This window comes from Actinokineospora sp. NPDC051303 (assembly GCF_055586285.1).
Window position 1 is genome coordinate 1 of record NZ_JBVJIN010000034.1, and the last position, 54599, is coordinate 54599.

At 69.8% G+C, this 54599-nt stretch carries 57 protein-coding genes (1 of these 57 running past the window's edge); 21 read left to right on the plus strand and 36 right to left on the minus strand.

The genetic code is table 11. From position 1 onward, the window contains the following. Positions 1–155 precede the first annotated feature (155 nt). A complete protein-coding gene (locus tag ACZ6SD_RS23280; RefSeq protein ID WP_465319087.1) occupies positions 156–1436 on the minus strand; it encodes a thymidine phosphorylase in 1281 nt (426 codons plus the stop codon). A gap of 40 nt (positions 1437–1476) precedes the next feature. On the opposite strand from ACZ6SD_RS23280, the gene ACZ6SD_RS23285 reads away from it, so the two are divergent. Continuing rightward, entirely contained in the window at positions 1477–2049 is a 573-nt protein-coding gene (locus tag ACZ6SD_RS23285) for a hypothetical protein (RefSeq protein ID WP_465319088.1), read from the plus strand. A 159-nt stretch (positions 2050–2208) separates the two neighbouring features. On the opposite strand, the gene ACZ6SD_RS23290 is transcribed toward ACZ6SD_RS23285, so the two are convergent. The 5 genes from ACZ6SD_RS23290 to ACZ6SD_RS23310 form a co-directional block, all read right to left on the minus strand. Then, positions 2209–2595 carry a cytidine deaminase gene (locus ACZ6SD_RS23290; protein WP_465319089.1) on the minus strand — a complete coding sequence of 129 codons (387 nt, stop codon included), beginning with the start codon at positions 2593–2595 and terminating at the stop codon, positions 2209–2211. After that, positions 2592–3845 (minus strand): ABC transporter permease, encoded by a 1254-nt coding sequence (locus ACZ6SD_RS23295; protein ID WP_465319090.1) that lies wholly within the window; start codon positions 3843–3845, stop codon positions 2592–2594. The genes ACZ6SD_RS23290 and ACZ6SD_RS23295 overlap by 4 nt, the downstream gene beginning before the upstream one ends. Positions 3846–3979: 134 nt before the next feature. Next, on the minus strand, positions 3980–5098 hold the full coding sequence (locus ACZ6SD_RS23300; RefSeq protein WP_465319091.1) for an ABC transporter permease: 1119 nt from the start codon (positions 5096–5098) through the stop codon (positions 3980–3982). Next, positions 5098–6642: an ABC transporter ATP-binding protein gene (locus ACZ6SD_RS23305; protein ID WP_465319092.1), complete on the minus strand. Its 1545-nt coding sequence runs from the start codon at positions 6640–6642 to the stop codon at positions 5098–5100. The genes ACZ6SD_RS23300 and ACZ6SD_RS23305 overlap by 1 nt, the downstream gene beginning before the upstream one ends. Before the next feature lie 94 nt (positions 6643–6736). Continuing rightward, a complete protein-coding gene (locus ACZ6SD_RS23310; protein ID WP_465319150.1) occupies positions 6737–7780 on the minus strand; it encodes a BMP family lipoprotein in 1044 nt (347 codons plus the stop codon). 494 nt (positions 7781–8274) lie between these two features. On the opposite strand from ACZ6SD_RS23310, the gene sdhC reads away from it, so the two are divergent. Genes sdhC through ACZ6SD_RS23330 form a run of 4 tightly spaced genes read left to right on the plus strand, consistent with a single transcriptional unit; the run spans position 8275 to position 11702 of the window. Then, a complete protein-coding gene (sdhC, locus tag ACZ6SD_RS23315; protein ID WP_465319093.1) occupies positions 8275–8706 on the plus strand; it encodes a succinate dehydrogenase, cytochrome b556 subunit in 432 nt (143 codons plus the stop codon). Positions 8707–8708: 2 nt separating this feature from the next. Next, positions 8709–9119 (plus strand): succinate dehydrogenase hydrophobic membrane anchor subunit, encoded by a 411-nt coding sequence (locus ACZ6SD_RS23320; protein ID WP_091451945.1) that lies wholly within the window; start codon positions 8709–8711, stop codon positions 9117–9119. Positions 9120–9150: 31 nt separating this feature from the next. Continuing rightward, on the plus strand, positions 9151–10914 hold the full coding sequence (gene sdhA, locus ACZ6SD_RS23325; RefSeq protein ID WP_465319094.1) for a succinate dehydrogenase flavoprotein subunit: 1764 nt from the start codon (positions 9151–9153) through the stop codon (positions 10912–10914). Continuing rightward, a complete protein-coding gene (locus ACZ6SD_RS23330) occupies positions 10914–11702 on the plus strand; it encodes a succinate dehydrogenase iron-sulfur subunit (RefSeq protein ID WP_465319095.1) in 789 nt (262 codons plus the stop codon). Before sdhA ends, ACZ6SD_RS23330 begins: the two co-directional genes overlap by 1 nt. A gap of 52 nt (positions 11703–11754) precedes the next feature. On the opposite strand, the gene ACZ6SD_RS23335 is transcribed toward ACZ6SD_RS23330, so the two are convergent. Then, complete coding sequence (locus ACZ6SD_RS23335; protein ID WP_465319096.1) at positions 11755–12486, minus strand: GntR family transcriptional regulator; 732 nt, start codon at positions 12484–12486, stop codon at positions 11755–11757. Positions 12487–12652: 166 nt separating this feature from the next. Here ACZ6SD_RS23335 and ACZ6SD_RS23340 point away from each other — a divergent pair, with 166 nt between their 5' ends. Beyond that, positions 12653–12979, plus strand: a complete 327-nt coding sequence (locus ACZ6SD_RS23340) for a hypothetical protein (RefSeq protein WP_465319097.1) — start codon at positions 12653–12655, stop codon at positions 12977–12979. Positions 12980–13065: 86 nt separating this feature from the next. Here the strand turns inward: ACZ6SD_RS23340 and serS are convergent, their stop codons facing one another. The 5 genes from serS to fabI form a co-directional block, all read right to left on the minus strand. After that, positions 13066–14346, minus strand: a complete 1281-nt coding sequence (serS, locus tag ACZ6SD_RS23345; protein WP_465319098.1) for a serine--tRNA ligase — start codon at positions 14344–14346, stop codon at positions 13066–13068. 268 nt (positions 14347–14614) lie between these two features. Further along, entirely contained in the window at positions 14615–15652 is a 1038-nt protein-coding gene (locus ACZ6SD_RS23350) for a beta-ketoacyl-ACP synthase III (RefSeq protein WP_465319099.1), read from the minus strand. After that, complete coding sequence (locus ACZ6SD_RS23355; RefSeq protein WP_465319100.1) at positions 15649–16248, minus strand: flavin reductase family protein; 600 nt, start codon at positions 16246–16248, stop codon at positions 15649–15651. Before ACZ6SD_RS23355 ends, ACZ6SD_RS23350 begins: the two co-directional genes overlap by 4 nt. 14 nt (positions 16249–16262) lie before the next feature. Beyond that, the gene (locus tag ACZ6SD_RS23360) at positions 16263–16742 is read right to left on the minus strand and encodes a MaoC family dehydratase (RefSeq protein WP_465319101.1); all 480 of its coding nucleotides are present in this window, start codon (positions 16740–16742) and stop codon (positions 16263–16265) included. After that, positions 16739–17560 carry an enoyl-ACP reductase FabI gene (fabI, locus tag ACZ6SD_RS23365; protein ID WP_465319102.1) on the minus strand — a complete coding sequence of 274 codons (822 nt, stop codon included), beginning with the start codon at positions 17558–17560 and terminating at the stop codon, positions 16739–16741. Before fabI ends, ACZ6SD_RS23360 begins: the two co-directional genes overlap by 4 nt. A gap of 261 nt (positions 17561–17821) precedes the next feature. On the opposite strand from fabI, the gene ACZ6SD_RS23370 reads away from it, so the two are divergent. Continuing rightward, positions 17822–18559, plus strand: coding sequence for an AfsR/SARP family transcriptional regulator (locus ACZ6SD_RS23370; protein WP_465319103.1), 738 nt, complete (start codon positions 17822–17824; stop codon positions 18557–18559). 131 nt (positions 18560–18690) lie between these two features. Here ACZ6SD_RS23370 and ACZ6SD_RS23375 read toward each other — a convergent pair whose 3' ends face one another. The 6 genes from ACZ6SD_RS23375 to ACZ6SD_RS23400 all read right to left on the minus strand — a co-directional run bounded on the left by ACZ6SD_RS23375 (position 18691) and on the right by ACZ6SD_RS23400 (position 25979). Beyond that, positions 18691–20067 (minus strand): acetyl-CoA carboxylase biotin carboxylase subunit, encoded by a 1377-nt coding sequence (locus ACZ6SD_RS23375; protein ID WP_465319104.1) that lies wholly within the window; start codon positions 20065–20067, stop codon positions 18691–18693. Positions 20068–20080: 13 nt separating this feature from the next. Next, the gene (locus ACZ6SD_RS23380) at positions 20081–20629 is read right to left on the minus strand and encodes an acetyl-CoA carboxylase biotin carboxyl carrier protein (protein WP_465319105.1); all 549 of its coding nucleotides are present in this window, start codon (positions 20627–20629) and stop codon (positions 20081–20083) included. A gap of 2 nt (positions 20630–20631) precedes the next feature. Continuing rightward, positions 20632–22341: an acetyl-CoA carboxylase carboxyltransferase subunit alpha gene (locus ACZ6SD_RS23385; RefSeq protein ID WP_465319151.1), complete on the minus strand. Its 1710-nt coding sequence runs from the start codon at positions 22339–22341 to the stop codon at positions 20632–20634. 5 nt (positions 22342–22346) lie between these two features. Further along, positions 22347–23051: an HAD-IB family hydrolase gene (locus tag ACZ6SD_RS23390; RefSeq protein ID WP_465319106.1), complete on the minus strand. Its 705-nt coding sequence runs from the start codon at positions 23049–23051 to the stop codon at positions 22347–22349. Between the two features lie 4 nt (positions 23052–23055). Next, entirely contained in the window at positions 23056–23928 is an 873-nt protein-coding gene (locus ACZ6SD_RS23395; protein ID WP_465319107.1) for an AfsA-related hotdog domain-containing protein, read from the minus strand. A gap of 416 nt (positions 23929–24344) precedes the next feature. Then, complete coding sequence (locus ACZ6SD_RS23400; protein WP_465319108.1) at positions 24345–25979, minus strand: FAD-dependent monooxygenase; 1635 nt, start codon at positions 25977–25979, stop codon at positions 24345–24347. A gap of 236 nt (positions 25980–26215) precedes the next feature. On the opposite strand from ACZ6SD_RS23400, the gene ACZ6SD_RS23405 reads away from it, so the two are divergent. Both ACZ6SD_RS23405 and ACZ6SD_RS23410 read left to right on the plus strand, forming a co-directional pair. Continuing rightward, the gene (locus tag ACZ6SD_RS23405) at positions 26216–26674 is read left to right on the plus strand and encodes a MarR family winged helix-turn-helix transcriptional regulator (protein WP_465319109.1); all 459 of its coding nucleotides are present in this window, start codon (positions 26216–26218) and stop codon (positions 26672–26674) included. A 178-nt stretch (positions 26675–26852) separates the two neighbouring features. Beyond that, on the plus strand, positions 26853–27314 hold the full coding sequence (locus ACZ6SD_RS23410; RefSeq protein WP_465319110.1) for a MarR family winged helix-turn-helix transcriptional regulator: 462 nt from the start codon (positions 26853–26855) through the stop codon (positions 27312–27314). A gap of 6 nt (positions 27315–27320) precedes the next feature. Here ACZ6SD_RS23410 and ACZ6SD_RS23415 read toward each other — a convergent pair whose 3' ends face one another. Together ACZ6SD_RS23415 and ACZ6SD_RS23420 are read right to left on the minus strand one after the other, a co-directional pair. Continuing rightward, on the minus strand, positions 27321–28712 hold the full coding sequence (locus ACZ6SD_RS23415) for a phenylacetate--CoA ligase family protein (protein ID WP_465319111.1): 1392 nt from the start codon (positions 28710–28712) through the stop codon (positions 27321–27323). A gap of 18 nt (positions 28713–28730) precedes the next feature. Then, entirely contained in the window at positions 28731–30146 is a 1416-nt protein-coding gene (locus ACZ6SD_RS23420) for an MFS transporter (RefSeq protein WP_465319112.1), read from the minus strand. A gap of 214 nt (positions 30147–30360) precedes the next feature. On the opposite strand from ACZ6SD_RS23420, the gene ACZ6SD_RS23425 reads away from it, so the two are divergent. From ACZ6SD_RS23425 to ACZ6SD_RS23440, 4 genes are all read left to right on the plus strand, one after another. Next, complete coding sequence (locus ACZ6SD_RS23425; RefSeq protein ID WP_465319113.1) at positions 30361–31380, plus strand: ketoacyl-ACP synthase III family protein; 1020 nt, start codon at positions 30361–30363, stop codon at positions 31378–31380. Positions 31381–31531: 151 nt separating this feature from the next. Next, a complete protein-coding gene (locus ACZ6SD_RS23430; protein WP_465319114.1) occupies positions 31532–32743 on the plus strand; it encodes a cytochrome P450 in 1212 nt (403 codons plus the stop codon). 11 nt (positions 32744–32754) lie between these two features. Next, entirely contained in the window at positions 32755–32895 is a 141-nt protein-coding gene (locus ACZ6SD_RS23435; protein WP_465319115.1) for a hypothetical protein, read from the plus strand. 150 nt (positions 32896–33045) lie between these two features. Then, complete coding sequence (locus ACZ6SD_RS23440) at positions 33046–34416, plus strand: MFS transporter (RefSeq protein ID WP_465319116.1); 1371 nt, start codon at positions 33046–33048, stop codon at positions 34414–34416. A gap of 85 nt (positions 34417–34501) precedes the next feature. On the opposite strand, the gene ACZ6SD_RS23445 is transcribed toward ACZ6SD_RS23440, so the two are convergent. The 6 genes from ACZ6SD_RS23445 to ACZ6SD_RS23470 all read right to left on the minus strand — a co-directional run bounded on the left by ACZ6SD_RS23445 (position 34502) and on the right by ACZ6SD_RS23470 (position 37805). Next, a complete protein-coding gene (locus ACZ6SD_RS23445; protein ID WP_465319117.1) occupies positions 34502–34930 on the minus strand; it encodes an Imm1 family immunity protein in 429 nt (142 codons plus the stop codon). A 204-nt stretch (positions 34931–35134) separates the two neighbouring features. Next, positions 35135–35308, minus strand: a complete 174-nt coding sequence (locus ACZ6SD_RS23450) for a DUF397 domain-containing protein (RefSeq protein WP_465319118.1) — start codon at positions 35306–35308, stop codon at positions 35135–35137. Between the two features lie 163 nt (positions 35309–35471). Next, positions 35472–35906, minus strand: coding sequence for a hypothetical protein (locus ACZ6SD_RS23455; RefSeq protein ID WP_465319119.1), 435 nt, complete (start codon positions 35904–35906; stop codon positions 35472–35474). Between the two features lie 9 nt (positions 35907–35915). Then, the gene (locus ACZ6SD_RS23460) at positions 35916–36545 is read right to left on the minus strand and encodes a NucA/NucB deoxyribonuclease domain-containing protein (protein WP_465319120.1); all 630 of its coding nucleotides are present in this window, start codon (positions 36543–36545) and stop codon (positions 35916–35918) included. A gap of 265 nt (positions 36546–36810) precedes the next feature. After that, positions 36811–36984 (minus strand): DUF397 domain-containing protein, encoded by a 174-nt coding sequence (locus tag ACZ6SD_RS23465; protein WP_465319121.1) that lies wholly within the window; start codon positions 36982–36984, stop codon positions 36811–36813. 11 nt (positions 36985–36995) lie between these two features. Continuing rightward, positions 36996–37805 carry a helix-turn-helix domain-containing protein gene (locus ACZ6SD_RS23470; protein WP_465319122.1) on the minus strand — a complete coding sequence of 270 codons (810 nt, stop codon included), beginning with the start codon at positions 37803–37805 and terminating at the stop codon, positions 36996–36998. A gap of 345 nt (positions 37806–38150) precedes the next feature. Here ACZ6SD_RS23470 and ACZ6SD_RS23475 point away from each other — a divergent pair, with 345 nt between their 5' ends. The 4 genes from ACZ6SD_RS23475 to ACZ6SD_RS23490 all read left to right on the plus strand — a co-directional run bounded on the left by ACZ6SD_RS23475 (position 38151) and on the right by ACZ6SD_RS23490 (position 39960). Beyond that, positions 38151–38366: a hypothetical protein gene (locus ACZ6SD_RS23475; RefSeq protein WP_465319123.1), complete on the plus strand. Its 216-nt coding sequence runs from the start codon at positions 38151–38153 to the stop codon at positions 38364–38366. Next, on the plus strand, positions 38363–38728 hold the full coding sequence (locus ACZ6SD_RS23480) for a hypothetical protein (RefSeq protein WP_465319124.1): 366 nt from the start codon (positions 38363–38365) through the stop codon (positions 38726–38728). Before ACZ6SD_RS23475 ends, ACZ6SD_RS23480 begins: the two co-directional genes overlap by 4 nt. Positions 38729–38820: 92 nt before the next feature. Continuing rightward, the gene (locus ACZ6SD_RS23485; protein ID WP_465319125.1) at positions 38821–39084 is read left to right on the plus strand and encodes a hypothetical protein; all 264 of its coding nucleotides are present in this window, start codon (positions 38821–38823) and stop codon (positions 39082–39084) included. Between the two features lie 45 nt (positions 39085–39129). Further along, positions 39130–39960, plus strand: coding sequence for a helix-turn-helix domain-containing protein (locus tag ACZ6SD_RS23490; protein WP_465319126.1), 831 nt, complete (start codon positions 39130–39132; stop codon positions 39958–39960). Here the strand turns inward: ACZ6SD_RS23490 and ACZ6SD_RS23495 are convergent. The 7 genes from ACZ6SD_RS23495 to ACZ6SD_RS23525 all read right to left on the minus strand — a co-directional run bounded on the left by ACZ6SD_RS23495 (position 39944) and on the right by ACZ6SD_RS23525 (position 49617). After that, the gene (locus tag ACZ6SD_RS23495) at positions 39944–40387 is read right to left on the minus strand and encodes a hypothetical protein (protein WP_465319127.1); all 444 of its coding nucleotides are present in this window, start codon (positions 40385–40387) and stop codon (positions 39944–39946) included. The genes ACZ6SD_RS23490 and ACZ6SD_RS23495 overlap by 17 nt on opposite strands. A 158-nt stretch (positions 40388–40545) precedes the next feature. Then, positions 40546–40899 (minus strand): PaaI family thioesterase, encoded by a 354-nt coding sequence (locus tag ACZ6SD_RS23500; RefSeq protein WP_465319152.1) that lies wholly within the window; start codon positions 40897–40899, stop codon positions 40546–40548. Between the two features lie 41 nt (positions 40900–40940). Continuing rightward, positions 40941–41696: a thioesterase II family protein gene (locus ACZ6SD_RS23505; RefSeq protein WP_465319128.1), complete on the minus strand. Its 756-nt coding sequence runs from the start codon at positions 41694–41696 to the stop codon at positions 40941–40943. Between the two features lie 10 nt (positions 41697–41706). Next, entirely contained in the window at positions 41707–42684 is a 978-nt protein-coding gene (locus ACZ6SD_RS23510) for an LLM class flavin-dependent oxidoreductase (RefSeq protein WP_465319129.1), read from the minus strand. Then, positions 42681–44240, minus strand: a complete 1560-nt coding sequence (locus ACZ6SD_RS23515) for a long-chain-fatty-acid--CoA ligase (RefSeq protein WP_465319130.1) — start codon at positions 44238–44240, stop codon at positions 42681–42683. Before ACZ6SD_RS23515 ends, ACZ6SD_RS23510 begins: the two co-directional genes overlap by 4 nt. A gap of 10 nt (positions 44241–44250) precedes the next feature. Next, complete coding sequence (locus ACZ6SD_RS23520) at positions 44251–49191, minus strand: SDR family NAD(P)-dependent oxidoreductase (protein WP_465319131.1); 4941 nt, start codon at positions 49189–49191, stop codon at positions 44251–44253. Between the two features lie 30 nt (positions 49192–49221). Next, on the minus strand, positions 49222–49617 hold the full coding sequence (locus tag ACZ6SD_RS23525) for an acyl carrier protein (protein WP_465319132.1): 396 nt from the start codon (positions 49615–49617) through the stop codon (positions 49222–49224). A 186-nt stretch (positions 49618–49803) separates the two neighbouring features. Here ACZ6SD_RS23525 and ACZ6SD_RS23530 point away from each other — a divergent pair, with 186 nt between their 5' ends. From ACZ6SD_RS23530 to ACZ6SD_RS23545, 4 genes are all read left to right on the plus strand, one after another. Then, positions 49804–50280 (plus strand): hypothetical protein, encoded by a 477-nt coding sequence (locus tag ACZ6SD_RS23530; RefSeq protein ID WP_465319133.1) that lies wholly within the window; start codon positions 49804–49806, stop codon positions 50278–50280. A 14-nt stretch (positions 50281–50294) separates the two neighbouring features. Continuing rightward, positions 50295–50861 (plus strand): DUF3558 family protein, encoded by a 567-nt coding sequence (locus tag ACZ6SD_RS23535; RefSeq protein ID WP_465319134.1) that lies wholly within the window; start codon positions 50295–50297, stop codon positions 50859–50861. Positions 50862–50952: 91 nt separating this feature from the next. Beyond that, entirely contained in the window at positions 50953–52161 is a 1209-nt protein-coding gene (locus ACZ6SD_RS23540) for a hypothetical protein (RefSeq protein WP_465319135.1), read from the plus strand. 7 nt (positions 52162–52168) lie between these two features. Next, complete coding sequence (locus ACZ6SD_RS23545; RefSeq protein ID WP_465319136.1) at positions 52169–52906, plus strand: ESX secretion-associated protein EspG; 738 nt, start codon at positions 52169–52171, stop codon at positions 52904–52906. 46 nt (positions 52907–52952) lie between these two features. On the opposite strand, the gene ACZ6SD_RS23550 is transcribed toward ACZ6SD_RS23545, so the two are convergent. The 3 genes in view from ACZ6SD_RS23550 to ACZ6SD_RS23560 are tightly spaced (at most 48 nt apart) and all read right to left on the minus strand, a layout consistent with a single transcriptional unit that may run on beyond the window. Continuing rightward, on the minus strand, positions 52953–54173 hold the full coding sequence (locus ACZ6SD_RS23550; protein WP_465319137.1) for a beta-ketoacyl-[acyl-carrier-protein] synthase family protein: 1221 nt from the start codon (positions 54171–54173) through the stop codon (positions 52953–52955). After that, entirely contained in the window at positions 54173–54403 is a 231-nt protein-coding gene (locus ACZ6SD_RS23555) for an acyl carrier protein (RefSeq protein ID WP_465319138.1), read from the minus strand. The genes ACZ6SD_RS23550 and ACZ6SD_RS23555 overlap by 1 nt, the downstream gene beginning before the upstream one ends. Positions 54404–54451: 48 nt before the next feature. After that, a protein-coding gene (locus tag ACZ6SD_RS23560) for a VlmB-like protein (RefSeq protein ID WP_465319139.1) crosses the window boundary here: on the minus strand, positions 54452–54599 show its 3' end. Its footprint extends 827 nt past the window's final position; 148 of the gene's 975 nt are visible here — the last part of the coding sequence; its start codon lies off the right edge, out of view — the gene reads right to left on this strand; it ends in the stop codon at positions 54452–54454.

Here is a 54599-nt window from a genome sequence, read left to right on the forward strand (position 1 = left end):
CCGTGGTCGTGGGGCCGAAGGCTCCCCACCCGTCTTTCCCACGACGGGATCTTCCTTCATAGGGGCCCCAAAGAAACCACTCCACCCCATCGAGCGGACCCACCAACCCAGCCACCCCGGGAACCCAGAGAGCACCCCCACAACCCAGGGAACACTCAGCCGCGAACCACCTCAAGAACCAACGACTCACGAACAGCCGCAGTCTCAGCAATGGCATACGCACCATCAAGAGCAGCCAAAGCAGCAGGAACCGCACCAGGCGTATCCGTCCGCAACTCCAGCAAGGGATCACCAACGCGAACAACATCACCCGGCTTGACATGGCACAGCACCCCAGCAGCAGCCTGCACCGAATCCTCCTTACGAGCCCGCCCAGCCCCCAACCGCCAGGCCGCAACCCCAACAGCATAAGCGTCCAAATGAGACAAAACCCCATCCGACGACGCCGCAACAGTGTGCACATGCTGAGGCTGCGGCAACGGAGCATCCGGATCACCCCCCTGAGCCCGAATCATCGCGGCCCACACCTCATAAGCCGCACCAGACCGCAGAACCTCTCCAGGGTCCACATCGGACAATCCAGCCAGATCCACCATCTCCCGAGCCAGAGCGAGCGTCAGCTCCACCACATCAGAAGGCCCACCCCCGCGCAGAACCTCAACCGCCTCCGCCACCTCCACAGCGTTCCCCACCGCCCGCCCAAGCGGAACCGACATGTCAGTGATCAACGCGGAAACCCGTATCCCCCGCGAAACACCGATGTCAACCAAAGCGGCAGCCAGCGCGCGGGCGTCCTCGGGAGTCTTCATGAAAGCGCCCGAACCGCATTTGACGTCCAACACCAGAGCGTCGGCGCCCTCAGCGATCTTCTTGCTCATGATCGAAGCGGCGATCAGCGGAATGGACTCCACCGTCGCGGTGACGTCACGGAGGGCGTAGAGCTTGCGATCAGCGGGAGCCAGCCCCTCGGTCGCCGCGCAGATCACCGCGCCCACGTCCACCAGCTGCGCCTGAATCTCCTCGGAGGTCAGGCGAGCGCGCCACCCCGGGATGGACTCCAGCTTGTCGAGGGTGCCGCCAGTGTGCCCGAGGCCACGGCCGGAAAGCTGTGGCACCGCCGCTCCACAGGCGGCGACCAGCGGAGCAAGCGGCAGCGTGATCTTGTCACCGACCCCGCCGGTGGAGTGCTTGTCGACCGTCGGCCGGTCGACCAGCAGGGACAGGGTCTCCCCGGAGGCGATCATGGCGGCGGTCCAGCGGGCGGTCTCGGCGGCGTCCATGCCGTTGAGGTAGATCGCCATGGCCAGCGCGGACATCTGCTCCTCGGCGACGACGCCCCGGGTGTAGGCGCCGACCACCCAGTCGATCTGCTCGTCGGTCAGCCGGGCGCCGTCGCGCTTGGCCCTGATGACGTCCACGGCGCTGAACGGCTCCATCGGCGTCCCTTCTCGTCGGCTCTCGCCCACCGTAGCCCGGGTGCGCAGAAGCGAGCAGAATCGGCGCGGCGGCCGTGGCAGGCTCGGCTCAGCCATCCGGGGAGGACCTATGCGGCTCATCGGCGCGCCGTCGTCGTTCGCGCTTGAACTCGGGCCGGTGGACGAGGTGGACACCGGGTTGCGCACGGTCCGCGTGCACGTCGCCGGGCAGGTGGTGACCGGGCGCGACACCCTGGTTTACGTGCCGCACCTCGCCGACGTCCTGCGCGCCGACGCGGCGCGCCTGCGGGCGTTTCCCGACGTCGACCCGCTGTTCGCGGGCCGCTCCCCGGTGGAGGCGTTCGACCTGCTCATGGCGGGCGACCCGGCCATCACCTCCGCCGAGCACTGCCGACTGTCCGGCGCGTGCCGGTTTCTCGACTGGGGTGTCGGCACCGACCACCTGCTCGGTTTCCTGATTCCCGGCCCCCGCCTGCTCTGCGCCCGCCGCGACGGCACCGGCCCACTCTTGGACGCCCCCGTCACCCGCGCCGACCTCATCGACGCCCTCGACACCGCCGCCGACGACCTGACTGCGGGCTACACCGTCTTCCGCGACCGCACCCGCGCCTGACTCACCCCGGCGAACCACCAGAGGTACGTTTCGCCCATCTCCGTCGACGCGCCAGCAAGGCTCGAAATCGAGCCCCGGTGCCTTGGGACCAGGCCCAGGCATGGTTAGCGACCGGCCAGGAGCCGTGGTCCCGAGACCAAGGGCTGGTCCGCGGCGGCCTCACGGCAGGTGGGCTGGGCCGAAGGCGTCGGGGAGGATCGCGCGCATGGGGGCCGGGCCGGTGGGGGTGTCGACCAGGCAGTCCGGGCCGCCGAGTTCGTAGATGATCTGGCGGCAGCGGCCGCAGGGCATGAGCAGGTCGCCTGCGCCGCTGCGGCAGGCGAGGGCGATGAGTCTGCCGCCGCCGGTCAGGTGGAGTTGGCCTGCCAGGGTGCATTCGGCGCACAGTGCCAAACCATAAGAAGCGTTTTCGACGTTGCAGCCGGTCACGAGTCTGCCGTCGGCGACGATTCCGGCCGCGCCGACCTGGAGGCCGGAGTAGGGGCAGTAGGCCGACGCGGCGGCGGCCACCGCCGCCGCGCGGAGGGCGGGCCAGTCGATGGTCATATGCCCTGGCCCCGTTGGTAAGGCACGCCGATGGCTCGGGGGACGCGCAACCGCTGCGAGGCGAGGCCGAGGACCAGCAGGGTCACCACGTACGGGGCGGCGCCGACCAGTTCCGGGGGCACCTCGTCGCTGGTGAAGTACCACCAGGCGAACAGGACGCCGATGGCGGCGGCGACGCCGGACAGGATGTGGTGGCCCGCGCGGTACTGGATGACCGCGACGACGAGCAGGGCGATGCCCAGCAGCAACAGCAGCGCGTGCACCGCGCCGGAACCGCGCAGCGCCATGGCGTCGGTGTAGCCGAACAGGGTGGCTCCGGTGGCCAGGCCGCCGGGGCGCCAGTTGCCGAAGATCATCGCGGCCAGGCCGATGAAGCCGCGGCCGCCGGTCTGGCCGTCGCGGAACTGGCCGGAGCTCACCGCGAGGAACGCGCCGCCGAGGCCAGCGAACGCGCCGGAGGCGACGACCGCGAGGTACTTGTACCGGTAGACGTTGACGCCCAACGACTCCGCCGCGGTCGGGGCCTCGCCGCAGGAGCGCAGGCGCAGGCCGAACGGGGTGCGCCACAGCACCCACGCGGTGAGCACCAGCAGCGCCACCGCCAGGACCGTCAGCAGTGACACCTCGGTGGTGAGCCCGCGCAGGATGCCCGCGAGGTCGGAGACGAAGAACCAGCGCTTCGCCTCGACCGTGCCCAGCAGGTCCGACACGCCGGGGATGGTGATCTTCTCGGCGTCGGCGACGCGCGGCGACTGCTTCTGGCCGCCGCCGGGGGCGTCGGCGAAGTACAGCTTCGACAGGAACAGCGCCGCGCCGGGGGCGAGCAGGTTGACCGCGACACCGGAGATGATGTGGTCGACGCCGAAGGTGACCGTGGCGACCGCGTGCAGCAGGCCGCCGACCACGCCCAGGACCAGGCCGAACGCCACGCCCGCCCACGGACCCCACTGGTAGCCCGCGTATCCGGCGCCGAACGTGCCGAGCACCATCATGCCCTCAAGACCGATGTTGATCACGCCAGCGCGTTCGGCCCACAGTCCAGCCAGCGCGGCCATCGCGATCGGCACGGCCGCGATGAGAGCGGCCTGCACGGTGCCCGACGAGGTCAGGTCGGTGGCCCCGCTGAGCACCCGGACCAGTGACAGCACCGCCAACGCGCCGACCGCGATGAGCAGGTACACCATGGGAGACAGCCGTTTCCCGCGCTTGGCGGGAACCGCCTTCTGCTCCAGTGTCAACCCGCCACTCATCGGGCCACCTCACAAGCTCGGTGGCCCCGCGTGCCCAGCCACTGCGTCACGGACACAGCCGAAAGCCCGCACTGTGCCAAAGACTCATCCGAAAGCTCGCACTGTGTAAATGATTCGCTCGCAAGCTCGCTCATTTAGGCCGACACCTCTTCCAGCGTCTTGGTCCGCCCCAGCGCTCGCCCGACGTCGCGTTGCTCGGCGCGGACGCGATAGCGGCGCACGAGTTCGTAGGCGACGACGACCGACAGCACGATCACGCCCTGCATGATCAGCACGATCTCCCTCGGCACGCCGGAGACGTCCAGCGCGTTGGCCGCGTTGTCCAGGAAACCCCACAGCAGCGCGGCGACGGCCATGCCGACCGGGTGGTTGCGGCCGAGCAGGGCCACCGCGATGCCGATGAAACCCAGGCCCGGCGGGAAGTCCAGCGAGTACGAGTGCGACGAGCCCAGCAGCTGCGGCATCCCGACCAGCCCCGCGACGGCCCCGGACAGCAGCATCGACCAGACGACCATCTTCTTCACGCTCACACCGCTGGCCACCGCCGCTGACTCCGACAGCCCGGTCGCCTTGAGCTCGAAACCGAAGCGAGTGCGGGAAAGCACGAACCAGTAGACGACGCCGACCGCCACCGCGAGGAACACCAGGCCGAAGATCTTCGACGTCGACCCCGGGTAGTCGATGCCGGGGACCTGCCCGCCCTCGGTGATCGGCCGGGTGCCGACGTTGTTGCTGCCCGGCACATCCTCGGCGAGCCGGGCCGGATTCAGCAGGTAGGACACCAGGTACGTGGCGATCGCGTTGAGCATGATCGTGGAGATCACCTCGGACACGCCCCGGGTGACCTTGAGCAGCGCGGCCAGCCCGGACCACGCCGCGCCGACCAGCATGGCCGCCGCGATCGTCATGGCGACCCGCAGGAACGACGGGATGCCGTCCATGAACGCCGCGCCCGCGAGCGCGGCGGAAAGCATCGCGGCCAGCCGGTACTGGCCGTCCACGCCGATGTTGAACAGCTTCATCTTGAAGCCGATCGCCACCGCGACCGCGGCCAGGTAATACTGCGTCGCGCTGTTGAGCGAGTTGACCGACGTGCGCGGCCGCTGCGCCGCGGTCGCCATGGCGTCCACTGTGTCCAGTGGCAAGTTTCCGGTCAGCGCCAGGATGAGCGCGCACACCAGGGCCGCGAAGACCAGCGCCCCGACTGGCGCGACGAGTCCCAAAAGGACGGATCGCGCGGAGAACCTGCCCATCAGCTTTCCCTCCCGGCTCCGGTCATCGCGGAGCCGAGCTGCTCCGGGGTCACGGTGGACGGGTCGTAGTCGGCGACGAGTCTGCCGCGCAGGATCACCGCCAGGGTGTCGGACATGCCGATCAGCTCGTCCAGGTCGGCGGAGATCAGCAGCACCGCCAGCCGCTCGGCGCGGGCGTGGCGGATGTGCTCCCAGATCGCGGCTTGCGCGCCGACGTCGACGCCGCGCGTGGGGTGCGAGGCGATCAGCACGACCGGGTTCCCGCTCATTTCCCGGCCCACGATCAGCTTCTGCTGGTTGCCGCCGGACAGCGCGGCGGCGTGCACGTCGATGCCGGGCGTGCGGACGTCGTACCGCTCGACAATGCGCTGGGTGTCGGCCTTCGCGCCGCGCCGGTCGAGCAGCGGGCCGCGCGCGTTGGGCTTGCGGGTCTGGTGCCCGAGAATCCGGTTCTCCCACAGGGACGCCTCCAGCAGCACGCCCTGGCGGTGCCGGTCCTCGGGGATGTAACCCATGCCCGCTTCCCTGCGGTGCCTGGTCGACAGGCGGGTGATGTCCGCGCCCGCCAACCGCACCGATCCGGCGCTGGGGACGCGGATGCCCATCAGCGCCTCGACCAGCTCGGCCTGGCCGTTGCCCTCCACGCCCGCGATGCCCAGCACCTCGCCCGCGTGGATGGTGAACGACACGTCGTCGAGGACCTTGCGACCGTCCGCCGAGGTCACCGTCAGCCCGCTCGCGGCGAGCACCGGCCGGTCGGTCACCGTCGACTCGCGCAGCTCCGGCACCGGCAGCGCGCTGCCGACCATCAGCTCGGCGAGCTTGCGGGCGGTGACCTCGCGCGGCGACACGCTGGCCACCGTGGTCCCGCGCCGCATGACGGTGATGGCGTCGGCGACGGCCAGCACCTCGTCCAGCTTGTGCGAGATGAACAGGATGGTCAGGCCCTCGGCCTTGAGGTCGCGCAGGTTGCCGAACAGCTCGTCCACTTCCTGCGGCACCAGCACGGCCGTCGGCTCGTCCAGGATGAGCGTGCGGGCGCCCCGGTAGAGCACCTTGAGGATCTCGACGCGCTGCCGCTCGCCGACGCCGAGGTCGTCCACCAGGCGGTCCGGCTCGACGCCGAGGCCGTAGGCGTCGGAGATCTCGCGGATGCGGGCGCGGGCGGCGGCGAAGTCCAGCCGGACCCCGGCGCGCGGCTCGCTGCCGAGGACGACGTTCTCCAGCACGGTGAGGTTGTCGGCGAGCATGAAGTGCTGGTGGACCATGCCGATGCCCGCCCGGATCGCGTCCGCGGGCGAGGCGAACGACACCGGCTCGCCCGCCACGGCGATGGTGCCCTCGTCGGGCCGCTGCATCCCGTAGAGGATCTTCATCAGGGTCGACTTGCCCGCGCCGTTCTCCCCGACCAGGGCGTGCACGGTGCCCGCGCGGACGGTGATGTCGACATCGGCGTTGGCCACGACGCCCGGGAAACGCTTGGTGATCCCGGACAACTCGACGGCCGGGGCGGGATCGCCGCCCGCTGCTGACTCGGTGGACACGGCCCAATCCTTGTCGCTGAAGGGGTGGGTGCGGAACGGGCCCGGCGTCCGCTGGTCGCGGTCGCCGGGCCCGCGTCGGCCCGCATGAGCTGGCCTACTTCTCCGCCGGGACCTTGATCTCGCCCGCGACGATCTTGGCTTTGTACTCGTCCAGCTTGCCCTTGATGTCATCGATCTTGCCACCGCTGGTGGCGTAGCCGATGCCACCGGCCTTGAGGTCGTAGACCTTGGGGCCCGCGGTGAACTTGTCGTTCTTCACCGAGGTCACGAAGTCGTAGACGGCCACGTCGACCTCCTTGAGCATGGAGGTGATGATGACGTCGCGGACGTCGGCGAGGGCGGGCAGGTTGTACTGGTCGGAGTCGACGCCGATGCCCAGCTTGGTGTTGGCCTTGGCCGCCTTGAACACGCCGTTGCCCGAGCCGCCCGCCGCGGCGTAGACGACGTCGGCGCCCGCGTCGAACATGCCCTTGGCCGCGGTCTCGCCCTTGGCCGGGTCGTTGAAGCCGGTGAAGTCCGGCGGCTGGGTCAGGTACTTGACCTGCACGGTCGCGTCCGGTTTGACCGCCTTGACCCCGGCGGTGTAGCCGACCTCGAACTTCTGGATGAGCGGGGTGTTGACGCCGCCGACGAAGCCCACGTTGCCGGTCTGGCTCTTGAGGGCGGCGGCGACGCCGACGAGGAAGGAGCCCTCCTGCTCGGCGAAGACCAGGTTGGCGATGTTGGGGCCGGTGGTGTCCGCGCTGTCGATGAGGGCGAACTTGACGTCCGGGTAGTCCGCGGCGGCCTTCTTCAGCGCCGGGGCGTAGGCGAACCCGACCGCGATGATCGTGTTGTAGCCGCCCTCGGCGAGCTGGCGGAGCCGGTCCTCCTTCTGGGCGTCGGTCTCGCCCGCGGCGGCCTCAAGCTCCTTGATGTCGATGCCGAACTCGGACTTGGCCTTGTCCAAGCCGCGCGCCGCCGAGTCGTTGAAGGACTGGTCGCCGCGGCCGCCGATGTCGTAGGCGAGGCCGAGCTTGACCGACGAGGCGGCCGGGGTTCCCGGACCGCCACCCCCCGGAGCGGCGGTGTCGGAACCGCACGCGGCCAGGCCGAGGCCCAGCGCCAGCAGCCCGGCGGTGAGACGAACCCCTCGCATTCGGCGCAAGGCTTTCTCCCTTCCCGATCCCCCGTGCTCGACGTGACCGAACACGGATGTTCCGCAGGACCGTACCCCTGGCCGGAGCCGGGTTCCGGGCACACGCCGTTGTGTGACCCAATTGTTGATTGGTCCCCGGCCGGGTGGTCGCCGCGGGTGTCCCGGGTGGACGGCGAATAGGGGTCGTGAATGGAGGAATAGGGGTGGTGAATAGCGGATCATGGCCAATTACCTACTGCCGAGTAGATTGTGGTCACTCCAATTGGTGACCTGGCCGTGACCACTCTGTGTCACATCCGACTAGGCAAGACGGGGGCGGCGAAAGCTCACGAGGCCAGGTGGAATGCGGTGAGTGTGTCTCGTCCGTCACAGAGGGCATCGACAGGTTGGGTGCGCTCCGCTCCACGGGTCTAGCATCCGATGGGTCAACGCCCGTTTCGTGTGCATTCCGCGCGGGCATGAAGTCCATCAGCGACGTTGGAGGCCGGCTACCGATGTCCGACTCGGCCAGCGCTACCGTGGAGGTGGCGGCGCGCGGGTCCCGGCGCAACGGGACGCTCTACCGGGGAGACCCCGGAATGTGGTCATGGGTGGCGCACCGCATCACCGGGGTGCTCACCTTCTTCTTCTTGTTCGCGCACGTGCTCGACACCGCCCTCGTGCGGGTCTCGCCCAGCGCGTACGACGAGGTCATCGAGACCTACAAGACCCCCCTGGTGAACCTCATCGAGGTCGGCCTCGTCGGCGCGGTGCTCTACCACGCGCTCAACGGCCTGCGGGTCATGCTGGTCGACTTCTGGGAAAAGGGACCGCGCTACCAGAAGCAGATGCTCTGGGCGATCATCGGCGTCTGGGTGCTGGTGATGGTCCCCGGCGCCTACTTCATGATGGTCCGCACGGTGACCGAGATGTTCGGGGGGCACTGACCATGACACTCGCCCTGGACAAGCCCCGCTCGCCCCGGCGCCCAGCCGCCCGGCGCAGCAACTTCGAACTCGCCAGCTGGCTGTTCATGCGGATCTCCGGCCTAGCGTTGATCGTGCTGGTGCTCGGCCACCTGTTCATCATGAACATCCTCGACGGCGGCGTGCACCGAATCAACTTCGCGTTCGTGGCCGGACGCTGGTCCAGCCCGTTCTGGCAGTTCTGGGACCTGTCGATGCTCTGGCTCGCCGAGATCCACGGCGGCAACGGCCTGCGCACGGTCATCAACGACTACGCGCGCAAGGACAGCACCCGGTTCTGGCTGAAGATGATGCTGTACGTGTCCATGGTGCTGATCCTGGCCCTTGGCTCCTACGTCATCTTCACCTTCGACCCGGACATCCCCGCGAACTGAGCCTCCCACCACCGGAAGAAGCGGTTTGACCATGCAGTTCCACAAGTACGACGTGGTGATCGTCGGGGCAGGCGGCGCGGGCATGCGCGCGGCCTTGGCGGCGAGCGCCGAAGCGGGCGTCAGCCCGAAGACGGCCGTGCTCACCAAGCTCTACCCGACGCGGTCGCACACCGGCGCCGCCCAGGGCGGCATGTGCGCCGCGCTGGCCAACGTCGAGGAAGACAACTGGGAGTGGCACACCTTCGACACCATCAAGGGCGGTGACTACCTCGTCGACCAGGACGCCGCCGAGGTGATGGCCAAAGAGGCCATCGACGCCGTCCTCGACCTGGAGAAGATGGGCCTGCCGTTCAACCGGACGCCCGAGGGCCGCATCGACCAGCGCCGCTTCGGCGGGCACACCCGCAACCATGGCGAGGCCGCCGTGCGCCGGGCCTGCTACGCCGCGGACCGCACCGGCCACATGATCCTGCAGACGCTGTACCAGAACTGCGTCAAGCACGGCATCGAGTTCTTCAACGAGTTCTACGTCCTCGACATCTGCCTGACCGAGACCGACAACGGCCCGGTCTGCACCGGCGCGGTCGCCTACGAGCTGGCCACCGGCGAGATCCACGTCTTCCAGGCCAAGGCGGTCGTGTTCGCCACCGGCGGCTTCGGCAAGGTCTTCAAGACCACCTCGAACGCGCACACCCTGACCGGCGACGGCATGGGCATCGTGTTCCGCAAGGGCCTGCCGCTGGAGGACATGGAGTTCTACCAGTTCCACCCGACCGGCCTCGCGGGCCTGGGCATCCTGCTGACCGAGGGCGCCCGAGGCGAGGGCGCGATCCTGCGCAACGCCTCCGGCGAGCGGTTCATGGAGCGCTACGCGCCCACCATCAAGGACCTCGCGCCGCGCGACATCGTCGCCCGGTCCATGGCCCTTGAGGTGCTCGAAGGCCGCGGCGCTGGCCCGAACAAGGACTACGTGCTGCTCGACTGCACGCACCTGGGCGCGGAGGTCCTGGAGACCAAGCTGCCCGACATCACCGAGTTCGCCCGCACCTACCTCGCGGTCGATCCGGTGACCGAGCCGGTGCCGGTCTACCCGACCGCGCACTACGCCATGGGCGGCATCCCGACCAACATCCACGGCGAAGTGCTGCGGGACAACGACAACATCGTCCCCGGCCTCTACGCGGCGGGCGAGTGCGCGTGCGTCTCGGTGCACGGCGCGAACCGGCTGGGCACCAACTCGCTGCTGGACATCAACGTCTTCGGCCGCCGCGCCGGTCTGGCCGCGGCCCGCTACGCGGCGAACCACGAGCTGCTGGACCTGCCGGAGAACCCGGCGGCGCAGGTCGAGGCGCAGGTCGCGCACGCGTTGTCGGAGCACGGCAAGGAGCGCGTCGCGGACATCCGCACCGAGCTTCAGGCCACAATGGACGCCAACGCGTCGGTGTACCGCACCGAGGAGACCTTGAAGCAGGCCCTGCACGACGTGCAGGCGCTCAAGGACCGCTACGCGCACATCACGGTGCAGGACAAGGGGAAGCGGTTCAACACCGACCTGCTTGAGGCCATGGAGCTTGGCTTCCTGCTGGAGTTGGCCGAAGTCCTCGTCGTCGGCGCCCTGGAGCGCAAGGAGTCCCGCGGCGGCCACGCCCGCGAGGACTACCCCAACCGCGACGACACGAACTACATGCGGCACAGCATGTTCTACAAGCAGGGCGACGGTCTCAAGGGCGAAATCCGGCTGGACTACAAGCCCGTCACCTTCACCCGGTACAAGCCGATGGAGCGCAAGTACTGATGTCGACCGCTGCGATCACTGAGAACCCAGCCTCGGGAGCCCGAGGCGACCAGCCGCCCGTGCCCGAGGGCGCGGTCACCGTCACGGTGAAGATCCTGCGCTTCAACCCCGAGACCGACTCGGAGCCGCGCTGGGAGTCCTTCGGCGTGCCCGCGCTGCCCACCGACCGCGTGCTGAACCTGCTGCACTACGTCAAGTGGTACATCGACGGCACCCTGACCTTCCGCCGCTCGTGCGCGCACGGCATCTGCGGCTCCGACGCCATGCAGATCAACGGCGTCAACCGGTTGGCGTGCAAGGTCTTGGTGAAGGACCTGCTGGCCAAGGGCGACAAGCCCACCACGATCACCGTCGCCCCCATCAAGGGCCTGCCGGTGAACAAGGACCTGCTGGTCGACATGGAACCGTTCATGGAGGCCTTCCGCGCGGTCAAGCCGTTCCTCATCACCTACGGCAACGAACCCACCCGCGAACGCATCCAGTCCGCGGCGGACCGCGAACGCTTCGACGACACCACGAAGTGCATCCTCTGCGCCTGCTGCACCACCTCGTGCCCAGTGTTCTGGAACGAAGGCAGCTACTTCGGCCCAGCGGCCATCGTCAACGCCCACCGCTTCATCTTCGACTCCCGCGACGAGGGCGCCCAAGAACGCCTGGACATCCTCAACGACGCCGAAGGCGTGTGGCGCTGCCGAACCACCTTCAACTGCACCGACGCCTGCCCCCGAGGCATCCAGGTCACCAAGGCCATCCAGGAAGTCAAGCGCGCCCTGCTTTTCCGCCGCTGACTTACGTACTCACGCGAAGGCCGCGCCCTGGACCGGGCGCGGCCTTCGTCGTTCAGATGTCGTACTCGGCGGACAAATCACGCCCCGCGCCGAGAAAGTCCTCGGCGTATTCGGTCACGGAGCCGTGCTGGTCCCAGTACGTGTTGGACATAGTGAGCGCGAGAGTGCCTGCCTCAGTGCCCAAGTGCGCCGCGAGGTCCGCGGGAACAGCCCGCAACGCCACAACATCACGACGCCGGGAGGCGCGTCGGCCGGTGCGTTCCTCCACCAGGCCGAACGTCATTTTCGGCAGCGTCGCCGCTTCGATGAGTTCAGGGGCCACGTCCGCCAGTTCTCCCGGCAACCATGAGGTCGACACGGCGACCACCCCCAGGTCATCGACATACATCCGCTGGCGCTGGACTACCGGCACACCTTGGTCGACTCCCAGCGCGTACGCGACATGTTCGGGCGCAGGCGACAGAGCCGCTTTCAGAATGACAACTCGCTCGCCGGGTTGGAAGCCGTCTCCAGTGCCACGCAACATGGTCAGCCGGTCCGGTCCTGTCGTGAGCTTCGGAGCCTTGACGTACGTGCCTTTTCCTTGCTCGACCGCGACGCGCTCCTCAGCCCGCAGCAGGCCGATCGCCTCGCGAACCGTGGGACGAGACACCCCATAGGTCTGGATGAGCTCGCGCTCCGGAGGAAGCAGGTCGCCCGGACCATAGACACCCGCGTTGATCTTGTCTCGGAGATCGTTGGCCACCTGCCGATAGGCCGGTAGACCTGAACTCTTGTCGATCATATCTCGGGCGCTCCCTCACATCCTGGCGTCAAGGCGTCCTGTCGTCACGAACAGTCTCCCATTCTCACCGTCAGCGAGCCAGACGACATTACGTCTTGACGTCATGACCTTTACCTGTCATGTTGACCCCAGTGCAGAGCTGGACCGCGAACCGGAGGGAGAGCGCGTGAACGAGCCAACTGAGGTCGAGGAGGCCACGGACATGGATGAGGTCTTCACGACCCTGCTCCACGAGGCGGCCCAGGAGGACGCGCCTCGACTGTTCGCCATCGTGGAGGAATACGGCGAAGGAGAAGACGTCCGCACCGCCGCCTACGGCCTCGCCTACGCCGACCGCGCCGAGTCAAACTCGATCGACGGCGACTTCCACCTCAAGTCAGAGAGCGCCGAGGACGCGCTGACACTGTACGAGTTCACCTCAGGAGCAACGGGCGCCCGGCGAGCGCACCTGGTGTGGATGGACAAGACGCCAACGACCAGTCGGCAAGCTTGAGCAAGCCCCGCGAGACAGCACCGAAGGGACGGCGGTGTCGGGGCGCCTGATGCGGGGTTCTTCGAGCAGGTTGTGGACTTGGCCGCTCAACTGCCGGGGTGAGTGTGGATGGGGGTGCCGTCCGGGGCTATGTGGTGGAAGCCGGTGTAGGGGACCAGTGCCTCGGGGATGGCCACGCCGCCGTCCGGGGTTTGGTGTTGTTCGAGGAGGGCCAGGAGGGTTCTGCCGATGGGGAGGCCGGAGCCGTTGAGGGTGGCGGGGAAGGTTTTGGCGCCGTCGCGGGTGCGGAGGCGGATTCCGGCGCGGCGGGCCTGGAAGGTGCCGGTGTCCGAACAGGACGAGATTTCCCGGTAGCGGTTTTGGCCGGGGAGCCAGACCTCGATGTCGTAGGTGAATCTCGCCGAGAAGCCCAGGTCGCCTGCGGCCAGGGCGACTACGCGGTACGCCAAGTCCAGGCGTTTGAGGCATTCTTCGGCGTGGGTGAGCATCAGGTCCAGTTCGGCGCGGGAGTTTTCCTCGGGGACGATGCGGACCAGTTCCACCTTGGTGAACTCGTGCATCCGCAGGATTCCTCGGGTGTCGCGGCCGTAGGAGCCCGCTTCGGCGCGGAAGCACTGGGTGCGGGCGGTCATGGCCAGTGGCAGCGCTGCCTCGTCCAGGGTTTCGCCTGCGTGGAGGTTGGTGAGGGGGACTTCGGCGGTGGGGATGAGGAACAGCTCGCGGCCGCCGACCGCGGTTTTGAACAGGTCGTCCTCGAACTTGGGGAGTTGGCCGGTGCCGATCATGGTTTCCCGGGTGACCAGGGTGGGCACCGAGTACTCCGTGTACCCGTGTTCGCGGGTGTGCAGGTCGAGGAAGAACGCCGCGAGGGCGCGTTCGAGGGCCGCTCCGGCGCCGCGGGTCACGGCGAAACGGGCGCCGGAGAGCTTCGCGGCGCGGCTCAGGTCGAGGATTCCCGTTGTCTCACCCAGGTCGGCGTGGTGGCGGGGCTCGAAGGGGTAGGCGCGGGGCTCGCCGACGCGGCGGATTTCGACCGCGTCCTCTTCGGACTTTCCGTCGGGGGCGTCGTCGGCGGGGAGGTTCGGCACGACCATCAGGAAATCGGTCAGCTCGCGCTGGACTTCCTTCTGACGGACCTCGATCTCGTGGATCTGCTCCTTGACCTCCTTGGCCCGCGCGCGGACCGCGTCGCCGCCCGTGCGGCCCTCCTTGGCGAGGCGGTTACTTTCGCCGCGCAGCTTCTGGGTGCGGTCGGTCAGCTCGGCGCGGGTGCGCACCAGGTCGGCCAGTGCGGGCAGGTTCAGGGTGTGGCCGCGCCGGGCCAGGCGGGCGGCGGCTTCTGGGCCGAGGGCTCGGGCGTCGTGCACGGTGGGGCTCCTTCGCGGTCGGGTCAGCTCACGGCGGCGGCGTCGAGGCGGGGCGGCGATGCTTGCCCGCGGCGGCAATGCCAAGGGCGGGTGGCGATGCCGGGTCGGCCCACGGCGGCGATGCCGAAGCCAGACGGCAAGCCAGGTGCGATACCGAAGCCAGGCGGCGGCTCCGGATCACAACGGCAAAGCCAGGACGGCCACGGCGGCAAAGCCGAAACCGGACGGCAAGCCAGGTGCGACACCGGAGCCAGGTAGGGACGCCAGGTCAGATCGGGACGGGGATGCCAGGGCGGGGTGGGGCGGCGATGTGCGCGGTGACGTCCGGCCACACCAGGGTCGTCGCGCCCCAGGTGAGGCCGCCGCCGAAGGCGGTGAGCAGCAGCCGCTGCCCGGCGGAGATGCTGCCCGCGGCGGTCGCCTCGGCCAGCAGGATGCCGATGGACGCCGCGGCCGTGTTGCCGACTCGCTCCACATTGGACACCGCCTGGCGCTCCTGGAGGCCAAGGCGCTCGCCGACCGCAGCCGAGATGCGCGCGTTGGCCTGGTGCGGCACGAACTTGTCCACATCGGACATCGTCAAACCAGCCCGCCGCAACGCTTCCAGCGCTGATGACGCCATGCGCTCCACCGCGTGGCGGTAGACCTCGCGGCCGCGCATCCGGAAGTAGTAGTCCTCCGGCTCCGCCGCCTCCCCGGAGGAGCGCTGCCGGGAGCCGCCCGCCGGGATCTGGATCAGGTCGGCCAGGCCGCCGTCGCTGCCCAGCACCAGCGGGCCGACCGCGCCCGGCTCGTGCGCCGCGCCAGCGCGCAGCACCAGGGCGCCCGCGCCGTCGGCGAAGATGACCGCGGTGCCGCGGTCCTTGGGGTCGATGATGGTGGAGAAGGTCTCCGCGCCGATCATCAGGACCGACTCGGCGTTGCCCGCGGCGATCAAGCCGACCGCGCTGGACAGTCCATAGAGGAATCCCGTGCACACGGCGTTGACGTCGTGCGCGGAGATCCCGGTGAGCCCGAGCCGGGTGGCGACCTCGGGCGCGGTGGCCGGGCACAGCCGGTCGGGGGTGGTGGTGGCGACCACGACCGCGTCGACCCGGTCGACGCCCGCCGAGCGCAGCGCCAGTTCCCCGGCGCGGGTGGCCAGGTCGCCGGTGGACACGCCGGGGTCGACCCAGCGGCGCGCGCCGATGCCGGTGCGGCTGCGGATCCACTCGTCGGAGGTGTCCAGGTACCCGGCGAGTTCGTCGTTGGTGACCACGCGCTGGGGCAGCGACGCGCCGACCCCGGCTACGACCGCGGCGGTCATCTCGGCGCTCCGGTGACAGTGGGCATGGCGGCCGGTCCTTCCTCTGACGAGCCCGTGCGGCGCACGGAGTCCGGGTGGGCCTGCCGCTCCGGCAGGCTGCGCAGCGTTCCGTCGTGCAGTTGGCCCGCGTAGCTCAGCAGCGGGACGCCTTCGCCGGGCACACCGGCGAAGACCTCGGCGACGAGCAGGTGGTGGTCGCCCGCGGGGGTGTGCGAGCGCAGGCCGCAGCCCAGTCCGGCGAGGGAGCCGTCGATGAGCGGCGCGCCGCTGTACGGGTCGGGGGTCCAGGCGACGCAGTCGAACTGCGCGAGCCCGCGCGGGCGGTGCGGGTCGGCGAACCAGCTCGCCAGCGCCGCCTGGTGCGCGCCGAGGATGTTGACCGCGAACCGGGCGCCCGCCTCGCGGACCAGGTCGGCGAACAGCGAGCCGCGGCGCAGCGACGTGCCCAGCAGCAGCGGGTCGCGGGACACCGCGGCGACCGAGCTGACGGTCGCGGCGTGCGCGCGGTCGCCGTCGCGGAAGGTCAGCACCGCGACCCCGGAGGCCAGTTTGCGCAGCGCGACCCGGTTGCGGGTCGCGGTCTCTTCGGTGATCATGCGTGGGCTCCTTCTCACCTGGCCGCGAGCACGGCGGCCTGGTGGTAGAGGAAGATCGTCTCGGCTTTGAGGGCCGCGCCCGGCTGGCCGTCGACCTCGACGGTCACCGTCAGCCCCACCTCGTGGAAGCCGCGTGGGCGCGCGCGGGCCGACGCCAGCCGGACGACGCCGCGCACCCGGGCGCCGACCAGCACGGGGTTGGACAGCCGCACCTTGTCGAAGCCCTTGTTCACGATGACGTCGACGCCGTCGACGGTCACCGCGTCGGTGATCATCGACGGCAGCAGGCCCAGGGTGAGCAGGCCGTGCGCGACCGGCGCGCCCCACGGGCTCTCCTGCGCGGCGCGGCGCGGGTCGACGTGGATCCACTGGTGATCGTTGGTGGCGGCGGCGAACTGGTCGACGGTGGCCTGGGTCAGCTCGTGCCAGCGGCTGACGCCCAGCTCCTGCCCGACCAGGTCCGGCAGCTCGTCGAGGCGCACGACCCTGGTCATCGGACGGCCGCGATCTCGAACTCGGCCGCATCGGCGGCCACCGGCTTGGGCAGGGCGCCGCCGATGGCGTGCACGCCGCCGTCGACGTGGATGACCTCGCCGGTGACCCCGGGCAGCCAGTCCGACCAGAGCGCGCAGACCGCGCGGCCGACGGCGGTGGCGTCGCGGTCGTCCCAGCCGAGCGGGGCGCGCTCCTGCCAGACGTTCTCGAACACCTCGAAGCTCTTGATGGCCGACGCGGCGACCGTGCGCAGCGGGCCAGCGGCGACCAGGTTGACCCGGGTGCCCGCCGGGCCGAGCGCGTGCGCCAGGTAGCGGGCGCAGCTTTCCAGGCCCGCCTTGGCCACGCCCATCCAGTCGTAGCCGGGCCAGACGACGTCGGCGTCGAAGTCCAGGCCGACGATGGAGCCGCCGCCCGCGCGGGCGAGCAGGGGGCCGAACTCGCGGCCGACCGCGGCCAGAGAGTAGGTGGACACGTGCAGCGTGGTGGCCACGTCCGTCCACGGCGCGGTGAGGAAGCCGCCGTCGAGCGCGGTGGCCGGGGCGTAGGCGACCGCGTGCAGGATGCCGTCGAGCGCGCCCCACTTCTCGTCCAGTCGGGCGGCGACGGCGGTCAGTTGCTCTGGGACGGTGACGTCGAGCTCCAGCACCGGGCAGCCCAGCGCCTCGCCGAGCCGCTCGGTGATCCGCAGGCCGCGGCCGAACCCGGTGAGCACGACCTCGGCGCCCTCCTCGATGGCGAGCCGGGCGGCGGCGTGGGCGATCGACTTGGTCGACACCACACCCGTGACAAGCAATCGCTTTCCCTGAAGGAGCATCGTTACCTCATCGCGTAGACGGTTCGGCCCGGTGCCGATGCTGGACCGCGCGCCTGACAGGCGGTTGATGGGGAGCTGACCGCTGCCCATTGGGACAGTTGGCGTATAAGACTCAGCAAACTGAGTAAAACCTGGGTCATACTTGCATCAGTGTTCTGATTCGTGAAAGCATTCTGAGCTAACAGACCCAGCCAAGGGGGCGCCCGCATGTTGACCTATCGAATACTTGGACCCATTGAGATCCAGGCCGGGGGAGAGCCGGTGGAGATCAGCGGGACCTTCCAGCGGACCCTGCTGGCCGCGCTACTGGTCAATCACGACCGGCTCGTGTTGACCGAGTCGCTGATCGGTGAACTCTGGGAGCACAATCCGCCCCGCAACGCCGAGAACGCCTTACAAGCGCACATAAGCCGACTCCGCAGACGGTTACGCGGGGTCGACCCGGCCCAGAAGTCTCCGCGCTTCCTCAGCATGCCGTCGGGCTACCGGCTGTGCCTCAACGGCGACGCCTTCGACGCGGACGTGTTCACCCACGCCCTGCTCGACGTGCGGGCGAACCCGTCGAACAACCCGCTGGAGATGATCGGCAAGCTGCGCACGGCGCTGACCCTGTGGCGCGGGCCGACCTTCGGCGGCACCCTCGGCGGCTTCATCTGCCAGGCGGCGGCGGTGCGGTACAAGGAGTACCGGGCGGCGGCGCTGGAGCGGCTCTACGAGGCCGAGCTGATGATCGGCAGGCACAACGAGATCGTCGCCGAGCTCAGCGAGCTGGTGGAGTCGGAGTCGCTCAACGAGCGGCTGTGCCAGCAGCTCATGGTCGCGCTGTACCGCTGCGGGCGCCAGCGCGACGCGCTGGCGGTCTACCAGCGGATGCGCGCGCGGCTGATGGACGAGCTGGGTGTCGAGCCCTCCCCGGTGCTGCAGAAGTGCCAAATGGCGATCCTGGCCCACGACGCCGTGCTCCAGCCCCGACCGGCGCCGGTTCCCTCCTTGACCTGATCACCGATTCCGCAGGAGCCCCGCTTTTCTCCGGAAAGGCGGGGCTCTTTCTTTTCCACCCCCGAAACATCGAAATAACACAACGCCGAATACCGGACGCGGGGAGCGCGCCCGGTATTCGGCGGAACGGGTCAGAGTTCGGTGTCGCTCAATTCTCCCGTCGCGGTGAGGTAGTTCTCCACGAAATCGAGCCGGTGCGTGCCAGCCTGGAACCGGGGGTGCGCCATCAGCGCCCGGTGGAATCCGATCGTGGTGGACACCCCGGCGCAGTCGAACTCGGCCAGCGCCCGGTCCATCCTGGCCATCGCCTCGGCGCGGGTATCCGCGTGCACGATCACCTTGGCCAGCAGCGAGTCGTAGTACGGCGGGATGCGGTAGCCGGGGAACCCGTGGGTGTCGACCCGGACACCGGGGCCAGCGGGCGGGACGAACCGCTCCAGCGTGCCGAACGAGCCAGCCCAGCCGTTGGCCGCGTCCTCGGAGTTGATCCGGCACTCGATCGCGTGGCCGCTCATGGCGATGTCGTCCTGCCCGAAGGCCAGCGGCTCGCCCGCGGCGACCCGGATCATCCACGCCACCAGGTCGACGCCGCTGCGGACCTCGGTCACCGGGTGCTCGACCTGGATGCGGCTGTTCATCTCCATGAAGTAGAACTCACCAGCCGGGTCGACCAGGAACTCCACGGTGCCCGCGCTGGAGTAGCCGACCGCCCGCGCGCCCGCCACCGCGGCCGCGCACATCCGCTCGCGCATCTCGTCACTGAGCACAGTGGACGGTGATTCCTCGACCAGCTTCTGCTGGCGGCGCTGAATGGAGCAGTCCCGCTCGCCCAGGTGCACGATCGAGCCGTGCTGGTCGCCGAGGATCTGCACCTCGACGTGCCGGGCCGCGGTGATGAACGACTCCAGGTACACCCGGTCGTCCAGGAAGATCGTGCGGGCGGTGTGCTGGACGTCGGCGAGCGCGTCGGCGAGGTCTTCTGGCCGGTGCACGACGCGCATGCCCTTGCCGCCGCCGCCCGCCGCGGCCTTGAGGATCACCGGGTAGCCGATCTCGGCGGCCCGCTCGGCGGCCTCGGCCGGGCCGCTGAGCGGGTCCTCGCTGCCCGGGGGCACCGGCAGGCCAGCGGCGGCCATCGCGCGGCGGGCGTTGGTCTTGTCGCCCATCGCGGTGATCACCTCGGGGGTCGGCCCGATGAAGGTGATGCCCAGGTCGCCGCACACCCGGGCGAAGTGGGCGTCCTCGGAGAGGAAGCCGTAGCCCGGGTGCACCGCGTCCGCGCCGACCTTGCCCGCGGCGTGCACGAGCGCGGGCACGTTGAGGTAGCTGCGCGGCGACGGGCCCGGCCCGACGCAGACGGCCTCGTCGGCCAGCCGCACCGCCCGCGAGTCGGCGTCGGCCGAGGAGTACGCGACCGCGCTGGGGATGCCCAGCTCGCGGCACGCGCGGATCACCCGCACGGCGATCTCGCCCCGGTTGCACACCAAGACCTTCCCGATTCCATCCATAATGGACACTCCCTCAGGCCGGGTCGATGCGGAACAGCGGCTGGCCGTACTCGACCACCTCGCCGTCGCTGGCGAGGACGGCCCCGATGACGCCCGCGCGGTCGGCGACGACCTCGTTGAGCATCTTCATCGCCTCCACGATCGCGACCTGCTGCCCGGCCACGACCGCCGAGCCCACCTCGACAAACGGGGGCTTGCCGGGGCCGGGGGCCTGGTAGAACACGCCGACCAGCGGGGCGGTCACCTGGTGCCCGACCGGCTCGCTTTCCCGCTCCGGCAGGGGTTCCCGGGTGACCGGAGCTCCCGTGGGCGCGCCCGCGGGGGCCTCCACCTCCCACTGGATGCCGCCGACGGACACCGCGATCCGCTGGGCGCCGGTGCGCGCCAGGATGTTCGCCAGCGTGTCCGCGCCCGCCAGCACGACCTCGACCTGGGCGCTGTCGAACCGCACGATGCTCTCGAAACTCGACGGTCCGTCGCTGTGCGGGGGCGGCTCGACGTGTCGGGCAAGCCGTCCGCGCGGGACCTCGGCCAGTTGCGCCGTGGTGTCTAACGGAGACATGATCACTGCCTTTCGCTGATGTCGGTGCTGCTCTCGGCGAACCTGCCCGCCGCGCGCAGCTTGCGGTACCTGCGGTCCAGCAGGACCCGGACCGGGATCTGCCGGAGTTCGGCCAATTCCTGGCGCAGGGCGTTTTTGACCGCCCGGGTCGTGCCCGGGTGGTCGAGGTGGGCGCCGCCGGGCGGTTCCGGGACGATCCGGTCGGCTATCCCGCACTCGCGCAGTTCCCGGGCGGTCAGCCGCAGCGCCGCGGCGGCCTCCGGCGCGCGGCCCGCGTCGCGGAACAGGATCGACGCGCAGCCCTCCGGGCTGATGACCGAGTAGATCGTGTTGGACAGCATCAGCAATCGGTCGCCGACGCCGAGCGCGAGCGCGCCGCCGCTGCCGCCCTCACCGACCACAATGGACACCACGGCGGTGGCGAGACCGGCCAGCAGCGCGAGGTTGTCGGCGATCGCGCCGCTCTGGTTCTCCTGCTCTGCGCGGATTCCGGGGAACGCGCCCGGGGTGTCGATGAAGGTCACCAGCGGCATCCCGAACCGCTCGGCGTAGCGCATCAGCCGGGCCGCCTTGCGGTAGCCGCCCGGGTGCGGCATGCCGAAGTTGCGCGCGACGCCCTCGGCGGTGCCCCGGCCCTTGCGGTGTCCCACGACCACGACCGGCGCGCCGTCGAGCAGCGCGAGGCCGCCGACGATCGACGGGTCGTCCTCTTTGGCCCGGTCGCCGCGCAGTTCGACAAAGTCGTCGAACACCCCGGCGATGTACTCGCCCAGATGCGGGCGGCCGGGGTCGCGGGCGAGCCGCACGGTCTCCCACGCGCCAGCGGTCTCGCCGCAGGCGGGCTCGGCAGGCGCGGGCTCAGCTGTCCCGGGCTCGCCGTCCGCGGCGTGCCAGCGCAGCACGCGGCCGACCGCGCGCCGAAGCTCGGTCCGCGCGACCACGGCGTCGATGTGCCCGTTCTCCACCAGGAACTCGGCGGTCTGGAACCCGGCGGGCAGCTTCTGCCGGATGGTCTGCTCGATGACGGTCGGCCCGGCGAAGCCAGCGCGGGCGCCGCGCTCGGCGATGATCACGTCGCCGAGGCTGGCGAACGAGGCGCTGACGCCGCCGTACACCGGATCGCACAGCACCGACACGTACGGCACGCCCGCGTCGGACAGCCTGCGCAGCGCCGCGGCGGTCTTCGCCATCTGCATCAGGGAGAAGATCCCCTCCTGCATCCGGGCGCCGCCGGAGGCCGAGCACACGACCAGCGGCGTCCGGGTGCGCAGCGCGTGCTCGGCGGCGCGGCTGACCTTCTCCCCGACGACGGAACCCATGCTGCCGCCCAGGAATCCGAAGTCCAGCACCGCGAGCACTGCGGGCAGGCCGCTGATCTCGGCCACCCCCCAGCGCGCCGCGTCCTGCCTGCCGGTCTTGCGGACCGCGGCGGCGACCCGCTCCGGGTAGGGCACGCTGTCGGTGAATCCCAACGGGTCCAGCGCGGCGAGGTCGGCGTCGTGCTCGGTGAACGTGCCCGGGTCGGCGAACAGGTCGATCCGCTCCCCCGCCGACAGCGGGAAGTGGTGGCCGCACTCGGGGCAGGTCGCGGCGTGCTCGCGCAGCCGGGGGCCGTAGATCCCGGCGCCGCAGCCCGCGCACTTGACCCACGTTCCCACTGGCACGTCGGCGATCCGCGCCCGGATCACCTCGGCTCGGGTCTGGCCCAGCATCTCGGTCATGGCAGTGGTGCTCCTAGTGCTCCAGCGGACAGGTGATGGGCGACGGTCTCGCGGTACGGGGCTGGCCCGGGCAGCGCGCGCCAGCCGCGGCGGACCGCGAGCGGGGACAGCACCGGATCGGCGCCGACCACGACCGGGGTCCCGACGACGCCGAGCATCGGCAGGTCCGAGGCGTGGTCGCCGTAGGCGTGGCAGTCGGCCGCGTCGATCCGGTGCGCGGCAAGGTATGCCCGCACCGCAGTGGCCTTCGCCGGGCCGATCATCGTGCGCTCGGTCTCCCCGGTGTAGTGGCCGTCGGCGACGACCGGCAGCGAACAGAGCACGTCCGACGCGCCGACCGCGGCGGCGATCGGGTCCAGGCACGCGGGAAACGCCCCGGAGACCAGCACGACCCGGTCGCCGCCCGCGAGGCGCGCGCGCAACTCGGCCAGCACCGGCTGGTGGAACAGCCGGTCGCGAACCTCGGCGAACCACGCCCGCCCCTGCGCGGCGACGGACGCGACGGAAAGCCCGGCGTAGAGCCGGAAGTACGCGCGGTTGGCCTCGACGCGGTCCAGGCCGACGACCGGGGCGAGCAGCCGCCACGCGTTCGTGCGGGGATCGCGGGACCGGTGCATCCGGTAATCCAGGAAGTCGATACAGCTGTTGAGCGTGATCAGGGTTTCGTCGACGTCGAAGAACGCCGCGCCGCGGGCGCCCATCGGCTCAGGAGCTCAGGCCGACCCGCGCGGGCGAGCGCAGGCTGGCCGTGGCCGCGCACACGCGCGTGGCGGTGGGCGGGGAGACCGGGGCGTGGTCGCGTTCGGCCGCGGTGTGCGCCTCGATCGCGCGCGCGGCCAGCGTTTCCTCCTGGCGGGCCAGGCCGCGGGCGCGCACGATCTGGAACTCGGCGGCCAAGCGGGCGGCGACCTCGCCGCACTGGGTCACCACGACCTCGGCGGTGAACTCCATTCGCGCGGGCTTGGAGGTCGCGAGCTTGACCAGCTCGACCACCAGCTCGGCGGCGATCGGGAACACATAGCGCTCGAAGGCCACGTTCAGCGAGCCAAGCACCATAGCGAAGTCGGACTCGGCAAGGCCGGACCCGACAGCGCCTTCGGTGGGATCGGTGAACACAAAGGCTTTGGTGGCCGCCAGGATGGACTGCCGCCCAGCCTCGATGACCACCATGCCGGACAGGTGTTGGCCGGTCACGTGGTCGGTGACGAGTTCGTTGCGGTCGGACAGGCGCAGCCGGGCGGCGAGGGTCATCGGGCCGCGGCGCTCGACGTCGGCGAGCAGGACGTTCTCTTCGCGACGCTTGTGCACGTCGGCGGCGGGGACGACGGCGGGCAGGCGGGTGGGGAGCAGGAACCGGTCGAGCAGTCCGCGCCGCGACAGCTCGGCGCGGACGGTGTCCCAGTCCGACTCGTCCACTCCCTGGCCCGCCATGAGTCTGACCGGCTCGGCTAAACCGTCACACAACCCGCTGCGCACGTAGCCGATGAACCGGTTCACGGTCTCGACGCGGTCCTTCGCCGCGAAGGCGGCGAACCGGTCACCCACCAGGTAGGTGGTGTCGAGGAACTCTGCGTCCATGGTTGTCCCCTTGTCACGTGCGAAGCGGTGGCGTCCAGGCAATCCGAGTGCGATGCCAATGTGTTGAGTCGCATCAGAACTCGAAGTCAACAGCGGGCGGTCTATCCCCAGCAGCATGATGTCTACTATCCACTCTCGAAGTCAAGGACTGGACCACTATGCCCGATGAATAGCTAGATACGTTGGGGCGTAACGTTTTTCGCGTTTCGAGCGACGTCGAAATCTTGCCGCTGGACGCGATAAGCGCCGGTCTCGGAAATGTCTAACATCGGACCTTCCCGCCAAAAGGCGCAGCGTTTCGGGCATTCGGCCGCAGCGCCGTCGGTATTCATGACATCGGACGAGCACAATGATTAACAAATCGTTGAGCACTGACGAAATACTGACGCGGCAATGACGCCCGAACGGCCCGGTGGCTACCGAGGCGCCCGCTGGCCGGACTCGGCCCGCCTGCCGACGCCTTGGCACAGCAGCGTTTCCAGCCGTTTCCGTAGGACGTACGCGTGCCGTTCCGCGGCCTGGTCCAGCACATGGTGATCCGGACGGATGAGCACCAGCGTCGCGGGCCGACCGCCGCGCCCACCGTCCTGTTCGGACAGTCCAGATCGGAGTTCGCCGTCGTACAGCGTGCGGACGTCGACCTCGCTCGACCACTCGGCGGCGACGCGATCGGCCAACTCGCGCAACGCCGAGCCGGGCACGCGCCCGCGGCGGTCGATCAGCAGCGTGAAGCGGCCCGGGTCCAGCGCCTCCCGCAGCGGCACGGTCGCCCCGTCCACCAGCACCGGCCACCCGGGCGCCAGCGCGCCCGGCCGATAGGGCGACCAGCGCGCGCGTGAGTCCGCCGGATAGCGCACCCGCAGGCCCGCGAGCCGGGGCAGGTAACCGAAGTCGGCGAGCCGGATGGCCGAGACGGCGCGGGCGGCGAGGTCGCGGGCCACCCGAAGGCCGCGGTGGCGCAGCAGCCACGCCTTGGTCTGCAGGTCCGCGTCGCGCACCACGGCGGCCACCGCGGCGCGGCGCTCCGGCTCGTAGGTGTCCAGCAGCGCGGACACGGCCCGGCCGCGCCAGACCATCGCCAGCTTCCAGGCCAGGTTGTGCGCGTCGCCGACGCCGGTGTTGAGCCCCTGCCCGCCAGCCGGGCTGTGCACGTGCGCGGCGTCGCCAGCCAGGAAGACCCGGCCCGCGCGCAGTCTGCCCGCGTGGCGGGCGTGCACGGCGAACGCGCTGCACCACACCGGGTCGGTCGCGGTGAGCCCGCCAGGACCGCGCTCGTCGAGCAGCCGCTGGACCACGCCGATGGCGCGGTCGGGGTCGGCGCCGAACCCGGCGCGGTCGAGTCCGGGCGGCGCGGAGGTGAACACGCGGAAACGCCCGTGCGGCATGCCGATGAGGGCCAGGATGCCGTGGTCGGAAACGTAGTAATACGCCTTGTCCGCGTCCAGGACGCGATTGTCGCCGCGCAGGCGGACGTCGGCGAGCAGGAAGTCGATCGGGTAGGTGATGCCGTCGAACGGGATGCCGAGCAGTTTGCGAACCGTGCTGCCCGCGCCGTCGGCTCCGACGACATAGGCGAACTCGGCGCACTCGGTCCCGCCGTCCGGCCCGGATAATCGGGCCCGCACCCGGTGCTCGCCCTGCTCCAGTCCGACCAGCCGGGTGCGCCACTCGACCGCGCCGCCCCGGGCGGCGACCGCGGCCAGCAGCAGCCGCTCGACGGCGGGCTGGCCGACGATCATCGGGCGGGTGTGCGCGCGGAAGTCCAGCGACAGCACCGGGCGGGTGGCCGAGAAGTAGCGCAGGCCGCCGCAGGGGTGGCCCAGCGCCGGGTCGCGCAGGTCGACGCCGAGCCCGCGCAGGATCTCCAGCAGCCGCGGCCACGCGGCCAGCGACCGGGTGTGCGGGTACTGCCCGTCGGCCGCGTCGACACAGCGGACCGGGACGTTCCTGCGCAGCAGTTCGGCGGCGGCGGTGAGGCCGACCGGGCCCGCCCCCACCACGAGCACTGGCAGCCCGCCTGCCTCGGCGGCCGACTCCGACTGAGCGGTCATGAGCTTCCTTCGGTTGCCCGGCAACCACTGTCGACGGGGAGCCGTATCAGTTTCCTTACTCAGATGAGGGACCTTACCCGGACATCGGTGGTCAGGGGAACACTTTGCGTGCTGCCCTTTGGGGCTAGGCTGAACGCTGTCCGCCGAACGGTTCAACGCGGTCGACTCGCAGGCGATCGTTTGTCTTGCGACGCCAGCGGGCATATCATGATTCGATTGCACCACAGGAGGCTGACTTGACTACACGTTCTGGCATGGCGGGCCTGGAGGCCGAGATCGCCCGACGCCCCGGCCATGTGATCAAGCGCGCCGAGCAGGCCCTCATGTCGGCCAAGAGCGCGGCCCTCCGCCCGTTCGAGCTGACCGTCCCGCAGTACAGCGGCCTGCTCGTGCTGTCCTACCTGCCCGGCGCGTCGGGCGCGCAACTCGCCCGCATCTGCGCGGTCACCCCGCAGACGATGGCCACCGTGCTGTCCAACCTGGAAGCCAAGGGGCTGATCACCCGCAGCCCGTCGAGCGTGCACCAGAAGGTGTTCGTCACCAAGCTCACCCGCGCGGGCAGCGCGCTGCTCAAGCGCGCCGACGTCAAGGCGCACGCGGTCGAGGAGCGGCTCTCCGCCGAGTTCACCGACGACGAGCGCCGAACGCTCACCGAACTGCTGGAACGCGCGATCAAGGTGTTGGTCGACGAGTAAACCGCGCCCGACACGGCATACCGGCCGCACCCAGCAGGGGTGCGGCCGGTTTCGTTTCCGCCGCCGACCAGCAAACATGTGTATACGAGTACTGATACCGACAAGACCTCTGCTACTATTTCCGCGATCTTGCCCCGGGCCAGGATCGCCATGGCCATCTGACGCACTAGGGGGACACGTGTCAGCCGGACTCCCCAGCCGAGATCAGCAGGTGGGCATCCACGAGATCGCCGCGATGATCCGCGGCGCCGACCACGCCCTGTCCGGCGCGACAGCGGAGTTGCTGCGCGAGACCGGCCTGACCGTGCGCCAGTACACGACCCTGCTCCTCCTGGCCGACTCGCCCGAGCTGTCCGGCGCGCACCTGGCCCGGCTGTGCCTGGTCACCCCGCAGAGCATGGCCGCGATCCTGGCCAAGCTGACCGCCCGCAACCTGGTCGAGCGCACGCCGTCCCAGGTGCACGAGCGGGTCCTGCTGGCGAAGCTGAGCGGCGAGGGCTGGGCCCTGCTGCGCCGGGCCGAGACGCTGACCAAGGCCGCGGACGAGCGGCTCACCGCGGCCCTGCGGCCCAACGAGCGCCGCCAGCTCCGGGACTATCTGCGCCGCGTCGTCACCGCCTTCGACCAGACCGAGACATGAGTCGTCTCACTGTCCCTTTGGAAGGGACACAAAGGACTTGATTTTGCCGGAGACCGGGTTGCGCGGAATGCGGTCCACCGCGGCGATGTCGACCACCGGACCGGGGTGGCCCGCCTCGCGCATCGCCGCGACCAGCGCCGCCTTGATCGGGGCGAGGTCGCACCGCTCGCGCAGCTCCACGGTGATGTCCGCGCCGTCGGCGGTCTGACGCACCTGGTACTGGGCGATCCGGGAGTCCCACAGCGGCGTCCAGAACACGTACGGGTGCACGTAAACGCCGTTCGGGTACTCGAACACGTCGTCGTGGCGGCCGGACACCGGGGCGATCCGACGGCCCGTCCACGGCCCCGGGTTCGGCTCGTCCAGGAACAGCACCTCGTCGGCGATCTCGTAGCGGATCAGCGGGAACACCTTGTTGATCACGTTGGTGACCAGCAGTTTCGCCGCGGGCACACCTGCGGGGACCGGGGCGTGGCCAGCGTCGACCGGCTCGTAGACGGCCAGGTCCTCCCCCAGGTGCAACTCCGGGCGGCCGGGCATGGAGCTGGCCAGCATCCAGGTCTCCGAGGTGCCGTAGAAGTCGACAACCGGGGCGCCGAACGCGTTCTCGATCGTCTCGCGCATGTGCGGGAACAGCGGCTCCGCGCCGCCCAGCATCACCTCGGGCTTGATATCCAGGCGCCCCTCCTGCTGCTCAAGCGCCAGCCGCCACAGGATCGACGGGTACGCCAGGATCTGGTTGGGCTGGAAGGCGTTGAGCGCGGCCACAATCTCGTTGAGCGGCAGGGTGACCGGCACCTTGCAGCTCGCGTCGCCGGTGTCGAAGGTGGCCCGGATGGCGTCGGACATGTGCGAGGCGTGCGCGGCGCCGACGAACGCGCCGCGCGGCGGGGACAGGTCGAGGTTCTTGACCACCCACGGCATCAGCCGCCACGAGCCGAGGCCCGCCTCCAGCCAGCCGTCGAAGTCCCACGGGAACAGTCCGGTCAGGCCGGACGAGCCGCCGGTGGTGACGATGTGGAACTCATCGAACAGGTACTCGGGGCCGTGCTCGGTGACCTTGTCCAGATGCGCCTGCGCCACCTTGAGGTTGAGCCGCTTGTCGGTGACGATCTCGTCCCAGTTGGCCATCACGTCGGCCTTGTTCATCGTCGGCAGGTGCCGGATGTCGTCCCCGGTGAGACCCTCCACCTCGACGTCGGCGAGCCGTTCCCGGTGCCAGGGCGAGTTCTCCTTGGCGTGGCGCACCAGCGCGCGCAGCCGCTCGTCGCGCAACTCGTGCAGCTTCTCCAGCGGCCAGGTCAGCTTCTCGGCCTCCGCGCTCATCCGCGACAACACCGCCCGCAGATGCGGCTGCCGTGCCTCGTCATAGGTTTTCGCCGCATAGATTTCCGTCATGGGGTGCGACCTCACTTGTCAGTTTGCGGTGGACGGATGGGGCAGCCGCCGCGCCAGTGCGGCGAGAACGAGGCCGAGCGCGACCAGGCCGACCAGGCTCGCCGCCAGCGCGCCCGGGTAACCACCGCTCAGCGAGCCGTAGAAGACGATGCCGACCAGCGCGACGCCGACCGCGCTGCCGACCTGCACGGCGGTGTTGAGCACCCCGGACGCCGCGCCCGCGCGCCGGGCGGGCACCGCGGCGATGGTCATCGCGGTCAGCTGGCTCATCACCATGCCCATGCCCAGCCCGCAGGCCAGCAGCGCCGGAAGCAGCGCGAGCACGCCCGCGGTCGCAGTCAGCGCCAGCGCGGCCCAGCCCGCGGCCAGCACAAGCGCGCCCAGCACGACGAGCCTGGGCCCGATGCGGGCGAAGATCGCCGGGCCGCGCAGGGTCATCGCGAAGAAGCCCGCGCCGATGACGGTGTAGAGCAGGCCGGACTCCACCGGGCTCAGACCTAGACCATCCTGTAGATACACCGCGAGCACGAGCAGGAACGCGCCCATGGCGGCGTAGAACAGGGTCGTGATGATCGTGCCGAGGGTGAAAGCCTTGTCCCGGAACAGGTTCGTGTCGACCAGGGGCGTGCCGCCGAGCGCGGTCAGCCGCCGCTGCCGGGTCACGAACGACGCGAGCAGCGCCGCGGCGGCGGCCAGGCTCACCCAGGACCAGACCGGCCAGCCGCGCTCCCGGCCCTCGACCAGCGGCAGGACCAGGGCCACCAGGCCGAGCGCGACCAGGACCGCGCCGCGGCCGTCGAGCCGAGTCGACCCGCCCGCGCGGGACTCCGGCACCACGCGCGTGGTCATGGCCAGCGCGGCGACGCCGATCGGCAAGTTGACCAGGAAGCACAGCCGCCAGCCAAGGCCGCCCGCGTCCGCCGCGATCAGCAAACCGCCGATGAGCTGGCCGAACACCGCGGCGACGCCCTTGCTCAGCCCCGCGATCGCGAACACCTTGGCCCGGCGCGCGCCGGTGAAACCGGTGCCGAGGATGGCCAGGACCTGCGGGGCCATCACACCCGCCGCCAGCCCCTGCCCGATCCGGGCGAGCACCAGCAGCGGCGCCGTCGGCGCGAGGCCGCAGGCGACCGAGGCCGCGGTGAACAGGCCGAGCCCCAGCGCGAACAGCCGTCTGCGGCCGTGGATGTCGCCGAGTCTGCCCCAGGTGATCAAGCCCGCGGCGTAGGCCAGGCCGTAGCCGACGACGACGAACTGGACCTGCGCGTGGCCAGCGCCGAGATCGCGCTGGATCGAGGGAATCGCGACATTGGCGACGAAAAAGTCGAGCGTGACCATGAAATCACAGGAAAGCAGCACCAACAGCATTCCCCAGCGGGCTGGAGAAGCGGGCGCCGAAATGGTCTCGGACACCGGTTCCGCGTGCGTCGCCACGGCGTCCGCCTCCCTGTTCAGGCACTATGGTGGCCGCAGTCAACCGGCGCGCCCTGACACCGGCCTGACGGTGCTCTGACGACGCGCGCGGTGGCGGCGCGGCGCCGTCAGGCAGCGGTCAATGGGCTATCAGCGGCGGCATTGACATTGTGCGCGAAACGGACCAGACCCATATCCCAAGCCGGATTCCCGACTTGAGCGAGAGGTGTTCACCGTGCGCTGCACAAAAGAAATCTTCGTCGCGAGCACCGCGACCGCGCTGCCGCCCGCCGTCGACGTGGCCGAAGCGGAGGCGGCCGGTCTCGTGGACGACCTGCACACCGGCCTCGGCTACGACTCGATCACCGTCGCCGATGGGGTGGCGGGCCCGGAAATGGCGGTCTCGGCCGGTCGGGCCGCGGTCGCGCGGTCGGGCATCGCCGCGGCGGAGTACGAACTGCTGCTGCACAGCAGCCTGTGGTTTCAGGGCCTGGACATGTGGGGCACGGCGAGCTACGTCGCGAACGAGACCGTTGGCGCGCAGGCGGTGTCGATGGACGTGCAGCAGCGCTCGTGCGGCGGCATGGCCGCCTTCCACCTGGCCACCGCGTATCTGGAAAGCGGGTTCGGGTCCACGGCCCTGCTCACCACCGGCGACGCCTTCGCCGCGCCCGCCTTCGACCGGTGGAACTCGCAGATGTACACCCTCTTCGGCGACGGCGGCACCGCGCTCGCCCTGTCCACCCGCGGCGGCGTCGCCCGGGTCCTCGCCACCGCGGCGCACGCGGACAACTCGCTGGAGGGCTTCGGCCGCGGCAGCGAGCCGTTCCGGTTCGCCCCGGGCGCCGAGGCGCCGGTTCCGGTGCTGCGCAGGCTTTTGCAGCATTCGCAGACCCCCGCGGCGGCGGGCGGCTGGGAGCGGATCGAAGCGGCCATGCTCAAGACCCGCGACCAGGTGCTCAGCGACGCGGGCGTCGACCAGGACGAGATCGCCCGCGCGGTCCTGCCGTTCATCCACCGCGGCGGCGGGCAGGCGGAGAACTACCACGCGCTGGGCTTCACCGAGGCGCAGTCGGTGTGGGAGTTCGGCCGCGCGGTCGGCCATCTCGGCGCGGGCGACCAGTTCGCGGGCCTGGACTTCCTGCTCGCGCGCGGCGGCGTCGCCGTCGGCGATCTCGTGCTGGTCTTCGGCGTCGGGGTGGGCTTCAATTTCGTCGCCGCCGTGCTGGAAATCGTGGCTCCCCCGGCTTGGTGACCGCGTGTCAGCGGCGCGTCATTCGGACGCCGCGTTTGGAGTATCTTGATAAGTCACAGAACACTGATACCGTAGCGAAATCTGTGACAGCACCCGAGCGACAGACCGGGAACGCTTGACCTGAAACGACTACGGAAGCAAAGTGGTGACCATGACCGTCACGGCGGAACCCTCTCTCGCGACTCTCTTCGACCCGGCCAACCGCCCGGACCCGTACCCGGTCCTGGCGAGCCTGCGCGCGACGCCGCGCGCGGAGCTCGACGGCGCGCTGGTCGTGGTCGGCGACTACCGCAACTGCGCCGCTGTGCTGCGCGACCCCACGGTGAGCAGCGACCGGCGGCGCTCGCTGCTCGGCGCGACGTTCGGCGACACCCCCGACGAGGTGCCCGCGGACTCGTTCCTGTCGATGGACGCCCCCGACCACACCCGGCTGCGCGGCCTGGTGTCGCGCGCGTTCACCCCGCGCGTCGTCGCCGGGCTGGAGCCGAGGGTGCGCGCGATCGTGCGCGAGGTGTTCGACAAGGCGGGCGAGGCCAACGCCATCGAGGTCGTCTCCCAGCTCGCGACCGTGCTGCCGGTGACGATCATCAACGAGCTGCTGGGCGTGCCCGCCCGCGACCACGACATCCTGCAGGACTGGTCGCACCGGCTGGTGCGCGGCCTCGACCCGGCCACCGACCTGGGCGACCCGGTGGTGATCGCCGACATCGAGCTGGCCAAGGAGGGTTTCCGAGCCTACTTCGCCGATCTGGTCGCGTTCCGCCGCGACCGCCCCGGCGACGACCTGCTCTCGCGGCTGGTCCAGTTGGAGGGCGAGGCGCTGTCGGAGGCCGAGTTGCTGGCCACCTGCGCGCTGCTGCTCGTCGGCGGCTACGAGTCGACCACGAACCTCATCGCCAACGGCGTGCTCGCCCTGCTGCGCCACCCCGACCAGCTCCACGCGCTGCGCGAGAACCCGGACCTCGCGGGCGCCGCGGTCGACGAGGTGCTGCGCTACGACACCCCGGCCCAGATGGTCACCCGCGTCGCCCGCCGCGACATGGACATCGACGGCGTGCCGGTCCCGACCGACGGCGTGATCATGCTGCTGCTCGCCGCCGCCAACCGCGACCCGGCCGCGTTCGCCGACCCCGACCGCTTCGTCCTGGGCCGCGCCGGAAACCACCACCTCGCCTTCGCCGCTGGCCCGCACTTCTGCGTCGGCGCGGGCTTGGCCCGGCTGGAAGCCTCGGTCGCGCTGGCCGAGTTCGCCCGCCGGGTGGAGTCCCCGGAGCTGGACGAGAGCCTGTTGACGTACCGTCCGCACGTCAACCTGCGCGGCCCGGAGCGGATGTTCGTCCGCTTCGCGAACATCACCGAGTAACCGGGGGAACCATGACCCACAGCGCCGAACCGGACGCGACGCCAGCGCCGCCGTTCGACGTCCTCGGCGCCCCGGGGCCGCTCGGCGTCGACGTGGACACCGAGCCGGTCCCCGACGCGTTGCGCTGCCCGGACCTCATGCCCCGCTGGTGATCCACCCGGGTCAATCCGGTGTCAGCGGCCGATCAGACCGACCGGACACACTGGCCTCCCTGAACGCCAAAAGGAGAGCCAGGCGCTCCCACCGGTCTGGCTCGCGCCCTGCGCTTCTCCGCTCCCCCCTGGGCCGAACGGAGACTAGTGATGTCGGAAACCCTTGCCCCACCCCGAGACGGGGCCACGACCATCGGCGACCGGATGGAACGGCTGCCGGTCGGCCGGACCCACCGGCACCTGACCCTCGTGGTCGGCATCGGGCTGTTCTTCGACTTCTTCGACAGCAACCTGTCGGGCACGATCGCCAAGGTGCTGCAGGCGGACTTCGCCTTCGGCGGCGCGGAACTCAAGCTGGTGCTGGCCTCGGCGTTCGTCGGCCAGTTCGTCGGCTCGATCGTGCTCGGCAGGTTCGCCGACCGCTACGGCAGGCGCGCCGCGTTCATGCTCAACCTGGGCATTTACTCGTTCTTCACCCTGCTGGGCGCGTTCTCCCCCAACGCGATGTGGCTCATCGCCACCCGCTTCCTCGCGGGCGTCGGCATCGGTGCCGAAAACGCCCTGTCCGACAGCTACCTGGCCGAAATGCTTCCCGCGAACAAACGCGGCCGCTACCTGGCCTGGGCTTACACAGCCGGTTTCTGCGGCGTCCCCGCCGTCGGCTTCGCCGCCCTCTGGCTGGCCCCGCAAACCGTCATGGGCGTCGACGGCTGGCGCATCCTGTTCGTCCTGGGCGCCCTGGGCTCCGCGGTCGTCTGGGTGCTGCGCCGCAAACTCATCGAGTCCCCCCGCTGGCTGTCGGTCCAGGGCCGCGACGCCGAAGCCGACACCCTCGTCCGCCGCATGGAAGCCGAAGCGGGCGTCCCCAGCCCAGCCCACACCCCCACTCCCGTTGTCCCCCAGGGAAAGCGCCCCGGTATCGGCGCGCTCTTGGCCCGGCAGTACCGCAAGCGCACCCTGGTGCTGTGGACGTTCAGCATCCTGTCGGTCACCGCGTACTACGGCTTCGGCACCCTGGCGCCCCAGGTGATGGCCGCGAAGGGCTACGGAATCGTGGCGAGCCTGGGCTACGTGGCGATCTCGTTCATCGGCTACCCCATCGGCTCCCTGCTGTCGGTCCCCCTCATGGACCGCTTTGAACGCAAAACCCTCCTGGCCGCGTCAGCGATGACAATGGCCGCGTTCGGCCTAGGCTTCGGCTACGCCACCTCAGTCCCCATGCTGGTCGCCTGCGGCATCGGCTACACCTTGGTAAGCAACATCTTCGCCAACGCGTCGCATGTCTACCTCGGTGAGCAATACCCAACGCAAATCCGCACCACGGCCGCGGGCATGGCGTACTCCTTCTCCCGACTCAGCGCCGCCGCCATCCCCTTCGTCCTCCTACCCGTCCTCACCGCCTACGGACCAGGCACCCTGTTCACCGTCATCACGGCGTGCACCGCGGCGATGGTGACTGTTCTCCTGGCCCTCGGAGACCGCACCACGGGCGTGGAGGTCGAGCAGTACGTCAAGTCCTGACTCCGGTGGCGATTAAGCACGAGATGACCAGTTGAGATCAAGTCCTCCTACTCGGGCTCCCGGGTAGGAGGATTCTTCTGTCTGCTCAGCTGAAATCGTCTTCTTTCCATTCAACGGATGTGGGCCGCTTGCCTCCGCTGGTGAAGTACTCACGCAGCGCTTCACGCACGGCATCGAGGGGGAGAAGTGCCCAGTTTGATATCTCAAGGTCGCTGTTCATCAACGAGAAGGTGGTGGTCGCTTCGTCATCGCGGTCGGCACCGACGGTGTACCAAGCTCCGGGCCAGTCCGACCCGGAGTAGTACAGGGTCACGCGGTCGTCGTCAGTGAAGCCCGCTACAAACTCCGGCTTACGAACATCTCCCGCGACGAGCAACTGACCGGCGATGGGACAGCCGTAGCGGCCAGCCATTTCCCGACATGTGTCAATAAATGCGTTCACATCGCCAAGCGTTCGCACGGGAACACCGGTCTTGGCGTTTTCGGCCTCATAGTAGGCGTTGAACATGGTCATCCCGGCTTCCCCGTTCCTCGTTACTTCGCATGCGCAACGCTGATTGCTTCTTTGGCCGTTGTCAGGGCCTGGCACAGTTCGTCCACGCCCTGGTGTGCGTGGACGAGTGGGGGCAGCACCGCCAGTGCGGCTTCGAGTAGCCGTCCGACGCGAGGGAGCCCCCGGGATCACGTCCCGGGGGCTCCCTCGCATCCGTTCTGGGTCTCAGCCCAGGTGTCCGTCCTTCACCGCACGAATCAAGTCGCGCGCGTTGATTCCGCGCAGTGCCGGTCCGGTCGGGTTCTTGCCGTCCCGCACCGCCGCAAGGGTGTGGGCCAGCTCGACGCAGTTGTCGCCCCCTTCACTGCGGGTCGACTTGCGCCACCGTGTCTCACTCATAGTTCCTCCGATCAGTCGATGCGCCACGCGGGTTCGTCCACCCGAACCGGCAGGCACCGGAGATGGTCGGCACGGTAGTGGAGTGGAAGGCCGACCAGTGCGCCGACGTAGTGATCTTGCGCGGCCATGACCACGGCGTCGCCAACCGGGTGCCGCTGTTCGATCAGGCGGACATCCAGGGTTCGCCCGGCAAGTCGGGGTCGTCATAGTCTGGAATCAGGACCGTCACGTGACGTGCTTTAATCGACGGATTGACGTAAATCTTTACTTGGTGTTCACCCGGTCGCGGGAAATACCAGACACGGCTTGATTCTGACGTGACCGACCCGATTGAAAGTGTTTGCGAGTCAATTCGTAGCGTTCCGTCGAACACCAGTCGCCCGTATTCCTCGGTGGCGTCTCCTGCCCGGACGTCAACGATAACGTGCCCGTCCTGGTCGTTGCATGTGGAGACGAGAACACTTGTGTCGGACGCGCTGAATCCCCTACCCATGGCGGCCGAGTCCCACTCGGGGACCGCTGTTTCCTTGTGGTCGCCGATCATGACTTGGTTGTAGAACGGTATCACGGGGAGTCGCGCGAGCAACCGGTTAGCCATCGTCGTCTCCTAGCAGGTCAATTGAGTTCCCAGCCACATGCCGCCACTGTAGGCTTGTGAAGCGATCTTGTCGGGATTGGTGATGCTCACGGCAAACGGGTCGCCGTCGCGCATGTTGTTCACACGCGCCGTTTCCATCACAACCCACCCTTGCGCGCATTGTTCTTCCATGGGAACACCTTCAACGCGCGCCCCTTCTCCGCCTTCTTTTGTCGACGCCAGGGGATATTCATCACAACTACCTGCCATCGATTTCTTGGTAGCTTTTGAGCACGCCGCGCTGCGGTTCGCCTTCTGCTTGATCGGATCTTCCTCCCGATGCAACATGCCCGGCTTACCGCTTTCCCAGGCAAGTCGAACATTCCGCGCGATGAACGGCATCTTCCCGGCGTCAATAATCAACACAGGGACCGCGCACTTCCGTTTTTCCACCATCTGCTGTGTGGTGCAATTCTCAACTTCAGACTTTGCGTCGCCTGTCGTCATGAATGCCGCGTCACCCGCCCCGATGATCTCCGTGTCGCCACCGCCGAACAGGTCGCCCGCGGTGTCCATCACCTTGTCGACGCCGAACACTCCGACCACGGCCACGATAGCCACCACCGGCAGCAGTAAGCCGCCCTTGCTCCGAGTTCCCATCGTCCCCCTTCGCAAGCCCCTGCGCACGTCAGCGCCACCTGGTTGCCGGGCGCCGTAAGCCGACCTGAGTGTAACGGGCAGTATTGACACGACTACCCGATTTGGTCGACCAGCGCTGGTTCACCGAGCCGCTGCCCACCTACCGCGTGCCCGGCTCTGACACGCTGCTGAAAGACGTGCCGGACGCTCGGATTCCCTAGCTCGGCACGACGCGAGGGAGCCCCCGGGATCACGTCCCGGGGCTCCCTCGCATCCGTTCTGGGTCTCAGCCCAGGTGTCCGTCCTTCACCGCACGCACCAGATCACGCGCGTTGATTCCGCGCAGTGCCGGTCCGGTCGGGTTCTTGCTGTCCCGCACCGCCGCAAGGGTGTGGGCCAGCTCGACGCAGGTGTTGACCCCTTCACTGCGGGTCGACTTGCGCCACCGTGTCTCACTCATAGTTCCTCCGGTCAATTTGATGCGCCACGCAGCATCGTCGCAGACTCTTCGTCATCAAGCGCGTGCGCCCAGATGAGCTCGAACTCGGCGGCGTACTCCGCTGTCTCCTCGGGCTCGTGGATGTAGGTGGCATGGGTGATGCCCTCGATGTAGACGCGGCTGATCGCCGGGCTGTCCAGCTCCACATTCGTGAAGCCCACGCCGAGAGCGCGATGGGCGCCCGCGCTGAAGGGCATGATACGGATGCTGATATTGGGCAACCGGGTGAGCCTCAGCAGGTGCTCCAACTGGTCCCGGAGCACTTCAGGACCACCGACCTGCTGGTAGAGGGCAGCTTCACCCAGAAGTATCCGCACCGTGGGCGGCTTGTCCGACGTGAGAATCGCCTGTCGCGCGATCCTGTCCGCGAGTCGCGCGTCTATGTCCCCCGCACGCGAGGCCGCCAACAGCGCCCGGCTATAAGCGATGGTCTGAGCGGGACCGAACATCAAGACCTCGTGGTAGTAGTCGATGCGGGCCGCATCGCGCAGCAGCGTGGCGTAGGTCTGCGCGAAGTCGGCCACTCTTGGCGTCGGTTCACGCTTTCGGGCGGCGTCGGCGAGCAGGCGCAGGGTGGGCCGCTCGTCAGCGATGCCGTAGAGCTCGGCGAGGCGGTCCACCTCGGCGCGGGCCAGGACGCGGGCTCCGGCCTCGACCCGGCCGAGCTTGCCGCTGTACCAGCCCATCTCCTCTTCGATCTCACCCATCAACCGGCCCGCGGCCTCGCGCGCCGCCTTCAGCTTCGCGCCCAACGCGATCCGATCAGGGTTCAACGTAGCCACTATCGCTCCAATCCAGCTAGCCAACAGGCTGTCAACTGCCATTATGCACTCACCCAGCGCAACGTGACATCCCCCGATTGGCTAGTATCCAAGTAGCAGTTGATGGTTGTAGATTGTTGCCAAGCGTCCAGTGGTCGACATCCTCCGGATGTTGATGCGCCGCACTGGCGCCCGGGGCGGCGGGTCAGGCTGCTGACCCGCTGTTTCCCCGGAATCCAAGGAACCGAGAGTGAGGTGGAACGCAGTGCCCCAGGATGGCCTAGGCGCCCAGTCTCGGCAACTGGTTGCCCCCTTGGTTGCCGCCACGGCGAGAGCCGGGGAGGCTCGTATGCCCACGAGTCCGCGATGACGCCGGTCCAGCGCGGCATCATCACCTGGTTCGAGCACATGGCCGTCGTCGGCCCGCCGGTCATCCTCGCCCAGATCGCCCTCATGCTCTGGCGACGCCGAGGCGCCAGGCCATCCCTGCCCCTGTCCCCACGCTGGCGGGCCCGGCGACGGTTCCGCCACCACAGCGCCACCCTTGCCGCGATCCACACCACGGAAAGGAAAAGTCCATGACCGCCCCAACCGAGCATGCCGCGCAGGCCGCGCAGGCCATAGTGCGTCCACTGTGGACCAAGGACGAGTTCGCCACCCTCATGCGCGAACTCGCCACCGACGAAGCCCCCCGGCTGTTCGCCATCGTCGAGGAGTACGGCGACGCGGAAGACGCCCGCGTCGCGGGCTACGGCCTCGCCTACGAAGACCGCGCCGAGATCACCTCGGTCGAAGGCGGCCTCCGCCTGAAGTCCGAGACCGCCGAAAAAGCCCAGGCCCGATTCGAGATCAGCCGCCGCGCGGCAGGAGCCAGCCAGACCCACCTCATGTGGCTCGACAACCGCGAGCCGCCCACACCCGAAGACGACGCCCCCGACCAGTAGACGAGCAACCGCCCCACCACAACCGACCACACCGGGATTGGATCCACCCCATGTCTTCTTACCCAAGCGCGTACCTAGGCTCCGTCGACCTCATGGCGGGACCGATCGACTATTCCGTCTTCGAGGACACCCTGCATATCACCTTCGGAGAATCGGGATCGAGGTTCCTCCTCTACGTCACCCTGTCCGAGGAAACCATCACAACCCTGACCGACATTTTCCAGCAGATGCTGCCCGTGATGCGGAACAACGCGGCCCTCATCGCTGGAGGAGGATTGGCCGACCTCCCGCCGCGCACCCACCACACCGCGGTCATCGGCCAGCCACTCCGCCACGTCGAGCCTGCCCCGCGATAACCCTGGCGAGCAGCCCAGCGCAGATCCCCGAAGTACCCTGCCCCTGTGGAGACCACCGGAGTAGGTCCGCTGCTGCGGCAGTGGCGGGAGCGGCGGCGGATGAGCCAGCTCGACCTCGCCCTGGCCGCGGACAGCTCCGCTCGGCATCTGAGCTTCGTGGAAACCGGGCGCAGCAAGCCGAGTCAGGCGATGGTCATCAAGCTGGCCGAGCGACTCGACGTCCCGGTGCGGCACCGCAACGCGCTGCTGTTGGCCGCTGGGTATGCGCCGGTGTACTCCGAGCTGCCGTTGGACTCGCCGGAGATGTCGACGGTTCGGGCGGGTATCGAGCGGCTGCTCGACGCCTACGCGCCGTTTCCCGCGCTGGTGTTCGACGGGACGTACGAGGTGGTGGCCGCCAATGAGGGGGTGCGGCGGATCATGCTGGCGGGGGTGGCCGAGCACCTTCTGGCGCCGCCGCTCAACCTGCTTCGCGTCGGGCTGCACCCCGAGGGGCTGGCGCCGCGGGTGGTCGATTTCCCCGCCTGGCGGGAGCATCTGCTCGACCGGGTGGAGCGCCAGCTCGCGAACCGGCCCACCGACCCGCTGCGCGAGCTGTACGACGAGGTGAGCGCCTATCCCCTGGTTCCCGGCCTGCCCGGGGACGGGCCGGGGCCGACTGTGGCGGTGGCGCTGCCGTTTCAGCTGGAGTTCGCGGGCGCCGTGCTGTCGTTCGTCACCACGGCGACGACGTTCAACACGCCGTTGGACGTCACAGTGTCGGAGTTGGCCATCGAGACGTTCCTCCCCGCGGATCAGGCGACCGCGGACGCCGTGAAGGCCGCCGTCGAAGCGACGGCGGCCTCACGTGGGGAACGATTTACTCGGCGCTCTTGAGCTTCTTCAGGGCGAACATCTGCAGCGCGGCGAAACCGGCGACGGTGCCCGCCTGCATGATCGTCCACACGGTGCCGATGGTGTTGGCGCCCATCAGGCCGAACAGCGCGACCACGATGCTGGCCGCCGCCCACAGGAAGTTCGCGTCGATGACGAAGGTGGTGCCGCCGCGCGAGGGGTTCTTGCTCACGGCCAGCGCGGCGACGCCGAGGCCGAACACGGTCAGGAACGCGCCGATGCCGACCAGGGCCGTGGAGGACACGCCGAGCAGGTCGCCCGCCCACGTCGAGAACGCCAGGTAGAGCAGGCCGTTGCCGGTGGTGACGACGGCGTCGAGCGCGAGGAAGCGGCGGAGCAGGGTCACGGCGGACGTGCCCGCGGCGCTGCTGTCGGACAGGCGCGAGGCGCCGTGTGCGGTCGTGGTCACGGTATCTCCTTCGGTAGCGCGTTGGGTCAACTGTGGCGGGTCTGCCGCCGGAAAGCCATTACCTGACGGGTAATCGGCCCGCGCCGTCAGCCCGGTGTCAGGGTTCTGTCAGCCTACAGGCACGTGTCAGGGTTCTGACAGCCCTCAGCAGAGTGGTATTAACGAGGCGGGAGGACCGCTTGGGTCTGCGTCGTCTGGGCGACGAGCGTGCCCGTGTCGTCCAGCAAATCGGTCTGGGCGACGATGAACTGGGCGCCCACGTGCAGCGGGCGGGCGATGGCGGTGACAGTCCCGGACCGCACGGCGCGCAGGAAGTTCGTCTTCGACTCCACGGTCGAGGTCTGCGCGCCCGGCGGCAGGTTCAGGTACGCCAGCACGCCGCCCACGGTGTCGGCCAAGCCCATGAGCGCGCCGCCGTGCATCACCGACTTCACCGTGCACCGCTCCGGCGCCCAGTCCAGCTCGGCCCGCACCTCCTCGCGGGTCGCCACGACCAGCCGCACGCCCAGCATCCGCGCGAAGGGAAGCTGGGCGAGCAGCAGTTCGGCCCCGCTCACACGACGGCCAGACGTCGGGTCAGGTGCCGGGTGAGGTCCGCGGTCACCGCGACGGCGTGGTCGGGGTTGTCGATGTAGAAGTGGTCGCCGGTGAACTCGCTGTTGCCCAGGTACTCCGTGGTGCGGGTCGCCCAGGAGGCCATCGCGCCGGGCGACATCAGCGGGTCGGACTTGCCGCTGTAGGACACCAGCGGCACGTCCACCTCGGCGGCGTCATCGACATAGGTCGAGACTACCGCCAGGTCGGCCCGCAGCACCGGGATGATCATCGCCATCACCTGCGGGTCGCCGTAGACCTCTTCCGGGAAGGAGCCCAAGGTCTTCATCCACTCGATCAGGTCCGGCTCGGGCATCTGGCTCTGCTCGTAGGTGGCCTGCTGGAACCCCTCCGGCGACCAGCCGGACGCGCCGATCAGGATGGGGCCGCGCTCGCCGTCGCGGCGCATGCACACCGCGACCCGGTAGGCGAGCTGCGCGCCGAGGCAGTGCCCGAAGAACGCGTACGGCCGGTCGTCCAGCTCGTCCAGCATCGCCTCGTACAGCGCCTCGACCAGCGGCTCGATCTCGGTGAACGCGGTCTCGCCCATCCGCTTCTCCCGGCCGGGCAGCGACACGATCTGCTGGGCGAAGTCGGGGATGAGCAGCCCGCCCCAGTTGCGGTAGATGGCGCCGCCGCTGCCCGCGTGCGGGAACAGGAACAGCCGCAGCGGCGCGTCGGAGCCGATTTCGGCTGGCTCGAACCAGTTTCCCATCGCCGCGCCCCTAGACCAGGGCCCGGACGGCGGGCAGCACGGCCTCGGCGAGCTGTTCGAGCTGGTCGCCCGGGTCCAGCGAGCCGATCCGCACGACGATGTGCCGCGCGCCCGCGCGGATGTAGCCCGCGAGCCATTCGGCGCAGTCGTCGGCGCTGCCCCAGCCGTACGCCTGGAAGGTCGACATGATCTCCAGCGAGCGGCCGTAGTAGCCCTGGAGGTATTCCTCAAGCTGCGCCTTGGCTTTGGCGGCGTCCGGGTTGATGTTGACGGTGGCGTAGAGGCCGGGGGTGACCGCGCCTTCCGGGCGGCCGTGCGCGGCGGCCTGCTCCTGGATCGCCGACCACGCCGCCGCGTAGGCGGTGTCGGTCGGCAGGAACGGCAGCCAGCCGTCGTAGAGCCGGGCCGTGCGGGCGAGCACGCGCGGGGTGTCGCTGCCCGCGAGCCACAGCGGCGGGCCGCCGGCGGTGGCGGGCGCGGCCAGGCGGTCCAGTCCTTCGGTCTGCCAGAGCTTTCCGTTGTGGACAGTCGGGGTGCCGTCGGTCCGGGCCGCCCACGCTGTCTTCCAGTAGCGAACGGTCTCGTCGAGCCTGCCGACGCGGCCCGCGAACGGGACGCCGACGGCGTTGAACTCGTCTTCGCTCTCAGGCATCGGGAATCCCGCGCCCAGGCCGAGAACGAGCCGGTCTCCGCCTGCGGCGTGGTCGAGGCTGGTCACCATGTTGGCCCCCAGCAACGGGTGGCGCAGCGACGCGGTCAGCGCGCCGGTGCCCAGGGTGATCCGCTCGGTCACCGCGGCGGCGGCCGAGAGGACGACGAACGGGTCGAGCCGGGTGCGGGCGACGAGCGAGTCACCGGTCCACAGCGAGTCGTAGCCCAGGTTTTCCGCGCGCCGGGCGAAGTCGAGCAGCGGGGCTATCGAGAAGTCGTTGAGGATGGCCATTTCGCGGGTCGGCAGCAGCGCGCCGATCCGGACCGTGCTAGTCATGCTGGTGCCCTTTCAGTGGTCGGCATCCGCTCGTCGCGGAGCGCGCGGCGCAGGATCTTCCCGGACGGGTTGCGGGGGATGGCGTCCAGGAACTCCCACTCGGTCGGGATCTTGTAGTCGGCGATGCGCCCGGAGAGGAACACCATCAGCTCGCGCGCGGTGATCTCGCGGCGCGCGACGACGCAGGCGTGCACGGCCTCGCCCCACAGCGGGTGCGGCAAGCCGATGATCGCCGAGTCACTGACGTCGGGGTGGTCGGCCAGCGCCTTCTCGATCTCGGCCGGGTAGATGTTCTGCCCGCCCTGGATGATCGTGTCGTTGATGCGGTCGCAGAGGAACAGGTAGCCGTTCTCGTCCAGGTAGCCCGCGTCACCCATGTGCAGCCAGTCGCCGATCAGGGTCTTCGCGGTGGCCTCGGGCAGGTTCCAGTAGCCGAGCATGTGCGCGGGCGTCTTGATGCAGACCTGGCCGATCTCGTTGGGCGGCAACACGTTTCCCTGCCCGTCGATGATCTTCAGCTCGTGCCCCGGGCACGCCTTGCCCGCGGCCTTGAGCAGCGGACTGCCCGGCACGTGGTCCTCCGGCGGCAGCGACACCGCGCAGGTCCCGGTCTCGGTCGCGGCGTAAATCTGCGCGAACTCGCAGCCCATGACGTCGATCAGCCGCTCCAGCAGGGCCGACGAGATCGGCGCGGCGCCGTAGGCGACCTTGCGCAGCGACTTGAACGTGTCCGGGCCGACTTTGCGCTCCTCGATGAGCATCTGGAGCATCGCGGGCGCGGCGAAGGTGATCGTCACCCCCACTGTCTCAATGAGACGGACGGCTTCCTCCGAGACGAACATCCGCATGACCACGTTGGTGGCGCCCGCGTTGAAGCCGTGCATGAACCAGCCCATGCCCGCGATCCCGAAGCCAGGCAGGGAGATCAGGCTCTTGTCGGTCGGCAGCCAGTCCAGCCAGGCCACGTCCGCCTCGGCCATCGCCTCGGGCAGGGTGAAGAACGCCCGGTTCGCCAGCACGACGCCCTTGGGGAACCCGGTGGTGCCGCTGGTGTAGATCTGGAGCACCGCGTCGTCCGGGCCGGTGGGCGAGACCAGGTCGTCGGCCGGGCTGTCGCCCTTCCACGCCTGGAAACCCGCCGCCCGCTCGGCCGCGGTGTCCAGCTCGATCACCGCGCGCAGGGTGGGCAGCTCGGGCCGCACTTTTTCGGCCACCGACAGGAACTCGCGCTCCACGAACAGCAGCGTGGCGCCGGAGTCGCGCAGGATGTGGTCGACCTCGGCGGGGGTGAGCCGCCAGTTGACCGGGACCAGCACGACACCGGACTTGGCGCAGCCCAACGCGATCTCGTAGTAGTGCTCGGATTCCAGGCCGAGATAGGCGATCCGGTCGCCGACGCCCAGACCGGCGGCGAGCAGCCGGTGGGCGGTGCGGTTGGACTCGCGGTGCAGTTCGGCGTAGGTGACCACGCGGTCCTCGCAGAGCACAGCGGGGTGGTCGCCGCGGTCGGCGGCGTGCCGGGCCGACGTGGCGGTCAGCGTCCAGTTCTGGTTCATGGCCTCTCTCCTACGCTGGGACACCGGACAGGCTCAGGTCGACGAACTCGGCCAGCAGCGTCGGGGTCGGGTGGTCGAAGGTGACTCCGGACGGCAGCGGCACGCGGACCGCGCTCTCCAGGGTGTTCTTGAGGTCGACCGAGGCCAGCGAGTCCATGCCCATCCGGACGAACTCCGCGCCCGCCTCGACGTCGTTGACGTCCTCGATCAGCAGAATCCGGGCGACGGTGCAGCGGATGAAGTCGCGGATCGTCGCGACCCGCTCATCCCGAGGCAACGCGCGCAGCTCGTCGGGGTCCAGGCCGCTGTCGCCGCCTTCGACCGGGGTGTGCAGCTCGCTGTAAAGGCCGCTGGCGACCGGTTTCGCCGCCATGAACCGCGGCCAGTCGACCTCGCCCGCGGCGACCTGCGGCACGTCCCCGCCGAGCAGCGCGGTCAGCGCGCGCAGCGCCTTGGCCGGGGTGAAGAACTTGACGCCCTCGTGCTCCAGCGCCTTGACGTGCAGGTCGCTCAGCCGCGCCGACATGCCGACCTCCGACCACGGGCCCCAGTTGACCGCGAGCGCGGGCAGGCCCTGGGCGGCCCGCCAGTGGCAGAGCTGGTCGAGGAACGCGTTCGCCGCGGCGTAGTTCGACTGCGACACGCCGCCGACGACCGAGGCCGCCGAGGAGAAGGCGACGAAGAAGTCCAGCTCCGGCAGGTCTTTGGTGGCCTCGTGCAGCAGCCACGCCCCGTAGACCTTGGGGCCGAACAGGCCGTCGATGCTTTCCCAGGTCTGCGCGGGAATCGGCGCGTCGGCGAGCCCACCGGCGGCGTGCACCACGCCCGCGAGTGGGTGGCCCTTGGCCAGGCCGGCGAAGATCCGCCGCACGTCGGCCGCGTCGCCGAGATCGCCTTGGTGCACGGTCACTTCCGCGCGATCGTTCAGCCGTTCCCAGATGTCGACCGCGTCGGCGGCTGGCGTGCCGCGCCTGCCGACCAGCGCGATGTGGCGGGCGCCGAGGTCGACCAGCTTCTCCGCAGTGACCAGACCGAGCGCGCCCAGGCCACCGGTGATCAGGTACGTGCGGTCGTCGCGAATCCGGACCGCGCGGCCGTCGTCCGCGGTGTGCGGGCGCAGCCGCCGGACGTGCCGGACGCCGTGGCGGTAGGCGACCTGGAAGTCGCCGACGTCCTTGGCGCGCAGCTCGGAGAGCAGCCCGTCGACGCCGTCGGTGTCGACCAGGGTCGGGCGGTAGGTCGGGAACTCGTTGAGCAGCACCTGCGCGAAGCCCCACAGGGTCGACGCGGCCAGCCGCTCGGGCGGGGCCAAGTCGTCGCCGGGCAGGACCTGCGCCCGCTCCGTGACCAGCCAGAGCCGCTGCGCACGGCCGAAACCGGTTTCCGACAGGACTTTCAGCGTGTCCAGCAGGTTGGTGAAGTTGTGCTCGTTCTCCGCCCGCAGACCGTCCACACCAGACTTATTGAGCTGACGCCAGAACCACACCACGTCGGTCGGGTCGTCGGCGACGTGCTCGGCGCCGAACCGCAGCGTGACCCCCGCGACCTCGGCTGAGGCGGCCAGCGCGGGGTCGGCGTCGCGATTGAGCACCACGACCCGCCGGGGCGCGAGCGCTGCCGTCGGCTCGGTCACCGGGACCGGCAACCAGTGCATCCGGTGCAGGAAGTCGCCCGGCGTGCCGTGCGACAGCCCGACCTCGGACAGCTCGGCCACCAGGCGGTCGCCCTCGTAGACGGCGACATCCGCGCGGACGTCCTCGTCCACGAGGGTCGGCTCGGCGGCCCGGACCACCGCGCGCAGCGCGCTCGACCGGGGCTTTTTCACCAGCCGCACCGCGCCGACCCGCAGCGGCACGCCGTCGCCCACCACGCTGAACAGCGTCGAGGGCAGATACTCGGCGGGCTCGCCGACCAGCCCGATCTCGGTTCCGTCGAACCCGGCGGGCGAATCCGCTTGCGGCGCACCGATTGTCGCCGTGGCGACAACGGTTTCGCCGACGTGCACGAGCACGTGGTCGCCCACCAGCACCGTGCGCAGGTCCACGGCCTCGCTCTCGCCGGGCGGCAGCGCGGTCAGCCGCACATCGGTCACCGGCCGGGCCGTCTCGCCGAACACCTTGTCCTGCACCGCGAACAGCAGATCCAGCAGCGCCTCCGCGTTGGGCGCCTCGGCCGCCTGGGCGCGGAACTCGCGCGTGCCCACCTCGCCTGCCACTTCGGCGCCGAGCAGCGGGTGTCCGCCGACCGCGCGGGCGTAGTTGCCCTTGCCCTCCGGGAGCCAGTAGCGCTTGCGGTCGAAGGCGTAGGTGGGCAGCACCAGCCGGGTTCCGGCGCGGTCGCCGTGGAAAGCGGCCCACGCCACGGTGATCCCGGCGGCGTAGAGCTGGGCGACGGACTTGCGGATCGTCGCGCCTTCGGGGTCTTTCGGGTGCGCGCTGGTGATCCAGCGGTGCTCGGCGGCGTCCACGCACTTCTTGGCCAGCGCGGTGAGCGCGCCGGACGGGCCGACCTCGATGAACACGTGCTTGCCCCGGCGCTGCAACGCGGCCATGCCCGCGGCGAAGTTCACCGGCTCGCCGATGTGGCGGACCCAGTACTCCGGGTCGGAAATCTGGGCGACCCGGGCGACCTTGCCGGTGAGGTTGGAGATCAGCGTCAGCCGCGGCTCGTGGAAGGTGATTCCCTTGAGCTCGGCGCGGAACTCCTCGAACACCTCGGTCATCAGCGGCGAGTGGAACGCGTGCGACACGGCTAGTTGCTTGACGGTGACGCCCTGCTCGGTCAGCTTCGCGGTGACCTCGGCCAGCGACGCGCTGCCGCCGGACACCACGCACTGCGACGGCGCGTTGTAGGCGGCCATCGCCAGGTCGTCGTAGCCTTCCAGCAGCGGGGCCACGTCCTCGGCGGGCGCGGTCACCGCGGCCATGCCGCCGGGCGCGGTCACCGACTGCATGAGCCGGCCGCGCGCGGCCACGAGTTTCACCGCGTCTGGCAAGGTGAACAGGCCCGCGACGGTGGCCGCGACGACCTCGCCGATGCTGTGCCCGATGAGCGCGGCGGGCCGGGCGCCCCAGGTGATCCAGAGCTGCGCCAGGGAATACTCCAACGCGAACAGCGCGGCCTGGGTGAAGCGGGTCTGGTCGATCGCGCCGTCGTCGTCGGCGGTGCCCAGCACCAGGTCGCGCACCGAGCGGCCCAGCAGCGGGGCGAACAGGCGGTCGCACTCGTCCAGGTTCCGCGCGAACTCGGGGTGGTCGCGGTAGAGCGGCGCGCCCATCCCCAGGTACTGCGATCCCTGGCCGGTGAACAGGAACGCGATCTTGCGCGAGTCGCCCGCGCTGACGGTGTCGACGTCCTTGTCCAGCAACGCTTCCAGCTCGGCCGTGCTCCGCACGACCCCGGCGACGCGCAGCGGGAAGTGCGCCCGCCCGGTGGTGACCGTGCGGCACAGCTCGCCCAGGTCGGTGCCCGGGTGCGCGGCGAGGTAGTCGCGGTAGCGGTCGAGCTGGGCCTTGAGCGAACGCCGGTTCTTCGCCGACAGCGCGAAAACCTCGCCCGCCACCGGACTCGGCCGCCGGACCGGCTCGGCCACCGGCGGGGCCTGCTCCAGGACGGCAGCCGAGATCGTGCCGCCGAAGCCGAAGCTGTTGACCAGCGCGCGTTTCACCGCCGCCGTCCACGGCCGGGCCTCGGTGGGCACCTCGACCGGGTAACTGGCCCACGGGATGCGGCCGGAGGGGTTGGTGTAGTTCAGGTGCGGGAAGATCGTGGACTCGCGGAGCTGCAACACGGCCTTGATGACGCCGACGATGCCCGCCACCGGCTCCATGTGGCCCAGGTTGGTCTTCACCGAGCCGACGATGACCGGCGCGTCCTTGGTGTGGGACTGGGCGAACACGTCGGCGATGGCGCCCATCTCGATCGGGTCGCCCAGCGGCGTGCCGGTGCCGTGCGCCTCGACGTAGGAGATGTCCACCGGGTCCAGTGCCGCGGCGCGCAGAGCGGAGCGCATGACCTGCTCCTGCGCCGGTCCATTCGGGACGGTCAGGCCCGCGCTGTCGCCGTCCTGGCCGACCGAGGTGCCGCGAACCAGCGCGAGCACGGTGTCGCCGTCGCGGCGGGCGTCGGAAAGCCGCTTGAGGACAAGCACGCCGCACCCCTCGGCGCGGGCGTAGCCGTCGGCGGACTCGTCAAAGGTCTTGCACTGTCCGTCGGTGGACAGCATGTTCGCCGCCGAGAAGATCACCTGCGTGCGCGGGTGGTGCAGCGCGTTGACCCCGCCCGCCAAAGCGATATCGCACTCGCCCGAGCGCAGTCCCTTGACGGCCAAGTGGATCGCGGTCAACCCCGACGCGCACGCCGTGTCCACCGTCATGCACGGCCCGTGCCAGCCCAGGAAGTAGGAAAGCCGACCCGACAAGGGAAAGAAGGTCACACCGGAGGCGAGGTGCCCGTCCAGCTCAGGGTAGGCGAGCTGGTCCATCTCGAAGGCGTAGTCGATGGAGCTGGCGCCGACGTAGACGCCGCCGTTGCCCTTGCGCAGCGGCGTCGGGTCGATGTTGGCGTGCTCCAGCGCTTCCCACGCGGTCTCCAGCAGCAGCCGCTGCTGGGGGTCCATGTACTGCGCCTCTTTGGGGGAGATGTTGAAGAACGGCGCGTCGAACAGGTCGAGCCGATCCAGGTAGCCGCCGTTCTCGGCCCGGATCTTGCCCTTGTCGTCCGCGCCGCCCGGCGTGAACGCCTCCGCGTCCCACCGGTCCCTCGGCAGCGGCACGATGCCCGACCGCCCGGCCCGCAGGAAGTCCGCGAACTCAGCCGGATTCCCACTGCCACCAGGAAACCGCAACCCCATGCCGACGATCGCGATGGGCTCGTACTTCTCCAGCATCAGCGACCGGATCGTCTCCCGCTGACGCCGCAGTTCCTCACCGAGACCAGTCTCGTCCGGCATTGCCATGTCCGCCTTTCGATGGAACGCGCTTCAGGCGCGGTAGAGGTCCTTGAGCATGTCGTCGACAAACACCCGGTCCGACTCCCCGCCCACCGCGGCCGCCGCGGCGGCCTGCTGGCGCGGGAAGACATCGGCGAGCACGTCGGTCATGAGGTAGGCCACCAGTTCACGCACGGTCGGCCGGTTGAACAGCGCGTTGGCGCTGATGTCGCACCCCAGCCGGTCCTCAAGCCGCCGCTTCACGTCGGTGATCCGCAGCGAGGTCAGGCCCAACTCGAAGAAGGCCTTGTCCAGCGCCAAGTCTTCCCCCGCCCCCATCAGCAGTGCTTCCCGGAACTCCCCCACGACAACGGCCTCCAGGGCATCAGGGCGTTCGGAGAGCGGCACAGCCAGCAGCTCCTCGACGGTCGGGGTCCGTTCGGACATGGCTGCCTCCGTTGTTCAGGTTTCCCACTTCCGCGGCCCCGATCAGAACAGCCCCGGCTGATGAAGCCCTGACCAGCCACTGACCTGCAAAGGTGATCGGAACGTGTCAGATATCAGCCAGCCCCTCGGCAACCGGCGGCCATGCCGATACTCTTAGTGGCCGACCGGTCACGCACAGGGGGAGTCATGCCCGACGGCACATCGCCGCCGCCAGCACAACTGGAAGCAGAAGAGAACATGCGCCGGTGGATGGAAGCGCACAGCCAGCTGCCGCCCGCCAACGCCCCGTTCAGCGGAATCTTCGGAATCTACGCCAGCCTCAAGAACCTGGTCGCCGCCGTCGAGGCGGGCCAGTTCGCCATCGCCCCGGACACGGCGAAGGCGATTGTCGACCGACTCCAGGAAGTTCAAGACTCGGTGGAACAGGTAACCCAAATCGCTCGCCAGATCGCCGTTGTCACGCCGCTTGGCGGCGGGTTCGGCGAGAAGGTCGGCCAGTTCAACCAGCAACTCGCCGATGGCATGGACGACTCGGCCCTCAGCATTCTGCGCAAGTTCACGGATCAATTGGAAAAGCTCAAAGCAGCCGCGGCGGCCAACGTGCGGCTCTATCAGGACGTCGACGCCGACAACCAGAGCGCTTTCTCGGGCGGCCAAAGGTGAACGGGCGGGCTTCGATGGCGAACTGGGCCACCGGCCTGGCGGCGGCCGCGGTTGCGCTGTCTCTCACCGCGTGCTCGGACACAGAAGCTGGCAGCCCCAGCCCGGTCTCGGTCGCGCCCACAAGCGCCAAGCCGTCGCCGACCACGTCAAGGACCACAAGCACCACGTCGACACGGGCGACATCACCGTTGTCCACAATGGACCCGTGCGCGCTCCTGTCGGACGCCGACCGGGCGGCGCTCGGCGTCCCGGCGGGCGAGCCGAGCGGCTTGAAGTCCTCAAATGGGTGCGGCTGGATGAAGTCGGGTGACTTCGGCTTCAGCATCGCGCTGCATTCCTCTGTCGGCGTGGCGAAGGCGAACTACCAGGGCGCTACGCCCACACCTGTGCCCATCGGCAAGCACGAAACCACCAGGCTGGAAAACCTCGGCGGCGGCGAGGGCGGCTGCGACGTCTATTTCTCGATCACCGCGTCGTCCATGGTCCAGGTGACCGCGACGGCCAGCGGGTTGCGGGACACCGCGAAGGCGTGTGCCGTGGCGACCGAGGTCGCCCGGATCATCGACCCCAAGTTGCCGTGAGAGAGGTGGCTGGATGACTGGGCCAAGTGCGCGGCAGGCGCCCCAACCAGACGGAAACCCTTTCGCGCAACCCCACCCGGCGCTGAAGGAGATGACCGACGCGGGCAACCCCCAGGCCGCACAGGACGTGGCCGACGACTGGCGGTTGCTCAGCGAGCACTTGGGCCAGGCGGGCGTGGCGCTGCAGCAGGCCGTGTTCGGCTCGGAGGCCGGGTGGGAAGGGCAGGCAGGCGACGCCATGCGCTACCGGCTCGGCAAGGTCGCGGAGTGGAGCATGGCCACCAGCGAGCATTTCGCCGCGGCGAGCACGGCGATCGGCACGCAGTCCGAGGCGGTGAGCACGGCCAAGAACGCCATGCCCGAGCCGGTTCCGTACGACCCCACGCGGATGTTCTTCGATGCGACGGGCGACCCCACCGCCATGGCGCGGCTCGCCCAGGAAGTCCAGGCCCAGTACGAGCGAAACCAAGCCGCGCACGAGGAAGCGGCCCGGGTGGTCGAGCAGCGCGACGCGCTGCTGGCCGAGGCGGCCGCGGCGGTGCCGCCCTTCCTACCGCCGCCCGAGCTTGACGAACTTGTCGCCCCGAGCCCGGTTCCGCCCCCGAGCATCCCGCCGATCGGGAAACCCGCGCCAGTGCCCATCGGGCCACCCGGTGGCGACCCAGGCGGACCAGGTGGCGGCGGTGGCACGGGTGGCGGCGACTCAGGCGGCGGGGGCCAAGGCGACGGTGACCAAAGCGACCGTGACCAAGGCGGCGGGGAGGACGCTGGCCGGGACGAAGGACGACCGGAACCAGGTGAGCGGGTGCGGCCTGTTGTTCCGCCGGACTCCGGAACTGATCTCGCGGGCTGGCGGCCCATGCCGCCCGAGCCCGGCAATGCCTTCCAACACGGGCAGACGGCCGGGCCCGGCTCTGGGACCGGCGTGCCCGCCACCGCGTTCGGCGGCGGAGTCGGCGGCGGGCGCCCCGGCGTCGGATCGGCTGGTGGCCGCGCCGGGTTCGGGCCCGGTGGACCGGGAGCGGGCGGAGCCGCGGACCCGGGCCGGGGCGGGGCAACGGGACGGGGCGTTCCGACCGGGATCGGAGCAGGTGGCGTGGGGGCCGACGCGGCGGCCGGGCGCGGGGGAACCGCGGCCAACCGGGGCGCGGCGGGCATGGGGCCGGGCGGAATGGGCGGCGGGCGCGGGCAAGGCGGCGAGGACAGCGAGCATGAGCGGCCCACCTACCTGCAGGAGACCGATCCCCACGATCTGTTCGGGCCCGATGAGCTGACCGCCCCACCGGTGATCGGGGGCTGAGCGGGTGATGGCCACCCTCTCGCTGGCCGGTTTCGACGTGCTGTGGAACGATCTCGGGCTCGGCGCCGTGCCGTTTCCGTTGGAGGTCCCCAGTCATGGGGACACGCTCGATGAGCGGGCGCGCATCAAGGCCGTCACCTACCGGGTGTTGGAGCGCGACGGGCTGGTGCGGTCCGGCAGGCCGGTGCCCGAGCTGGAGGACGCGCTGCGGCTGCTCGCCGCGCCCCAGTTGGCCGTCAGCCTGGTCGTGCTGCTCACCTCGGGTGGAGAACGGCCGCCGAAGGCATTGGCGGTTTCGCGTGGGCGGCAGGCGGTTCTGGCTGTGCAGCGGGACCAGACCGTGTGGCTGCGCGAGGTGCGGGACACCGCCGTGATCATGTCGGTGGTCGATCTGGTTCCCGGGAACCGCCCTGGCCCGGGGCGCTCGATCACTGTGCCCGGCGGCCGTCCGGCCGAGTCGGGCAGCCTGATGCGGCCCGCGCTGGAGCAGGCGGGCGGGCCGGAATCACGGCAGCTCAAGGCAGTCCTGGAGCGGCCCATGTCGCGGGCGGGAATGCTCGGCCTCACTTCGCGCACACCGCAGGGGAAACCTCGTCGCCTGCCCGGTGTCGTCTGGGTCGACAACGACCAGGGCCGCTACGCCCTCTCCGTCACCCGAGGCCCGGACGGCGCCGAGTGGACCACCCTCACCCCGGCCGACAACGCCCGGCTCGCCGCCCGACTGGGCGAACTCCTGACCACATAGGAAAAACCCGGGCGGTGGCTGGCGAACCGCCGCCACCGCCCGGGTTTCACGCCGCCGCGAGGGCCAGCACCGCGTTCTGCCCGCCGAAGCCGAACGAGTTGCTCAGGACCAGCCCCGGCGACACCGGCGTGGCCGCCAGGGCCACGTCGATGTCGATGCGCGGGTCGAGCATGGTGGTGTTCGCCGTCGGCGGGACCGTGCCGTTGGCCATGGTGAGCAGGGCGAAGACCGCTTCCGCCGCCCCCGCCGCGCCCATCATGTGCCCGGTCACGCCCTTGGTCGAGGTGACCAGCGGGCGGTGCGGCAGGACCCGGGCGAGCACCTGCGCCTCGACTAGGTCGTTGAGCGGTGTGGAAGTGCCGTGCGCGTTGACATGCACGACATCCGCCGCGCTCGCCCCCGCTTCGGCCAGGGCCGCGTCGATCGCGGCACGGACGCCGCGGCCGTCGGGGTCCGGGGAAGTGACGTGGTGGGCGTCGGCGGTGGCGCCGTAGCCCAGCACCCGGCCCCGGACCCGCCTGCCCGCCGCCTGAGCGTCCGGGAGTCGTTCCAGGACCAGCATCGCCGCACCCTCCGCGCCGACGAAGCCGTCGCGGTCGATGTCGAACGGCCGCGACGCCGCGCCGGGATCGTCCCGTTTGGACAGTGCGCCCATCCGGGCGAACCCGGCCATGGTGACCGGATTCAGCAGGGCCTCGGTTCCCCCGGCCAGCACGATGTCGCACCGGTCGCGGGCCAGCAGGTCCCGGGCGATCCCGATCGCCGTCGCCCCGGACGCGCACGCCGTGGCCACCACCATGTTCGGGCCTCGGGCGCCGAACTCCATGGCGACCTGGCCCGCGGCCATGTTGGACAGGTGCATCGGGAGCAGCAGCGGCGAGACCCACGCGGGGTTCTCCTCCAGCAGCACCCGGTGCTGGGCCTCGAAGGTCTCCGCGCCGCCACCGGCGCTGCCGATGACCACGCCGACCCGCGCGCCGTCCCAGGTGGCGGTGTCCAGTCCGGCGTCGGTCACCGCCTCCTTGGCCGCGACCAGCGCGAGTTGCACGAACCGGTCCAGTCGGTGCGCCCTGCGGCCACCGAGTAACGCCTCGGGATCGAAGCCCGGCACCCGGCAGGAGATCGACACCGGGTTCTTCGCCAGGACGGGGTCGTGGGCCGCGGCCGACCGGCCCGCCAGCACGGCCGCCCAGCCTGCTTCGACCCCGATCCCGCCGGGGGTGACCAGGCCGAGCCCGGTCACCGCGACGTCGTCGGGGCCCGCCATCAGACCGTCACGCTCCGCTCGGTCATCAGGGCGACGATCTCGCCGACCGTCTCGACCTCGATCAGCTCGTCGTCGCTGATCTTGAGGCCGAGCTCCTTCTCCAGCACCAGCGACAGCTCGACCACGGCCAGCGAGTCCAGCTCGACGTCCTCTTTGGACGCCTCCATGGTGACCTGGTCCGGGGAGACCTTGAGCTTGTCGACCAGAATGTTCTTGAGCGTCTCGAACACGGCGTTCTCCTTGGGTTTCCTGAGGAAGTTCTTACCGGAAATCGGTTTTCAGGCCGGGCCGGACAGCCAGTCGACAGGCAGGCCCATGTAGGTCATCCGCGACTCGGCCATCTCGTCGGTCCACCGCTCGGCCGCGTCGTAGCGCTCGTCCGGGGTGGTGTCGAGCATCCGCACGCCGGGCCACAGCTCGTAGTCG

What these genes read in the sequence shown, in the direction of transcription:
- ACZ6SD_RS23485 (WP_465319125.1), top strand. Translation starts at nt 38,821, where the DNA reads ATGGCGGGACCGATCGACTATTCCGTCTTCGAGGACACCCTGCATATC.
- ACZ6SD_RS23385 (WP_465319151.1), bottom strand. Translation starts at nt 22,341, where the DNA reads ATGCTGGGCCAGACCCGAGCCGAGGTGATCCGGGCGCGGATCGCCGAC.
- ACZ6SD_RS23520 (WP_465319131.1), bottom strand. Translation starts at nt 49,191, where the DNA reads ATGCCGGACGAGACTGGTCTCGGTGAGGAACTGCGGCGTCAGCGGGAG.
- ACZ6SD_RS23450 (WP_465319118.1), bottom strand. Translation starts at nt 35,308, where the DNA reads ATGAGTGAGACACGGTGGCGCAAGTCGACCCGCAGTGAAGGGGGCGAC.
- ACZ6SD_RS23430 (WP_465319114.1), top strand. Translation starts at nt 31,532, where the DNA reads ATGACCGTCACGGCGGAACCCTCTCTCGCGACTCTCTTCGACCCGGCC.
- ACZ6SD_RS23330 (WP_465319095.1), top strand. Translation starts at nt 10,914, where the DNA reads ATGTCGACCGCTGCGATCACTGAGAACCCAGCCTCGGGAGCCCGAGGC.
- ACZ6SD_RS23455 (WP_465319119.1), bottom strand. Translation starts at nt 35,906, where the DNA reads ATGGCTAACCGGTTGCTCGCGCGACTCCCCGTGATACCGTTCTACAAC.
- ACZ6SD_RS23475 (WP_465319123.1), top strand. Translation starts at nt 38,151, where the DNA reads ATGACGCCGGTCCAGCGCGGCATCATCACCTGGTTCGAGCACATGGCC.
- ACZ6SD_RS23395 (WP_465319107.1), bottom strand. Translation starts at nt 23,928, where the DNA reads ATGGACGCAGAGTTCCTCGACACCACCTACCTGGTGGGTGACCGGTTC.
- ACZ6SD_RS23295 (WP_465319090.1), bottom strand. Translation starts at nt 3,845, where the DNA reads ATGAGTGGCGGGTTGACACTGGAGCAGAAGGCGGTTCCCGCCAAGCGC.
- ACZ6SD_RS23445 (WP_465319117.1), bottom strand. Translation starts at nt 34,930, where the DNA reads ATGACCATGTTCAACGCCTACTATGAGGCCGAAAACGCCAAGACCGGT.
- ACZ6SD_RS23440 (WP_465319116.1), top strand. Translation starts at nt 33,046, where the DNA reads ATGTCGGAAACCCTTGCCCCACCCCGAGACGGGGCCACGACCATCGGC.
- ACZ6SD_RS23335 (WP_465319096.1), bottom strand. Translation starts at nt 12,486, where the DNA reads ATGATCGACAAGAGTTCAGGTCTACCGGCCTATCGGCAGGTGGCCAAC.
- ACZ6SD_RS23415 (WP_465319111.1), bottom strand. Translation starts at nt 28,712, where the DNA reads ATGACGGAAATCTATGCGGCGAAAACCTATGACGAGGCACGGCAGCCG.
- ACZ6SD_RS23535 (WP_465319134.1), top strand. Translation starts at nt 50,295, where the DNA reads ATGGCGAACTGGGCCACCGGCCTGGCGGCGGCCGCGGTTGCGCTGTCT.
- ACZ6SD_RS23465 (WP_465319121.1), bottom strand. Translation starts at nt 36,984, where the DNA reads ATGAGTGAGACACGGTGGCGCAAGTCGACCCGCAGTGAAGGGGTCAAC.
- ACZ6SD_RS23350 (WP_465319099.1), bottom strand. Translation starts at nt 15,652, where the DNA reads ATGACCGCCGCGGTCGTAGCCGGGGTCGGCGCGTCGCTGCCCCAGCGC.
- ACZ6SD_RS23510 (WP_465319129.1), bottom strand. Translation starts at nt 42,684, where the DNA reads ATGACTAGCACGGTCCGGATCGGCGCGCTGCTGCCGACCCGCGAAATG.
- ACZ6SD_RS23545 (WP_465319136.1), top strand. Translation starts at nt 52,169, where the DNA reads ATGGCCACCCTCTCGCTGGCCGGTTTCGACGTGCTGTGGAACGATCTC.
- ACZ6SD_RS23280 (WP_465319087.1), bottom strand. Translation starts at nt 1,436, where the DNA reads ATGGAGCCGTTCAGCGCCGTGGACGTCATCAGGGCCAAGCGCGACGGC.
- ACZ6SD_RS23375 (WP_465319104.1), bottom strand. Translation starts at nt 20,067, where the DNA reads ATGGATGGAATCGGGAAGGTCTTGGTGTGCAACCGGGGCGAGATCGCC.
- ACZ6SD_RS23540 (WP_465319135.1), top strand. Translation starts at nt 50,953, where the DNA reads ATGACCGACGCGGGCAACCCCCAGGCCGCACAGGACGTGGCCGACGAC.
- sdhC (WP_465319093.1), top strand. Translation starts at nt 8,275, where the DNA reads ATGTCCGACTCGGCCAGCGCTACCGTGGAGGTGGCGGCGCGCGGGTCC.
- fabI (WP_465319102.1), bottom strand. Translation starts at nt 17,560, where the DNA reads ATGCTCCTTCAGGGAAAGCGATTGCTTGTCACGGGTGTGGTGTCGACC.
- ACZ6SD_RS23525 (WP_465319132.1), bottom strand. Translation starts at nt 49,617, where the DNA reads ATGTCCGAACGGACCCCGACCGTCGAGGAGCTGCTGGCTGTGCCGCTC.
- ACZ6SD_RS23355 (WP_465319100.1), bottom strand. Translation starts at nt 16,248, where the DNA reads ATGATCACCGAAGAGACCGCGACCCGCAACCGGGTCGCGCTGCGCAAA.
- sdhA (WP_465319094.1), top strand. Translation starts at nt 9,151, where the DNA reads ATGCAGTTCCACAAGTACGACGTGGTGATCGTCGGGGCAGGCGGCGCG.
- ACZ6SD_RS23480 (WP_465319124.1), top strand. Translation starts at nt 38,363, where the DNA reads ATGACCGCCCCAACCGAGCATGCCGCGCAGGCCGCGCAGGCCATAGTG.
- ACZ6SD_RS23320 (WP_091451945.1), top strand. Translation starts at nt 8,709, where the DNA reads ATGACACTCGCCCTGGACAAGCCCCGCTCGCCCCGGCGCCCAGCCGCC.
- ACZ6SD_RS23300 (WP_465319091.1), bottom strand. Translation starts at nt 5,098, where the DNA reads ATGGGCAGGTTCTCCGCGCGATCCGTCCTTTTGGGACTCGTCGCGCCA.
- ACZ6SD_RS23515 (WP_465319130.1), bottom strand. Translation starts at nt 44,240, where the DNA reads ATGAACCAGAACTGGACGCTGACCGCCACGTCGGCCCGGCACGCCGCC.
- ACZ6SD_RS23530 (WP_465319133.1), top strand. Translation starts at nt 49,804, where the DNA reads ATGCCCGACGGCACATCGCCGCCGCCAGCACAACTGGAAGCAGAAGAG.
- ACZ6SD_RS23390 (WP_465319106.1), bottom strand. Translation starts at nt 23,051, where the DNA reads ATGGGCGCCCGCGGCGCGGCGTTCTTCGACGTCGACGAAACCCTGATC.
- ACZ6SD_RS23400 (WP_465319108.1), bottom strand. Translation starts at nt 25,979, where the DNA reads ATGACCGCTCAGTCGGAGTCGGCCGCCGAGGCAGGCGGGCTGCCAGTG.
- ACZ6SD_RS23380 (WP_465319105.1), bottom strand. Translation starts at nt 20,629, where the DNA reads ATGTCTCCGTTAGACACCACGGCGCAACTGGCCGAGGTCCCGCGCGGA.
- ACZ6SD_RS23460 (WP_465319120.1), bottom strand. Translation starts at nt 36,545, where the DNA reads ATGGGAACTCGGAGCAAGGGCGGCTTACTGCTGCCGGTGGTGGCTATC.
- ACZ6SD_RS23360 (WP_465319101.1), bottom strand. Translation starts at nt 16,742, where the DNA reads ATGACCAGGGTCGTGCGCCTCGACGAGCTGCCGGACCTGGTCGGGCAG.
- ACZ6SD_RS23500 (WP_465319152.1), bottom strand. Translation starts at nt 40,899, where the DNA reads ATGCTGGGCGTGCGGCTGGTCGTGGCGACCCGCGAGGAGGTGCGGGCC.
- ACZ6SD_RS23435 (WP_465319115.1), top strand. Translation starts at nt 32,755, where the DNA reads ATGACCCACAGCGCCGAACCGGACGCGACGCCAGCGCCGCCGTTCGAC.
- ACZ6SD_RS23310 (WP_465319150.1), bottom strand. Translation starts at nt 7,780, where the DNA reads ATGCGAGGGGTTCGTCTCACCGCCGGGCTGCTGGCGCTGGGCCTCGGC.
- ACZ6SD_RS23550 (WP_465319137.1), bottom strand. Translation starts at nt 54,173, where the DNA reads ATGGCGGGCCCCGACGACGTCGCGGTGACCGGGCTCGGCCTGGTCACC.
- ACZ6SD_RS23290 (WP_465319089.1), bottom strand. Translation starts at nt 2,595, where the DNA reads ATGACCATCGACTGGCCCGCCCTCCGCGCGGCGGCGGTGGCCGCCGCC.
- ACZ6SD_RS23505 (WP_465319128.1), bottom strand. Translation starts at nt 41,696, where the DNA reads ATGGGAAACTGGTTCGAGCCAGCCGAAATCGGCTCCGACGCGCCGCTG.